The organism is Salipaludibacillus sp. CUR1 (genome assembly GCF_021028955.1).
Lineage (GTDB): Bacteria > Bacillota > Bacilli > Bacillales > Salisediminibacteriaceae > Salipaludibacillus.
This window is the reverse complement of the sequence record NZ_JAIWPE010000053.1, coordinates 1-57,671: the sequence shown is the minus strand read 5'-3', so window position 1 is coordinate 57,671 and position 57,671 is coordinate 1. Positions and strand designations below refer to the sequence as shown.

Sequence of the window (57,671 nt, the reverse complement as noted above, 5' to 3'; positions counted from 1 at the left end):
TATCTCCTTTCCGCACGATCGAATACCGTCCGCTGATCGTCCCCATGGCAGGTTCAGCGTGAAGGATGAATGTATCATCATAACTGCTGCCGTCGGAAAGCTTCCGTATGTCAGGGATTCCTTCTTTAAACTCTGCGGTAAAGGGATGTCTTCCTCTGTTCAGCGCCATTTTTTTTAACTTTTTATCCGTTGAAAAATGGCAGGTAATTTGTCCGAGAGTAAGACTGCCGTTTCCATTTAAAGTGTACTCCTCTAGAACTTCGGTCGAAGCTTTCGCAAACTCGATAATCTGGCAGTCATCGCTGAACCTGGTGTAATAACGCCATTGAAAATCCTTAGGTAGCGGCCAGGGAAACTTATCAACTTTCATTTCCTTTCCGTCGATCGATACGTGGATATTCGTCTTATGTTTGCGGACAAAATCAAACTCGTACAAAAAGAAAACCGGCAAATACGAAGGGTTCTCAGTTGCCGAACCGATCGGGGCAAGCAGATTAATACCGTTAGTTTTCTTACACGAGTTCTCCGATATGTTTGCGGTGATTTTCCTTCCGTATTTATCAGTAAACTGAAATGAAATATGGATACGTCCGTCAGTTTTTTCAAATGTTGCATTAGTTATGTCTGTTTTCACACGTTCACAAAGTCCTTTTCCCGTCACATCGAAGCTATCATCATTCTCGTCATTGAGCTGCGGCTCATCGTAAACATCCACATAGCCGTCGTGCCGGTAGGCAATCACTCGGTAGCCTGCCGCTTCATCATCAATATACTGCGGTTCAAAGCCTAGGTAATGCTCGTCTGGATGCTTTTCACAATTAATCAGTGCCAGTTTGGTCAACGGATAATAGTCAAACTTAAATGGAATAATTACCGTCTCACCCGTATCGTTCTTATCTTGACACATCACTGTCCCCCCTTGTTTTTCCAGCATCGGTAAGTTAATTATAAGTTATTTATTGTCTATCTTCCGTGTCTTCATTAGTAATTATGTGAACATTTTTATCCTGTTATAACTCCTATTAATAAACCCTGCCTTCCCTTGCCAGCTTTCGGTTACAGCAAAAAAGCCATCTGCTGATGAGCTACTATAAATGATGCGTTCTTATTCATAAATATTTGTTCCTGTAATGACTTAATGATAAAAGGGGCCAAATGTAACGGTAACTGTGATAATGAATATAGAATGCTCCGGGGAGGCCTGCCCCAGTTGGATAGTCAGTCGTCCAGTCTGTTTTATGAACGGTGTGTATCAGCTGTTCTACTCCTTTATTAATTGTATGTGAAGGTTTATCTTCCACAGCTATTAAGGCTTCTAAGGCCCATGCTGTCTGTGACGGTGTACTGGCATGAAGAGGGACGTATTTTTTTTGAATATCACTGAGACAGGACTCCCCCCATCCTCCATCTTCATTTTGAATAAAGCGTAACCATTCGGCTCCTCTTACAACAGCACGGTGATTCTTTCTTATACCGACGGCCCTCAACCCTGAAATTGCTGCCCAGGTGCCATAAATATAGGAGATCCCCCACCGGCCATACCAAGAGCCGTTTTTCTCCTGGTTTTTTATCAGCCAGTAAACTGCCCGCTTCACTTCCGGATAATTGCTGTCAAGATTCGCGTGTTTACCTAAAAACTCTAACGTTCTTCCTGTTAAGTCTGTTGTAGAAGGATCAATAAATACTCTTGCTGCTTCCGGGACAGGCAGTAAAGTCAAAAAATAATTATCTCTGTTTTTTTCGAAAGCGGCCCAGCCCCCATCATCATTCTGCATTGACAAAACCCATGCCAAGCCTCTGGACCAGCTGTCCCCGCTGGCCAGACCCTTTATTGCGCGTAAAGCAGCAGTGGTATCATCCACATCGGGTTGCAGCGTATTTATATCTGAAAATCCCCATCCTCCAGGAATGGCAGAAGGATTATTCAATACCCAGTCTCCGTAAGTAAACTGCTGCCGTGATTTAATATAATCGGCTGCTTTAAGGATGCCTGGATCTCTTGAATTAACCCCTGCCAGCTGCAGAGAATGACTGATTAGAGCAGTATCCCATAATGTTGAAGTAGGATTTTGTATATGAGCGCCTTGCCTGGTTTTGCAAATAAGGTTTTTCATGCTTTTTATTGCACTAATGATGACAGGGTCATTTTTCGAAAAACCTAACGCAAGTAATGCAAATACCATAAAAAAAGTGGAACTGAAGTAGCTGTATAATGTGCCATCAGGTTCCAGGCGGGCGAACATAAACTCTTTCCCTTTTTCAAATGCTCGTTTTCTCAGATTTTTTGGTAATTCAATAATTTTATTTATTTCACTTTTAATAGATTTCAGCAGACTTCTTGATAATTCAGCTGAATCATCCTCTCTCTCATAACGAATGAGTAAATCCGACAAATCAGGCGTATCATCATGTCTTATAAAATAGTTGTCATTTGAAGCTATTAGAATTGGCACGATGTGAACACGTGCATACCCGACAAAATCAAATAAACTAATAGGGGACGAACGGGGAAGTAAAAGGAATTCAATAGGCAGTTGCATTTTAACCGGCCACTTTATTTGTCCGGTTAATGACAGCATTACCTTTGTTAATTCTTGAGCGTTCATTAGTCCGCCGCTGTTAATAATAAATGATCTGGCTTTAATCATTTGCTCTGCTTCTTCATCGACATAACCGGAGTACACTAATGCAAAATAAGCTTCTATGGTAGCCGATAAATTGCCTTTACTTTCATCGTGAAACAACTTCCATGTGCCATCTTGACTTTGAACAGATAAAAGGCGCTTAACAAGTAAGTTTATCAGTTTTTCATCAGGATCTTTAATAGACCTCATTAAAATTATCATGTAAGCGTCAGACATAGGACCAGATTCGAAACAGAAACGCCAGGAGCCGTCGGATTTTTGTAAGCTTTGTAACTCATTAATTAAATCGTCAATCGTATTATTAATGATGTTCTTCATTTATTCCCCTCCCCTGTATATAAAATTTATTAGGAACAGCCTGGTTATTATGTTAATGACTTCTTTTAAGTTGCCTCCTCATGGACACCTCGGCTCAACCTGGCCTCACCCGTACTCCTCTCTTACCATCCCTTTATTAAACATCCAACAATTCTGTGAATCTTCTGACTCCACAACTGCTTCCTCCCCCTCCCGCTTCTTATATTCCTATAACTTTTAAACTATAATAAAAGTAGGCACTAAGTTTCACACCATTTATATAAGGGGGCTGGCAGCGGTGATTATATTGACAAATGTGACTAAAACATATTCCAATGGCGACGTGACCACGCATGCTTTAAAAAATATTAATCTGACGATTGAAGACGGGGAGTTTATCGTTATATTAGGTCCTTCCGGGAGCGGCAAAAGCACCCTGCTAAATGTCATAAGCGGCCTGGATACCGTGACATCGGGTGAAATCATGTTTAACAGCACCGGGCTCACCTCCCTGTCCGAGTCTGAAATGACCGCTTTCAGAAGGGAGCATCTCGGCTTTATTTTTCAGCAGTATAATCTTCTGCAAAACCTGAATGTGTTTGATAACATCCAGATCGGAGCGGATATCGGCAAAGACCCGCTTGATGGGCCGGAGCTGCTTAAAGCGGTCGGGCTTGAAGGGGCGGGAAACAAGTATCCCCATCAGCTTTCCGGGGGCGAGCAGCAGCGCGTATCCATCGCCAGAAGCCTGGCCAAAAACCCGGATATCATTTTTTGTGATGAACCGACCGGCTCCCTTGATGAACATAATTCCAAAAACGTGCTGGCCATGCTTCAAGAGCTGAATTATAACTACCATAAAACGATCGTACTGATTACGCACAACGCGGGCATCGCAGAAATGGCCGACAAAGTTATCAAAATGAATTCAGGAGAGATTACTGAGCTTATTATGAACAAGGCGAAAAAATCTGCCCGGGAGATCAGCTGGGGCTAGGGGGTGGAGACTATGCTTTTCAAAAATGTCCTAAAAACACTTGGTAAAAAGTGGCTCCAGCTTATGGCGATCGGGATTATTATTATTCTCAGCTCGATGATCTTTACGATGATGTTTTACGGGGTGAGCGGCATCGAAGGTCCGACTGAAGATTATCTTGATGACTACAGACAGGAAGATTTTTCCGTCGATATGCTTCAGGTAATCAGCCCGGACGAAGACCTTCCCTCCGGCATCTCTGAACTTGCGGCTGAAGGAATCTATACACTTCGCGGCATTAAAGAGGAAAGCCCGGAACTCTTTGACGAACTTATAGACACTCGGGCCGCCGCCATACAGGACGCCTTTCCAGGGGCAGAGCTTGAGCTCCGGCCAACGAAAACAGCGGAAGAAACAATCGACGGCGAGCACCGTAAAACCTTGATCCTGAAAGATGCGGACGCCATTAATCAGACGTATGTGGAAGAAGGCCGGATGCCCGAGTCAGATGATGAGATTGGCATTGCCAGGATCTATGCCGAAAAAAACGGCCTTCAACTGGGCGACAGCCTGACTGTCCGCGGGAAAGTCTATACGATCACCGGGTTTGTCCTTTTTCCGGATTATACGCTGTTAATGTTTGAAAACATGTTAAATATAGATCCGGGCCTCCAGACGACTGTGCTTATGACTGACCCGGCCTACGAATCTTTCAGCGCCCAGGAAACGTTCCGGTTCGCTGGGGCCGCGGAAGATAGTGATTCAATTGACACTGCATTTGACCGCGAGAACCTTCCTTATGTGACGCAAGTTCTGGATACTGCCAACAACATGAGGAGCGGCGGGATCTACCTGGAGTTGTCTTCAAGTAAAACGACCGCCTTAGGATTAAGCATTTTTATCGCTGCCATTGCCGTTATTATCGTGTCGATTATGATTTATAACATTTTGCAGGCAGAACGGGGCCAAATCGGCATTCTGAAAGCACTCGGCTACAGCCGACGCCAAATTGCTTCACCTTACCTTCTTTCTATTATGGTCATGGCCTTTATTATGCTAGCCGCCGGGTATGTCTTCGGCCTGTTTCTGGCAGAACCTCTTAGAGACTTGTACCTTGAATTTTATCTGCTTCCGTCGGTGGAAATCAGCCAGCAGTTGATCGTGTTCGCCATTGCGATTGTCGTTCCGTTTGCCTTTTTCACGGCAGTTGCCGGACTGATCATTTCCAAAATACTCAGCGACGGGCCGCTTGTATTGCTGCATCCTCCGCAGAATCCGTCAGTCAACAGACTCACAAGACTAGTTGGAAAACTATTAAAGAATGCCAATGCCCAGACTAAGTTTAAATACCTGCAGGCTGTCAAAAGCACCGGCAGCTTCCTGATTTTTTTTACAGGCATCATGTTCTCCACGATCCTGATTATTTTCGCTCTTATGATGAGCGGGATGGTGGACAGATTAACGGTGGATGTATACGAACAATCCGACTTCCAGTACCAGGCGTTCATCAACCCGGAGGAAGAACCGCCAGAGCTGCGAGATGAGGACGACATCTTCCTGCAGTATCCTTACGCCCAGCTTGAAGGTGAAGCGGTCACGTTACACGGTATTGAAACAGATAACCGTCTGTATCATCTTTTCGACGCTTCAGGCAGGGACCTCACCAGCTATCTCGACGATGGCGCAGTCATTACCAAGTCTCTTAGCATTAAGCAGAATATCAGCACCGGCGACCGGATTTTCGTCCAGCTCAGCCAGGATGAGATTGAACTCGCAGTCAAAGCTGTCGCAGATGAATATGTCAGCGATACGATCTATGTTGATATTGAGAAATTAAGTCTGCTGCTGACTGATGGTGAAAGGGCGGATTTGTACACAGGGATTTATGCCGCGAATGAGCCGGATGACGAGGCTTATGCTGCTGTGATCAGTAAACAGAGCATGATAGATACGGCCCAGTCCATTGATGGTTTTATTTCGCTCATGACCACTATAATGATTGCAGGAGCCGCTGTCATATCAGGAAGCATCCTCTTCGTTTTGACGTCTTTTACAGTCGAGAAAAACTACTATACCATTTCGCTTCTTAAAGTCATGGGCTACAGCCGCCGAGAGGTTAATTCAATGGTTCTGAACAGCTATTTTGTCTACGCCGTCCTCTCTTATCTTGTCAGCCTTCCGGTCGCTATCCTGTCTATGGACTTTATGATGACTCTCTTTGCGGAAGAATACGGGGTCATTATCCCTCTTGATTTTCAGCCGTCCTATGTGATCTGGAGTTTCCTGGTGATCGTTATCATCTTCTTTGTGAGCACCTGGATTTCCCGGCGAAAAATTACAAAAGTGCCGCTGCAGGAAGTGTTAAAAACGTATCAGGAGTAGTTGTTTCCTGACTTTATATGGCTCTCACCTTGAGGTGAGGGCTATTTTTTGCTGCCTTGACTGGACATTTCAAGGCCAACCCAATAAACAGTCAAAAACGCAGTCAGTTAAGCTAAATAGATGCTCATACTGAAGCCTCCCTCATCACTGCGGGAGGCTTTTTAAGACTACTTATTCAGAAGTTCCTGGACATCTTCCTCCATCTTTTTTGGAGAAGTCTGCGGCGAGTAGCGCTTGACAACGTTTCCTTCCTTGTCGACGAGAAACTTTGTGAAATTCCACTTAATTTCGGAGCTGAGGACCCCCTTCTGGGAGGCTTTAAGATGTTTGTAAAGCGGATGGGCATCGTCGCCGTTCACCTTTATTTTTGCAAACAGGGGAAAAGTCACCCCGAAATTCCGCTCGCATGCAGCCATCATTTCATCATTAGACAGCGGCTCCTGGTTCATAAACTGGTTGCATGGAAAACCAAGAACAGCAAGCCCTTCATCTTTATAAGTCTGATGCAGCCGCTCAAGATCTTTGAACTGTCCTGAAAGCCCGCACTTCGTGGCGGTATTTACAATGACCATCGGCTGGCCCTTATAATTTTCGAGAGAGACTTCCGTCCCGTCCGGTTTTTTAACTGAAAAATCATGTACCGTTTCTCTCACCCAGATCTCCTCCTCAAGTTTGTAATTTCTTCTATCATACTCCCGGCACGCCACGGTTAAAAGAGATTTGCTCACGCCCTATCGAAAGTCCCCTTTTAGCAAAGGTTTAAAATAGCCGTTGACAAAACAAACTGAAAGTCCGTATGCTTATTACATAATGATATTGATAATCATTATCAATTACTTTTTTGAAAAAGGATGGTGACACAACATGTCCCGACTTCAGGCAACGGGTCTCTCGGCAGGCTACACAGAAACGCCGATTATCAATCATCTGGATCTAAGCATTCCCGATAAAAAAGTCACCGCCATTATCGGTTCAAACGGCTGCGGAAAATCGACGCTTCTGAAAACGCTCACCCGCATCCTCCCCCATTCAGCCGGATCCATCCTGCTGGACGGAGAACACATTGCCAAGAGAAATACGAAAGCACTGGCCAAGGATATGGCTATCCTCCCCCAGTCCCCGGAAACGACCGGTGGCCTTACGGCAGGTGAACTTGTTTCCTACGGACGTTTCCCCCACCAGCGGGGCTTTGGAAGACTTACTGCAAAAGACAGAATGATCATTGGTCGTGCCATGGAACAGACAGGCACACTTGATTATAACTGCCGGCCATTGGACGCTCTCTCTGGCGGCCAGCGTCAGCGTGTTTGGATTGCCATGGCGCTCGCCCAAGAAACAGATATGATTTTTCTCGATGAGCCTACTACTTATCTCGACCTTGCTCATCAGCTGGAAGTGCTTGAACTACTGCAGCATTTAAATGAAACAGAGGAACGCACCATCGTCATGGTTCTTCATGATCTGAACCACGCTTCCCGCTTCGCCGATCATATTGTTGCCATGAAAAACGGGTGCATCGTGAAAACCGGTACGCCCGATGAGGTAATAGAGCACGTCGTTCTAAAAGAAGTTTTTCACATTGATGCGATGATCGGCCGTGACCCGCGTACTCAAAAACCAATGTGCATGACCTACCATTTACTTAAAGGAGAGAACACCAATGAAAAACACACTACTCATAACCGCCCTGTCACTGGTCACGCTTAGTGCCTGCGGCGCCGAAAACTCCGGAGGCGAAGCTGCCAACGAGTCAGACAACGGAGAGACATTTACATACGAATCCGAAAACGGCCCTGTAGAGGTCCCCGATAATCCCGAACGTATTGTGGTGCTTGCCGGCTCTTATACCGGTAACGTCATGGCGCTTGATGGGAACCTCGTCGGTATCGATCCCTGGTCCGTCGATAACCCGAATTTTCAGGAACAACTGGAAAGCGTGGAAGTTGTGAGCGACGAAAGCCTTGAAAAACTGATTGAGCTCGATCCGGATCTTATTATCGGCTCCACGGATATGAACAATATTGACCGTCTGGAAGAAATCGCTCCGCTCGTGACTTATACTTACGACAATGTGGACTACCTTACTCAGCATATTGAAATCGGAAAACTTCTGAACAAGGAAGACGAAGCTCGCACCTGGGTTGAAGACTTTAAAGTACGGGCCAACGATCTGGGTGAGCGTGTCAAAAAAGAAATCGGTGAAGATGCCACTGTCTCCGTCTTCGAAAAATTCGACAAGCAGCTTTACATTTTCGGAGATAATTGGGGCCGAGGAACCGAAATTCTCTATCAGGAGATGGAGCTGGGAATGCCCGAAAAAGTAGAGGAAATGGCTCTTGAGGACGGCTACTATGCCCTATCAGCCGAGGTTCTGCCTGAGTTTGCCGGTGATTACATGATTTTCAGTAAAGTAGCCGACACCGACAACTCCTTTACAGAAACTGAGACGTATCAGAACATCCCTGCAGTAAAAAACGGAAATGTCTTTGAAGCAGAAGCGATGAAGTTCTACTTTAACGACCCGCTCACGCTTGATTACCAGCTTGATTTCTTCGAGGAACACTTCCTTGGAACTGAATCCTAATCTACTCTGATACGAAATGAAGCGATAACGATGCATACCGAGTCAAAAAAACAGGCCTTTTCGATCGTATTTCCGGCCGCCCTTATTCTTCTGGCGGCCACCTTCACTCTTGCCCTCTCGGCAGGAGCTGCGCAAATTCCGTTCCGGGATGTTATGCGTGCTATCTTTACACAAGAAACCGGAGAATCCCTTTTAATTATCCGGGAAATCCGGCTCCCCCGAGAAATTGGAGCAGCTGTTGTCGGTGCAGCACTGGCTACAGCTGGTGCCCTCATGCAGGGTATGACGAGAAACCCGCTTGCAGATCCTGGGCTTCTCGGCCTGACTGCAGGTGCGAACGCGGCGCTCGCCGTTACGATTGCCTTTATTCCAGGGACTAACTACTTTACAATCATGATCGCCTGCTTTATCGGCGCAGCAGCTGGCGGTTCCCTGGTGTTCGGGATCAGCCGCGTTCGCCGGGGTCCCATGTCTTCGTTCCGTATTGTTCTAGCAGGAGCTGCAGTATCGGCCTTTCTCCAGGCAGCGGCAGAAGGAATCGGCCTCATGTTCCGTATCTCCCAGGAAGTTTCCCTGTGGACGGCCGGCGGGCTTTTGGGTACTAACATGAATCAGCTTCAGCTCGTCGTCCCAGTTATCGGCATCGGTCTCCTGATTGCCCTCCTTCTGTCCAGACAGGTAACGATTCTCAGCCTGAACGAAGAAGTGGCCGCAGGTCTCGGCCAGCATACTGAGCAGGTGAAAGCGGTCCTGTTTGTGACCGTCATTCTTCTGACAGGTGCATCGGTAGCTCTTGCCGGCAACCTGGCGTTTATCGGACTCATGGTTCCCCATATTGTCCGGGCCGTGGCCGGTACCGATTACCGCTTTGTGATTCCCTTGTCCGCCATTGCCGGTGCCATATTCATGCTTCTCGCCGATACGCTGGGCCGGACGATTCACGCGCCTTACGAAACCCCGGTTGCGGCCATTATTGCGATAATCGGTCTGCCCTTCTTTCTCTGGGTCGTACGAAAAGGAGGTCGGGGCTATTGATTACACTTCCAGCACAGGCAAAAAAAAACCGTACCATAGTCAACACTCTAATCGCCCTAACCGTTCTTACAATGGCAATAAGCTTAAGCGCCGGCTACTCTGCCCTGTCTTTTTCCCGTGTCTTCCCTGTCCTGTTTGGCCAGGGGACGTTTCAGGAATCGTTCGTCCTGTTTTCCATCCGTCTCCCGAGAATGATCGTCGTGATGCTTGCGGGGATGGCACTTGCTCTTTCCGGTGCTATCCTTCAAGGAATTACCCGGAATGACCTGGCGGATCCAGGCATTATCGGCATAAACTCCGGAGCCGGAGCCGCGGTAGCAGTCTTTTTTCTGTTTTTTCCGGTTCAGCCAGGTACTTTCGTCTATGCTCTGCCGGCTGCAGCCTTTGCAGGAGCGCTCCTTACTGCCGCAGCCATCTGGTTTTTTGCCAGGGAAAACAGGACAGGCGTCCTGAATCCGAACCGTTTTATTCTCACCGGTGTTGGCTTTTCCCTTGCTCTGTCGGGGTTAATGATTGTGCTTATTTCATCTGCCGACCGGCAGAAAGTTGATTTCATCGCGTCCTGGCTCGCCGGGAGCGTGTGGGGGACCGACTGGCCCTTCGTTTGGGCACTCCTCCCCTGGCTCCTTGTGCTAATTCCGCTCGTGCTTGCTAAAGCCTCCCGCCTGAATCTGCTCGCTCTCGGAGAGCAGGTTTCCACAGGTGTCGGAGTGGCAGTGCGAAAAGAGCAGATCATTCTCATTCTGGCAGCCGTGGCCCTTGCCGCATCAGCTGTGTCGGTTACCGGCGGCATCGCCTTCGTCGGACTCATGGCGCCACACATCGCCCGGGCACTCACGGGATCGGCACACCAGCGGATGATTCCTGTCGCCCTCCTGATCGGCGGCATGCTCCTTCTTGCAGCAGATACCCTCGGGCGCAACCTGGCAGACCCGGACGGGATTCCTGCGGGAATTGTCGTCGCCCTGATCGGTGCACCGTACTTTGTTTATCTGCTCGTGAAAAAATAAGCAGGTGGCAGGTTGCTATCTCATTCATATAAAACGCATTGGTTTTCCCGCAGAAAATCACATGCGTTTTTTTGTGAGCTCCTGAGAACATCATCAGGAGACTTTCTGAATAATATGGTAAAGTGGATAACAGCGTTGTACATATTCTATTGAGGTAACACAACCATCGGAAATTACTGAATTGCGGGGAGGACAGAAGATGGAAAACCAATTTTTTGTGGGCTGGGGCACCCTTGCACTGATTAATGCCGGCCTTGCACAAGGAAAGAATCGAACAGGACTAAACTGGTTTATACTGTCGCTTTTACTGGGCCCATTGGCCACACTTATTTTGTTATTTGTTGAAAAAAGAAAATTCCAGGGATGAGATAATAAGCAAGAGTTCAATAACCTGCTGGTTCAGGTTTATGTCCATTTTAGTGGCAGGGTGGCGATTATATCAGTTATAGCAGTCATAACAGGTAAAAACCATTAAAAGCCCGAGGATTTGTTCCCCGGGCTCTTTCTGTACCCCAAAACTAACCTGTCAGTTGAGGCTGGTACGCTTTTTATGACGACGGCATGCCGTGGACAGATTTGATTTCGAGGTATTCCTCGATCCCGAAGTCACCCCATTCCCGGCCGATGCCGGATTGCTTGAAACCGCCAAACGGTCCGTTGAAATCAGTCTTTTCGCCATTGACTTTAATGCGGCCGGCCCGGATATTCGATGCCACATACTTGATTGTTTCCGGATCTTTTCCGACTATATATCCTGCCAGTCCATAAACGGTAGCGTTTGCCATTTCAATGGCTTCATCCACCTCATCGTACGTGATAACGGTCGTAACCGGACCGAAGATTTCCTCCTGGGCAATCACCGAATCGTTAGACACATCAGTAAAAATAGTCGGCTTCGCGTAATACCCTGTATCCAGTCCTTCCGGCTTCCCTGTTCCTCCGGTGAGAAGTGTGGCTTCTTTTTCACCTTTTTTAATATAAGACTGAACGGTCTCCCACTGGTCCTCTGAGACAAGCGGCCCCATAGCAATGCCTTCTTTACGGGGATCGCCAACAGGAAAGTTTGAAAGCTGGTCAAGAAGACTTTCCTCAAATGACTGCTTCATTGACTGAGGAATAAACACCCTCGTTCCTGCAGAGCACACCTGTCCCGTGTTATTCATAATATTGGATAGCGCTGTTTTGGCTGCCTCTTCAACGTCTGCATCATCCAGGACAATGATAGGCGATTTCCCGCCCAGTTCCAGTGCCACTTTCTTAATCGTTTCCGCGGCGTTTTTCATTATTTTTTCACCGACAGTTCCTGAACCAGTAAAGGAAACGAAATCAATACCAGGATGGGAACTTATGCCGTTACCGATAACGGATCCGGAGCCGTTCACAAGGTTGAACGCCCCTTTTGGCACCCCTGCTTCATCAATGATCTCAGCCAAAATTATCGCCGCAAAAGGTGTCTTCGAGGCCGGTTTCAGGATAACCGGACTTCCCGCCGCTATCGCACTGGCTATTTTCGTTGAAGCCTGGTTGGTCGGGAAATTCCACGGTGTAATCAAGCCGCTCACGCCGATCGATTCTTTTAAAAGCGTATGGCCGCCTCTGTCTTCTGAAAACGAAAAGTCAGCGAGCGAATCAGCCGCCTGCTGAAAGTGCCCCAGCCCCATCGGATAATGAACTTCCTCCGACACGGTAAGCGGCGCACCGAGTTCATCTGTCATAACGCTTATTAACTCTTCCTTCCTTTTCTCATAACCTTCCGCGATATTTTTGAGCCATTGGATCCGTTCCTCTTTCGTCGAACGGGAGAAAGAAGGGAACGCGGCACGTGCAGCCTTAACCGCTTTATCCAAATCTTCCTCTGTCCCTGAACTGATCTTCCCCATCACTTCTTCGGTTGCCGGATTAATAACGTCAATCGTCTCAGAGCCGGTCGACTCCACCCATTCACCATTAATGTAATGCTTCGTCTCGTTTCGCACAGGAAATCTCTCCTTTTCATTTATGCTGTCATTCTCTTATTTTTCCAAAAAATGTGTGTACAGCACTCCTTTTCCCAGCGAACCTCAGGGTGAAACCATTTGGTATATAGCGGATGTCTGTCGTATATCATTTTATTGACTGTTTGACTAAACTTATTTTACTACCTTATCCTGACCCTTCGTTTTTCTTGAGTAAAAGGCGCCACTTACTAAAAATACACCACTTAAATAAAATACTGAATAAATTCCCCCGATGGTTTCTACTAATCCAAATAATACGGGGGCAAACACCTGAGAAGCCCGATTAACAGAAAGACGCAATCCTAGAACCTCTGCTTTTCTTGCTTCCGGAGCGGCATTATAAGCAATACTCATAGACAAGGGCTGACCACAGCCTAAGCCAGCTCCAATCATCACTGCTAGTAAAATAAACAAATAGAAGTGACCAAGCATCGGGTATAACGCGAAAGATGCTCCTCCCATAAATAATGAGAAAAAAATTATCCTGTCCCGTCCTAATTTATCTAACAAAAATGGCAGCGAAAACCTGACTAATACCAGGGCTAATCCTTTTATTGATATAATCCATCCTATCTCCGAAGTGGAATACCCTTGGCCTGAGGCAAGTATAGGAAAATAAGCTATAAAAATATCTCTTGAATATAACACCAGAGCACTTGTGATCAAGGCTCGCCTAACTTTCTTCTCAGTTAATAAATTTAACGTGCCTTCTTTTTTATTATCAGTTTTTGGTTTCCGTTTATTTTGGCTGAATCCTTTAGGCAAAAACATCCCAATAATCAAGGCCAGGACACCAAAGAATAATGTATAAGTGTATATAACCTGAAATTGATAGAATTCACCTAAATAGCCTCCAGTCACAGGACCTATAAACCAGCCTAATGAGATTCCTGTACTTAAATAACTAAAATGTTTATCTCGTGTAGCTGGCGTAGAATGAGACCCCACGATATGCTGTAAGCCGACGTTTATAAATATTTGGGAAACCCCTACGAGTGTTTGGGAGATAAATAAAGCCCATATGGTAGGAATAAAAGCCGGAACAGCTATTCCAATAGTCAAACCTATTATCCCAAACACAACTGGAAGGTTACTTCTAACTTTGTCTACCATCTTTCCAATATAAATTGCCAGTATCATAGGAAAAAAAGCAAAAGCGGATATCAGTAATCCAACGGTTAATTCTGAAGCCCCTAACTCAGTAGCATACAGCGGAAGCATTGGTCGTGTAATGGTGAGAACCAGCTGATAAGTCAGCGCTGTCAATAAAACGATAACTATAGTCAATTTTTACATCCCTTTACTTAATTACTTAGCACATTCACTTGGGTCCTCGCCATCGTAATAATTAATATGTATATCCAAGCTTATCATTACAGTTTTACCATACTTTTATTTTCAAGGGATTAAAAAAGGATTTTTGTAATTTAATCTTTAGGTAAAGGAAAAATTCCTTAGATTATAATTATTCAAATTCGCTGATTGAATGGGTGAAATCGCTGATAGAAATGAATTTTCGCCGATAGAACCTCGTTTTTCGCTGATTGAATTTGATTTCCGCTGATAGAATCCGTTTTCCGCTGATAGAGTAAAAATATCCGCTAATTGAAGTGACTTTATAATAAAAATAACTAATTATAACGTAGGATCCAAACCAATTTACTCCTTTAAAGCTTCCGTTAGTGAACAGTCAAAATATATGCCCCATATTACAGCCACCCAATAAAAGAAGCTCATGAATAAGAAAACAAATGCAAATATTGTGAGTGCTTTAGGTAATTTCCCATAAAAATAAATTAGGGATAGTCCAATTAGTATATGAATAGCCGCAACCACTATTAGGTCCATTAATTTCACCTCAAATGTTTCAATAGGTTTGAATGGAAATTACTTTTTCACTAATGCTGTCCATAAATTTAATAAAGTCTATTAGAATAACTTTCTTCGAGCTTTTTCTGAATAGAGTCGACACTGGTACCAGGAAGTTTAGCATGCTCAAATAACATCTTGGAAGCAGAAGGCAGTAATGGTTTCTCAGTCCAAGAGTCAGGTTCCCAAAGTCCTGACCGTATAAAAGCTTTTGCACAATGAATAAAGCACTCTTCAACCTCTACCCCAATACCTAAAAATGGCTTTTTCCCTTTAACCGCCATCTTAATAAGTAAATCATCATCAGTGACTAATGCTGCTTTCCCGTTTACTCTTAATGTCTCACCCAATCCTGGTATAAAAAAGAGAAGACCTATTTTTGGATTTGATAATATATTTCGCATTGAATCTATCCTTCTATTTCCTGGTCTTTCAGGGATTATTAAATGTTTTTCATTTATCACTTGGACAAATCCTGCGTGATCACCTCTTGGAGAGACATCACAAAATCCAAATTTATCAGCAGTTGACACAACCAAAAAAGGAGAGTTAGAAATAAATTCTATACAATTGTGGTCAAGGTATGAAATGACTTTTTTATTTACTAACTCACTTGGAACCCCAATAAGCTGGCGTAATTGTTCCTCTGTTTCAATTTTGTTTTTAAATTCTCTCATAATGCCCCCTCTAAAAGTTATTTATTACCTCATATAATATCACTTCTGCTCCCATTGACCTCCCCATTACGAAAAAGAGGAGCAGCAACAGCTTCCCACGGCAATGCAGTTTAATTATAAATGAGTTAATTTAAATCTTTTATAATATTTTTCACTCTTTGTAATTGACCATCTTCTTGTTTTATAATATCCTCTTTCTTAATTTCAACTAAGATATCAGGGTAAAGTGAGGTGTAATTATCCATAGATGAATGAGGTCTTAAAAATTCTTTATGTGAAATTAATAAATCAAACCCCGTGTAAGGAAGGGGAAAATGCAAAATGTCCCCGAAACTGCCAGGGGCATTTCCTGTTGGTTCTCCGATAATCGTCCCTAAATCAGAGTCATGAAATAACACAGCAAACATATTAGCTGAACTGTACGTTCCATGTCCTGTTAAAATATAGACATCTCCATTAAAAGTTGGCTTTAGAACGCGGTTTTGAACAACGGATGGAGGGTGCTCCTCATAACCGTCAACTTGTTCATATCCTCTCTGCACGCTTGCAGGCTCAGAAAATCGCGTTACCGTTCCAAAGTTTTTATATGTATTTTCTGGAAGATGGCGAATAAATACATCACTAACACCAGAGTCCCCGCCGCCATTCTTTCTTAAATCAATGATAATATTCTCCAACTGCTGCTCTTCGACTTCTTTAAAAAATTCTCTCACATTCTGTTCGTATTCAGCCGTAACGTTACTTTCATTTAAAAAGTAATAACCTATGTTGTTCTCCTGATCAAGCTCATAGCCATACCATGTTTCTTCGTCTGCACTGCTTTGATTAGCTTCTTCGGGGGTCACCCAGTGAACATTTATATTCTTCGAGGTTTTCTCTGTATCTGAAACAGTTACCGCTAATGAATTGCCCTCCACAGTTAAAATTTCTTTTAGAAACTTTTCCTGTGTTATGAATTGTCTGGAAAGGTGTTTAATCCAATAGTCATTTTCCGACGAAATAATAGTTGTCAGTGAGTCCATGATTTCATTTATTTCTTTACCTTCGATATGAGTTAATTCATCGCCATGACTGATGTTCTCCACGGAACTATCTGTTACAACCAGTTCATCGCCTACCCACTGTAATTCTAGTGGTAACACTCTACTTTTGATTGTAGATGGGTATACGAAAGTATGTGAATCTCTTATTTCACTCACAAAACTTTGTATAACGTAAAAATACTCAGTTATTTGTAATGGCTTTGCTAATTGCCTTTCGGTGGCCACAATTAACTCATCCCAACCATTTTGATTTAAATACCTTTTGGGGTCTGGGTGTACGTCCAGTATTTTTTCTACCACATAATTAAACTCTGTTGTCATTAAATCAGTGGACAGAGTATCTGAGGTCTGAAAATCCTCTTTATCCATACTATTATTTAAGTCATATAAGATTTCAGACTTCGAACTGCTAAAAACATTAAATATGGATATTATTAAAAGAAAGGATAACAATCCAATTATGATAAATTTTATTTTCATGTTTTTTCACCCTGCCTCAATAGATGTTTACTTTAGGAAAATCCTACTTTACCTTAACATAATTTTTCCAATTAACAGACAATAAAAAAAGCTGCAAATGCAGCTTTCTGGATCTTCAACTATCCGTCACTATGTAAGTTGTTTAGAGTGGTTAAAAGGTTAGAGAAGAGTGAAATGGAATGACCGCCGCTAACATAATAAGCTTTCCTATAATTCGACGATTTTCCTGGAGTTTAATTAATCCTATAAAGAGTAACATGCTCCCCAGAAAAAAGGACATATACGGCAACATATTCACTTCTGAATTAAAAGACAGAAGATATAAGATGACCACAATTGAAGCTGAAATTTTTTCCCCAATCTTAAAGATTTTAATACTATTCTCCCTCCTGCTTATATTACAGATAACTAATGATTAATCCTCTTTCGCAGTCGAATTAACGCATCCGGTAAAAAGATGCCAAACTTCCCATTACTCTTTACTTTCAGTCCGCTGTTTCCCTTTTTCAGTGACGGCAATTTTTCTTGTCATTTTCTTAATTTTATCCACTGGTCTAAAACGTAAGGCTGACCAATCGTCATCGATAGCCACTTGGCGAACTGGCTCATAGCCCTCCTCAGATAATAAGGCAGCCACTGTCTCACGGCTGCAATCTGATCCTTTATACTTCTTCGAGGATTTTTTAGGATAACATAGCCATAATAATCCATCATCTTCAAAACATGCTAAGCCTTGCTTTGCGCAGGTTTGGATTTCTTTATTAGATGCTCCGAAGACTTGTACAAATGGATACGAGTCTAATCTTGTTTCTTTATGTACTTCGGCTTCAACAGCTTCTATCACTTCTCTGTATTCATCAGGCGCATTTAGTATCAATATTGACTGACTCTCATCTTTTAACTGCAGCTTCTTAATTATAGGATGTTGCACTGGCATTAGTTATCCCTCCCTTATCTCACTCCCGCATTATATTTATTTTAACAGAACTCTGGAAATTTTTTTTATTAATTGTCCTCTTAGCAGAAGAATCTGATGTATACTGCTCATAAATAGTCCCTAATTCAAGGAAACTTAATATATTACTTACACGACGGAACTGAACTACTCATTCTCCTCTCAGTCCAGCCATACTGCAGTGATCAAGCTACTTGACGGTCCCCCACACTTAGAAAGACCTTTAATTGGTAAAAAATGATTTTTATTAATTAATTCTATTTCATGATATGATTAAAAAAATCATATAAGCGAGGGTTTACTATGACTAAACATCGGATCTATACAATGAGTTTCGAAAGTGTCTATCCCCATTATATTAACAAAGCTGAGAGAAAAGGACGTACGAAAACAGAAGTCGATGAAATCATCCGCTGGCTGACAGGATATAGTCAGGAAGAGTTAGAAGTGCAACTGGAAAAGCAGACAGACTTTGAGACCTTCTTTGCTGAAGCACCCCGTCTGAATCCTTCGAGGGCTTTGATAAAAGGTGTGATCTGCGGTGTCAGAGTGGAAGACATTGAAGAACAAACGATGCAGGAAATCCGTTATTTAGATAAGCTGATCGATGAGTTAGCAAAGGGAAAAGCGATGGAGAAGATTTTGCGGAAATAGTATTTCAATCGACTAAACAATGATTCTGTCCATAAGGCGATGGGGCCCAGCGCGATCCACCTCCCCTAGCATTCTATGGACGGGAATAAGCCAAGCCACTCACCTCAAAGCGACTAATTTAAATTAATGAACCGTCCTTATTGCACCCTTTTCGCTTTAAATATATTAAACCACCTCACACCATAAATTATGATTATTTAATTTTTCCAACCTTAATCAATCGGGCTTTTATTGAGCCGTTCGTTCTTTTGTGCAGCTCTGCCAATTCATTAATGGTTTTACCGTTATCAAAAGCATTTACCAGCAACGCTTCCTCTTGTTCATCCCATCCTTTACCTGCATTTTCAGGCAGCCTTTTCTGCCGTTTGTCACTTTCATCTAGTTTCTCTAAGGCTTTCAATGCTAAAAATAGGGCTCTGACCGTATGTGGATCTTGAAATGTGGTGTCTTCAGTTAATATTTCTCCTGTCTGCGGGTCTATCCCCTCTGATAAAAGAGTGATGATGTCAATTGCTTTTTTAATTTCCATTCATACGTACTTCCCTTCTATTCTAAAAATCAGATCCGAGAGGTTTCGTTTCTTATCCTTTGTGTTAAAAGGCTAGTGTATCCATTTTACCGAGACGGGTGGCGTTATATATATAAACAAGCCAGTATTTAATAAACGTTAATAGATTCCTCTAAGTAGATTCTGCAAATAAAGTTCTCATTAAAATAGTGGGAGATAAGGTGACCAAGTTCATATAGGTCATATATATGAAGAAGCATGGAGCCATTGTGTTAAAGAAGTAAATTAAAGAGGGTGATGTGGAGGCAGTTTCACCAAGAGCATTGATACATTAAATAGTGGGTTTCAAAATCGAAGTTTTTCAGAAGGTTCTCTAATAATGATTTCGTTTCTTCAATCTCTATAAAATAGAAGTCATCATACTCATAGGAGCCAAAGAAACTTCCAAATCTTGTTGGTAATAGATCTTGTGGATTTTTCTTGTTTGATAAAACGATTAAACACAAATTCAAAAGGTCTTCCAGGTTTTGCTTTGTAACAAGCTCAGTAAAACAAGGGTCATCTTTTCCGTTACGAATGTTTTCAACAAACCAATGGTGAATCTGATTTGCCTTTCGCCAATAGCCTACAACTTCCATCAGGCTTATCGATGACATGCCGAATTTTTCGGAGTGTATAATGTGTGGTTTTACTTTTCGGAAGAGCTCATTTTGCTTTTCTTCTAATTCTCTTAAATGAACGTTCGCTGAATGGACGTCCTCATAATCCATCCCTTCAATTTTTGGCATTGAAATTAAATACATATCTAATCCCATTCGCACCTCTCCTCTGTCTCTTTTTTGGAAATAACAAGCAAAATGATTCTACCATAGTTACTTCCCCTGCTATCATATGAATTGTTACAAATATAAGAATGTTTCAACCAGGGACGGTTTTTTCGGCCGCTATCAAAATTCATTTAATTACTCTTGACATCCTTATTTGCTTTTGTATCCACTCGGTGCTTTATGAATTTTTGCATTCATGGTGTCTAACTTCATGACACCAGCCGCATTTATCTTTTACCCACATTGAACACTTTTTCAAGGTGAGGAATGTATAGGGGGCCTCAGCCAGGACCAAACTAAGAAGAAAAGGAGTATTCAGAAGTGAAGCATGTAAATGTCTTATTTATTAAGTTTGCTGCCAGCCTTGTTATCTTTGGAATCAGTTTAGGTTTGCTGTTTAATGCCCCCTTTGTGGAAGTCGTTTCCTTCAGCTTATTAGTAACCATCATTTCTTATTTTCTTGGTGATCAGATCATTCTTCCGCGTCTCGGGAAAAGGAACACCGTTGTCGTAGATTTTTTCCTGGTTTATTTAATTGTCTGGATTTTTGGTGCCATTTTCTTTCACAGCTATTTAATGATTGGTTGGGGAAGCATTATATCGGCTCTACTTTTTGCAGGGTCAGAAGTGTTTGTTCATTCTTATATTGTAAAGAATATAAAGCAATCCGTTCAGGAAAAACAACGCAGCTTCAACCAAAGTTTTGCTTTTGAATTCTCTGAAGATCCAGATCCGGCCAAAAATAAAGATGAGTAAAAAACGTATAAGAATAGACGAAGGCACAACAAGCAAAGTTCATCTTCTTGTTGTGCCTTTATCAATTCTTAGGAAGAAGGGAAGTTCTTTTTCAATTGCAGCTTAAGAAGAAAATCAGCGGACCACCCACTGACAGAAAACTTACTCTTACTCCACTGAAACGAAACTGTTTAGTTATAAACTGGGTTCTCCTATCAAATAAACACGCCCAGCCATACTGCAGTGATCATCGCGAGAATGAGCATTATTTTTTCATAAGAGGTGACTTGTTCGTGGTCTGTGACATTCATTTTTAAGACGAGAAAAACAGCGATCGAGACGAAGACCACAACACCGCCGGCAGCCCATAACCGGTCAAAGCCGAGCCAGAAAGCACATAGCCCGGTCATTATCAGATACAGGAGAGCGGGGAACCGCGCGTAATAGAGGCCAAATGTATAGGTGAACCATACGACACTGGTCCGTTTTGCCGGCACAGCCCTGTGATCCGCTTCCAGGTCCGGGATGTGGTGCACCATCACCCATGCCAAACAAAAGAGCGCATTAATGAGCGCATTTTGCATCGCCCATACTGGGATATGATCCAGCGCGATCCACGCTCCGGCAAATCCGACAAAGAGTATGGACGGGAATAAGCTGAGCCATTCCCCTAAAAACGGCCGGTAGCTAAAACGCAAAGGAGGCAGCGAATAGGAAACCGCTGCCCAGACGCCGATGAGAAGCAGAACGGCCATTTCAAACAGGCCAAAAACAGCTAAAATCCCTGCCAGCCCGACCAAAATAATAGAAAGCCATTTCCCTATGAGCAAAAGCGTCAGATGAGAGATCATTTCCTCTTGAATCACACGACTTCCGCCAGACAACATAGCCGGACTGTACTGATCTGTACCGGAACGGTAATCGGTATAATCATTAAAAGCATGAGTGAGCACCCCGTGCATAGTAAACGCCGCGAGATTAAGAATTATGAACAGACTCACTGCATAACCGGTTGAAACTGGATAATAGAGAAATAACGGAAGCATAGCAGACACGATCGTCGCGGCACTTGAGGAAATCACAGCCATCGCCCGCAGCAGCTTCCATCCTTTGTGAAAAATTGACATAACCTTATTAGACAACGACAGCAAACCCTTTCTTCAAAACACGTAAGTAAGACTATTGACGAGTTTTTGAAAAGACACTCGTCGCGCCCCTTCACTTACATGCACAGTTAATGTGGCTCACTTGTTCATTGCCCTGAATAGTTTACTTAGAAACGCTGGATTAATGAAGGGCATTTAAATAGTATTAAAGTTAAAAATAAAACAATTAGTGAAGTTATTATTTTTCTTTTTTTAATAGATCTTGCAGATTATAATAATTCAAATTCGCTGATTGAATGGGCGAAATCGCTGATAGAAACGAATTTTCGCTGATTGAACCTCGTTTTTCGCTGATTGACCTCGTTTTTCGCTGATAGAGTTTAAAAATCGCTGATAGAAGTGGATTTTATAATAATTATGTCTGTTTCTACGTATGCCGCAAAACCAATTACTCCTTTACAGAGCTGTGCTACATGAAAAATTTCAATATATTTCCCCTCCTACAGTTATCCCCATTAAAAGAAGCACATAGTAAAGAAAAATATATGGAAATGTGGTAAGTGCTTGATAGCACTTACCACAAAAATAAATTAGGAATAACGCTTCCTGATTAATACAATAAGAAAATTAATATAGACGTGAGCACGCCGACCCAGACAGACAGCAATATGCAATATCCCATAATGTGACGGATGCTTAACCCGACGATACTGAGAATTGGCAACGCCCAGAATGGCTGGATTAAATTTGTCCAGGCATCTCCCCACCCGACGGCCATGGCTGTTTTAGCAGGATCGACTCCGAGCTCAATCGCAGCCGGAATTTGAAGAGGCCCTTGAAGCGCCCACTGTCCCCCTCCTGAAGGAGCGAGAATATTTACAAATCCTGCAGCCCAGTAGGAGAACACATTAAATGTGCCTGCTGACGCTGCGGAAGCCATCCCGTCAATAATTAACTGGCCAAGGCCTGAGCTTCCTAGAAGAGCGATGATGCCTGCGTAAAAAGGAAACTGCAAAATAATCGGTGAGATGGATGTGGCTGCTTCTTTAAAAGCACCGGCAAACTGGCCAAGTGACTGATGGAAGAAAAGGCCCGCAGATAGAAACAGCAAATTAATAATATTTAAATCTAAATCTCCCCCGTTGAAAAAATGGGAAAAGATAAATACGAGACCAATTGCGCCGCTCACGATTCCCAATACAGGGGTCGTTTCAAGTTTCTTAGCCGGTGTTGAAACGCCGCTTTCTTTTTTAGCTTTTTTGCCCGAAAAAACAGACTTTCCTTCCCTGTAAGGAATGATGGCTGATTTGTCTTTCGGTGCCATTAACACGATGAACACAGGCATCGTAATTACAAGCGCGATTAAAATGAGAACCGTCGACGGATGGAAAATTGTCTGTGACGTCGGGATGACGCCCATCAGATCTTCAAGAAAATGGCCCTCCGTTGCGACTGTCAGGCCAATCGAACTGGACAGCCCCGCCGTGTAAAGGACAGTGGGAGCGTATGCAGATGCTACGAGTAACGGAAAATGCGCCTCCTTGTTCCGCTTTCCCACTTCCCGGGCTAATATGGCTCCGACTACAACAGCCAACCCCCAGTTAATAAAGTAGGCAAAAGAAGTAATGAGAAAAACAAGGATATACGGCATTTTCTTACCATGGGAAAAACCCGCCAGTTTCTCCAGCCCTCTGCTGATAAACGGAACGGTGGCAAGAACCATCCCCGTCATTAACAGCATGACCATCTGCATCGTAAAGGCTAAATACGTCCAGAACCCTTCTCCCCACGACTGGATAAGCGCCATAGGCGTGGAAATATTCATCAGCCATCCTGCAAAAAAGACGATCAGTGTCATTATGACAGCGATGACAAAGGCATCAGGCAGATACCTCTCAACCATCCGCGAAAAACGGCTGGCGATTGATGCTAACATTTTAATCCCCCCTTTTCTTGTCTTACCAAACTATATACAAGCAGAAGGGGGATTATGAGTTGGCGGAATTTTAATCGTTTGTCTACGGAGTTTATGAAGGGCGCGTTAAAATAAAGAAGGCGATTTTTCTTATATAGTCAATTGAAAGATATATTTAAAAAAAGTGTCTGGACCAATGTTTTGAAACACTGGGCCAGGCTTAAATGTTTTAGAGTTTATAACTTACAATCCACACCCTACAAAAAGAAAAGAGCTTTGTCCTTTTAAAAAAGACGGTTGCCCGGGACTCTGTTTGGAATCCCGGAGAACCGTCCACAGCTCCACTTATATTTTTAACAAACCTACCACGGAAGGGAACTGTCCTTCAATTGACTTTCCCACATGTTCTGTAGTTGCTGCACTGTCTCCTTATCCATCGCCCCCTCGCTCGCGGAAAAATTCTCTTCTAATTGCTGAACGCTCTTAGCTCCCGGGATCACAGTGGCTACTTCCTCATAAGCTAGAATAAATTGCAGCGCACTTTTTACGAGACTTTGATTAGGATTAATATATTGCTTCGTTTCTTCCAGCATGTTCGTCCGTCTTTGTATGATCTCAGGCGTCCAGCGGCTTCTGATATCATCAAAGGTGCTTTGGGCATTATATTTTCCTGATAACCAGCCGGAATCGAGAGGGACTTTAATGATTAGCCCAATCCCTTTCTCATGCGCTGCCTGAAAAGCCCTTGCTGGATCCTGATGAAAAATATTGAACATGACTTCAATCACTTGACTGTCCGTTTTGTTTATTACCTCAAACATTTCATCACTCGAATCAACAGACGCACCGTAGGCGCCAATTTTCCCTTGGCGCTTTAATTTCTCCAGTTCCTCGAAATGGTCACTCTCCCCATTCAAGTATTCAAATGGCGGATTATGCAACAGGAGGCAATCAAGATAATCAGTTTGGAGACGCTTAAGGCTTTCGTCAACAGATTGTTCGAGTTTGTTGGAATCAAAGCCAATCTCTCCATTGGCATGATGGCCAAATTTACTGCTTATAATTACCTGATCTCTCTTATCTTTTAGCGCTTTTCCAAGAATACGTTCACTCTTTCCTAACGCATAATTCGGAGCAGTATCAAAGAAATTGCATCCTAATTCGATCGCTTTATTGACGATCTCGATCCCTTCACTTTCAGTCATCTCACCCCCATTATTTTTATTGCCGAGCTGCCATGCCCCTAATCCAATTTCTGATACGAACTTCCCTGTGTTTCCAAACTGCCGTTTTTCCATGTTTCTTCCTCCTCAGTTGATTTAATATATTTTTACGAAAGCGGTTTCGTAAAAGGCAATAGTTAAAGGACTGGTTTCTATGGGAACGCTTTAATCTTTATTTTATCATAAAACTATCATTTTATTAATTTAAATAAGCACAGGTTCATCCTCTGTTCCTGTGCCCTCTCACGCATATACCGCATGATAATCTTATATTATATATACCTGCTTCCCTTCCTTGCCGATTCTATCTCCAGCCTCATTTTCCGTTTCATCACTCTCGTATACAGGCTTGGCGACAGGCGGCTGAGCCACAGCGACAGCTTGGCGACCGGACTGATGTAAAGCCGTTTTTTCCTTGCTGCGACTCCTTTATAAATGCATTCCGCTACATACTCTGGACTTAATACGTTGCCCACAAATTGCTTTTCGTGCTGCACCGGCTTTCCGTCCCCCTGCATAGCTGTCTTCTCTAACCCTGTCTTAATAAAAGACGGGCAGACCATCAGCACATTGACTCCCTCATCTTCCAGTTCAGCTCGAAGCGTATCGAAAAAGCCATGCAGGGCGTGCTTGCTCGCTGCGTAAATAGTTCTGCCTAATAGCGGTGAAAACCCTGCCACACTGGAGATGGCGACATACGTCCCTTTACTACGGACAACCATCGGCAGCGTATGATGCGTCATGTAAATGGCCCCATTCACATTCACGTTCATGATTCTTTCGGCCACCTTCGGACTCATCCCTTGGAACTCACAGCGATGGGAGATTCCCGCATTATGAATCACAACGTCCAGCACAGGGTGATTCGACTCCATCTCCCGAACAACGGCTTCCACTTCCTCGTTGTTACCAATATCACATGGATAGATGGAAACTAAGATGGCAACTGCTTCTAACTCTTTTTTTAAAGAAAAGAGGGAAGACTCCTGAATGTCCACCGCATGGATGTGAGCTCCCCTCTTGCCAAAGAACAGACACAGGGCCCTGCCTAGTCCCCCTGCCGCACCTGTAATGAGCACAGATTTACCTTCCCATCTTGACATGACTCTTCACCTGCTTCTCTTGTGTACGTATTTTATTTGGCCCATCTCCTCTTCCATGTAAATACAGCTGAAAAACGTCTTCCGATGTATAGGTTGGGATGAAGCTAAATTCTTCTTTCAGCTTCCGGTTATCCAAAACAGGTCTGTAGCGTAAAAAGTTTATTTGCTCCGGGCCGTATTGTGTCAGGCGCAGCTTTTTTAAAATTACGAGTGCATACTTTAAAAATGTTGGGGGAAGGTAGACGACCCGCTTGTTCAACAGCCTTCCCAGCTGCTGAATTGTCAGCTTTCCGGTGCCCGCCAGGTTATAAATCCCTTCTTTCTCCAAAGCAACGGCCTGACACAGCGCTTCGGCCACGTCTTCATCCCAGATAAACACGAAAGGACTGTCAGAGCCTTTGATCCCTATTAACACCTTTTTCTCAAATAAATCTGTAATCTGATTTTTGACTGAAGCTCCTAAGATCGTTCCGATTCGGAAGATAACCTGCTTCAGCCCAGGATGTGTCTTACGGTATTCCCCCAGCATCTCCTCAACCAGCCGCTTATGATAGGAATAAGCAAACTCTTCGTTTCCACGGATCGCTTCCTCTTCGGTTAGCCATTCGGGGTGATCCGGGTGATAGCCGTAGGCCGCGCCGCTCGAAGTTACTACAATTTGAGACACCCCGTGCGCCGCGCAGGCGTCGAGAACGTTTTTCGTCCCCTGTACATCAACGGAATATTCCAGTTCCCTGTTGCTGTTTTTTCCTGGAGTGACGATTGAGGCTAAATGGACGACCGTATCCACCTCGTATTTCCTGACCATCTCTCCCACCGCTTCAGAGCGCACGTCTCCGGTTTCATAAATAATCCCCGCTGCCCTGCGGCTGGGCGGGACTGTTTTTATATCCAACGCCACGATAACCGCTTCCCCGGATTCCTTCTCAAGGCGCTTCAGCAGAAGGCTGCCTACATAGCCTGTGGCACCGGTTACCAATATTTTTTTCCCGGAAATGGTCATATCTTCAGTCCTCCGTTCACCGCAAAATCGTGGGTTTCCGGAGGCCGCCTAGACCAGAAAAAGGCGATCGTCAAGCCGGAAATAATGTGCCAGACCCCCCACCAGGCTGCTACCACTGCCATACCTCCGAGACCCTCGAAAAAGTTAAAGATTAATACGAGGCCTAAAGCGGAATTTTGAATACCCACTTCAATCGCAATCGCCCGCCGCGATGGCTCCCTCAGCTTAAAGAGTCTCGCAAAGAAATATCCGCTTAAAAGAGCGACCAGATTGTGCAAAAATACCGCCAGGATCACAAGCCCGACGAATTCCAGGAAATATGGCCAGTTGCTGATCAGGGCTACGACTACAAATCCAATGAAAACAGTGATGGAAAAGTATTTCATCGGCTGCGAAGCCTTCGCCGCAAACTCCGGCTTCCGGTACTTTACGTACATCCCGCATACGAGCGGCAAGCCGAGGATCAGGATGATTAATAGTAGCATATCCAAGGGATTAATCGTAAAACTTCTTAAGATCGCACTCGTTTCCGGAAGCAGTGACCCCCAAAACATTACATTCAACGGAGTCATGACAATCGCAGCAACGGTAGCGATGGCAGACATATTAATGGAAAGAGCGGTGTTTCCTTTCGCTAAATGAGTCATGAAGTTGGAGAGGTTGCCCCCTGGACAAGCCGCAATGAGCAGCAGTCCCAGGGCAATGCTCGCTCGCGGCTGAATCATCAGCACCAGCAAAAACGTGAACGCCGGCAGCAGGAAAAACTGGGCAAACAAGCCGATTAGCATAGGTTTCGGTGTAGTAAAGGCATTTTTAAAATCCTCTATCTTCAAATCCAAGGCGACGCCAAACATAACAAACCCGATAAAAATATTTAACACCATTAAGGAAGCGGGATTGAAATTAAGTAAGACGTAATCAATATCCATCATTTCCCCTTCGGCTCCGCATGCATATCTTTAAAATACTTCAAGCCCGGCGCCCACATATGTTTGACGGGGTTCACATCAACATGAATAACCGCGCACTTCCCGCTATCCATGGACCGCTGAATCGCTTCTTCCAGCTCCATAGGGTCGCTTACCCGCTCCCCATGGGCGCCCATACTTTCTGCTAATTTATCAAACTCAATTTCTTCTAAGTCTGCATTGATCGTTTCTTCGCGGGATAATGATTTTTTCACCAGCGTCTTAAGCGGCTTTAAGGCGAATTGCTGATTCATTTTCACCATTCCCCACTGCTTATCACAGACAACTAAATAAACGATTTTTAAGTTGTTACGTACCGCCGTCTCTATTTCCTGCGGCTGAAAACCCATGGCGCCATCACCGATAATGCAGCAGACCGGGTAATCAGGGTTAGCCACTGCTGCTCCGAGCGCCTGAGCCACACCCGCACCCAGCATGCCGAACTTATACGTGGAAAGCACTTTCCCCGGCTTTACAAACTTATAGTAGAAGTTCGCCCAGATAGCGGCATTCCCGCCATCGACTACCACAACCGACTCCTCCGGAAACAGCTTCTGGCACGTATTAGCCACATGAGAAGAGTTCATCGGCGCAGAAAGGTCCTCGAGCTCCTGATCCAGCTTTTGCCGGTGCGCCCGCTTTTCCTCCGTGTAGCCTTTCAGCTTTTCCTGTCTGAACTCTACAGGAATAGCGTTTCTGCGCTCAAACAGCTTTTTATAAAGCTGTGTTAAAAATACCTTAATGTCAGCCTGTACCGTGATGTCTGCCGGCTTATTCGCCCCCATAATTGCCGGATCGATATCCACCTGAATCATTTTTTGCTTTGATGGGTGCCGCCAGTACGGCGCCTTCCCCCACCAGTCTGTTTCTCCCAGCCGGGAACCGAGCACGAGCACCACATCGGCTTCGTTCCTCACTTTATTGTTCAGTTCAATATGAACCATCGGCACCGTTAGGTCACTATTTTCATTCATGACGCCCCTTGCCGCCCAGCTTGTAGTCACTGGCGTGGAAAGAAGGTCAGCGACCAGTTCCAGTTCCTCATAAGCTTGGGCGTGGATGACACCGCTCCCGGCATGAATCATTGGCGTCTCTGCCTCAAGGAGCATATTAACCACGTTGTTCAGCTGCTCATCCGAAGGACTCACCGGATCTACCAGCCGGTACTGATGGGGATCCCAGAAGGCAGCCTCCGTCTTCATTTTAGAATTGATTAAATTCTCTGGAATATCGAGGTGCACAACTCCCGGCCTGCCTTCATAGCACTTCCTTAACGCCTTGCGCATCATCTCAGGGATCCGCTCAAAGGAAGGAACGGCGGCACTCCATTTCGCCAGTTTGGAAATGACTCCCGTCTGGTCAAAGCATTGATACGTCCCGCCCCGGTCTGGGTACATAATTCCCGTCCGCCGCGCACTGGTAATAACTAATACCCGGTTTCCTTCCGCCTCTTCCACGACCAGCCCCGGAAGAATATTGGCGACTCCCGGCCCGTTACTGGCCATGCACACCCCTACCTTTCCGGTCACTCTCGCATAGGCTCCTGCCATGTGGGCAGCACTCGTTTCGTGCCGCGGTGTGATAAGGTCTATTCCGTTTTTTTCAAGACTGGAATAAAAGCCAAAATAGGTTCCATCTATGATTCCAAATACTTTCTCTACCTTTTCCTTGCCGAGCATGCGTGCAATGATTTCTCCACCACTCATTTCGGGCATTGGACCCTCTCCTCTACCAGTTTTTATGGTCTAAATGGGCGTACTTTTCTAACAGTCTCGTCGGCAGCTTTAAGGCATCTTTCCGGAACGGCGGGGCCAGCTGGGAACCGTCTACCATAATGTCGAGAACGGTTGGCTTATCAGAATGAAGCGCTTTCATAAACTCGGTTTGTAACTGTTCGGGATTATCTATACGGGCTCCCTTTGCCCCCATGGACACAGCGACGTCCGCAAAGCTCGGCCCTTCAATGTCTGTGCCTACAAACCGGTTATTATAGAAATCGACCTGATTTTTCTTCTCTGCACACCAAGCCCCGTTATTGAAGACACAAGCGACGACAGGCAGCTTCTGTTCCACGGCTGTGCTAACTTCATGCAGGCTCATGCCCCACGCCCCGTCTCCTACGATGGCAACGACTGGGTGGTCAGGGTTTGCAAGCTTGGCCCCCAGCGCTGCCGGATAGGCAAATCCGCAGTTGCCAAACGTTAAGGCTGCTAAGTGTTTTCGCGGCTTTGTAAATGTTAAGTAAGCATTGGAGGTTGACGACACATTTCCAATATCCGAGGTCACCACCGTATCCGGCGTCAACAGTTTAACAATTTCATAGAGTGCTCGCCTTGGGTTTATCGGCTCACCAGGCGCCATGGCGAGCTCTGACAATTCCCAGGCCCAGCTGGCTTTAAGTTTCGAAATATGTTTGAGACGGGCCGAATTGGATTTGGCGGCGTTTCCTGTCTGCTTTTTAAGTCTGGCGATAATTTCTGCTGCGGTGGCTTTCGCATCGCCTATGATGCCAGCTTCCACAGGATGGGTTCTGCCAATATGCCTCGGGTTAATATCCACTTGAATGATTTTTGCGGCCTTGGGAAAATAATCAATTTCGTAACTCGGTAAGGTTCCAAACACCGATAACCGTGTTCCAATAGCTAAGACGACATCTGCTTCCTTCAGGGCGTGCATGGCCGATTTCGCCCCCATGTAGCCGATCGGACCAACGGCTAACTGGTGATCTGCCGGGAAGGCATCATTGTGCATATACGAAACAGCAACCGGCGCAGTTAAAAATTCAGCCAATTCCTTTACAGCCGGGATTGCTTCGGCATCAACCACCCCTCTTCCAGAGATGATGACGGGATTTTCAGCGGCCTTCAATAACTCGACTGCCTTGTCAATCTGTTCTGAAGAGCCATAGCCACGCTGGTCCACACGATACTGGTGCGGTTTGAGTATGTAATCTTCCAGCTCTCCGTAAAAATAGTCCCGGGGAATATCATATAAAACAGGGCCCCGCTCGGCATATGAAATCCGGAAGGCTGTCCGCAGGCAGTCGGCTGTTCGTTCCGGATGGGGCACCTTGACTGTCTCCTTCGTAATACTTTCGAATACGGAAACCTGGTCACATTCCTGGAATCCGTCCCAGCCAATCGTTTTCGTCCCTGCCGAAGGGGAAATGACGATCATTGGTGTATGGGCCATATTCGCCGCTGCGACTGAGGTTACCATATTGGTGATCCCCGGTCCGTTCTGGCCAATGACAACGCCTGCTTTTCCTGTGATGCGGGTATAGGCATCCTCCATATGGGCCGCACTTTGTTCATGACGTACAGGAATAAATCGGATTCCCGCTGCGGGAAACAAATCCAGCATATCCATGAAAGCGGAACCCAGAATGCCCGTCACATGGTCAATACCTTCCGCTAATAAGGTTTCCACAATGGCTTCACTGGGCGTCATTTTCAGCTTTTTTCCGGCGGCTGAGGTCCTCTGTTCTGTTGGCGTTTCCGGTTTCATCGTGACATCACAGTCCTTTCAATCGTCAAATTTGGAAGTCATGGATTTTGCGGCTAAAACCTGTGTCTGCGAATTCTGAAGGTGAACAAATCAGGCCGGTACACGCTGGTCAAAAATTCGATTCTGTTCCCGAGCTGATCGTAGAGTACTCTTTCCATCACCAGTAAGCTGGTGCCCTCAGCGACCTCGAGCAGCAAGGCTTCCTTCGGGGAAGCAGACATACATGTGATGAGTTCATCTGTTTCGTAAAATTGAATCCCTAACTCGTTTTCCAGCAGGTCATAAATAACAGCCTCATTTAAATCAAACACCTGCAGTTGCTGTCCTATTATTGGCGGATAATAATGCTGTTCAATAGCAATGGGCTGGTTTGAGGCATACCGGAGTCTTTCAATAAAATAAAGGCGTTTCTCCTGAAAAACAGTCAATGGCTTTTCTTTTGCGTTGATGACTTCATTTGTTAATAGTTTCGCCCCGGGAATGCGACCCGTTTCCCGGATTGTTTCCGTAAAGCTGTTTATCCGATTAATCCAATCTTGTACAGGAGGAGCTTGTTTGATGAAGGTCCCTTTTCCGTGGACCTTTTCAAGGATGCCGTCATTCACCAGATTGGAGACAGCTTCCCGAACGGTTGCCCTGCTTACTTCGAATTGATCCATCAGCTCCCTTTCACTCGGAATTTTCTCTTGATAATCACCAATTTTAATTCGTTTCTCTATGAAATTTCTCAGCTGGACATGGAGGGGCAGTGGATTTGATGGATGTAATTTCATACAACACCTCTCATCTTATCAGGACATCCGTACCAGTTAAGACATATTATTCCATATGAACTTCAAGCATGTCAATATAATTTTTGTAATTTTCGGAAAATTATAAACAGAAATTAAGGAACGGCTCGTAAACCGTCCTGGTTGCTGTCATGTAATTAATGGTCAAATCGATAAGACTATATTTTAGCTATCGGTTCACTTTTGGCGGGGGCTTACCCGAGGGCTTTACTTGTAAAACTATGATACCCCTCACACATTTAATTTTTATAGTTTGACAGGTAAGCTTGGGGCGTCTCCCTAATTTAAAGGTATACCCTTTATAATAGTTAAAATCCTGCTCATCTAATAAACTCCTAATCTTTCTTCTAGTAAATTAAACAAAATTTTCAAATTTTTCGGTGAATTTAATTGAATTAAAGAGTATTTTATGTAATACTAAACTCTATAATTGGTAAATATTTCATAAAAAGGAGAGATGAGGGCATGATTAAGAAATGGATAATAGGAATCACTAGTGTAGCATTTGTTAGTTTAGGAGGCATGGCCGCTGTATCGGCTGACCATGAGGAAGGAACGATCAACTGCAGCAATTTTGATACGGGTGAAGAAGTTTATGAGTTTTGGACTTCTCACGGCTACCACTCTGAAAATGACCCTGAACGATTGGACGGAGACAGTGACGGTGTCCCTTGTGAGAGCTTAACCTCAGGCATGGAAAGTGAATTCTTAGCCTATGAAGCTGAGCAAGCGTCATCAGAAGAGGAAGCTACAGAGGAAGAAGCTACCGAAGAGGAAGCCACTGAAGAAGAGGCTGATGATGAAAGCGCCGATGAATCAGCGGCTGGTTCAGAAGAAAGCTCAGATGAAGGAGATGCTCTTCCTGCGACGGCTACTTCATATCCTACGATGATTTTACTTAGTCTATTAACTGCAGGCGCTAGTGCTTTCATACTTATCCGCCGCAAAGTTGCTCAAGCTTAATTGTCATTATAGTAAGAATGAGCTCTTAAAATCTTTAACACTTTTAAAAGACGTATTGAATAGAAACTATTCAATACGTCTTTTCATTTCCTCATACTATTTTATAATGAATAGTTAGACTTTTTCCCAGGGCAGTCACTATGAGCATTCCTACAGACGGATTAGGCATTCAAACATCCTTTTATCCATTCTTATTTCCAATGATGGAATTAACAATGTGGATCGAATCCCATTCTCCGAAAGAAAAAAGCGTAATCGGATATTTTTTAGGAAACAGTTCAGACTTAATTTGATCTGCCTTCATCCCTTTTTCATGAAGGTTTAATATATTCCCTTGAAGATTCAGTAAATAATCCAGCTTTTCTTTTAAAGCAGTGCGGCCATTACCAAGCCAGCCCGCATGGCTGCAAAACACTTCTTCAAAATCATACGTCAAAATCTTTTCCAGCGAGTCTATCATCACCGGCATGCTCTCTTCCTTAAGAACGACTTTTGTCTTCGTCTGACAATAAAGGTCTCCTGTAAAAAGCTGACCTGTTTCCTGGTTTAGATAGGCAAGATGATCGGCTGCATGACCAGGCGTTTTAACAGCACGCCATACAGCATTGTCTGAATGAAACGTCTCATTAGCCGGCTCCGCACGGAAGGGCTTCCGTTTTCCCCAGAACAGTTTCCTGTAGAGCGGATAATCCGCCTTTGTTTCGCAGTAAGGGATCATCATCCTGTCCATATAGACAGGCAGCTGATAGTCATTCTGTAAATACGCTGCGCACCCTGTATGATCTTCATGATAGTGCGTGATAAGAACTTTCTTTATATCAAGTTTATTAAAAAAAGGCCTGAACAAATGCTGCAATGAGTTAGCGCCTGTATCAATTAAAATACCATCGGTGTAGAAGCTGTAGACATTAAGCTTTACATTTTGAAAAGCTACAGTGCCGCCACCTATCTGAACCCCATTTATCGTATCCTCAGCAAAACTCTTTTTCAATAACATAGCCTCTCCCCCGTGGAAGTTACTTTTTACAATAATACCACAGAATGAATGATCGTTCATTCAATTATATTTTGAGATTTTTGATATTTGGCGCAAATATGGTGTGGATGGAGTTATGATTGGACGAGGTATTTTCAGTAATCCATTTGCCTTTGAAAAAGAAAAGAAAGATCACAGCAGTAAGGAATTGCTTGATCTTTTAAGGCTGCACCTGGATCTCCACGATAAATATTCACATTTTATGTCCAAAATAGCTGTCACGCCTGCCGCCACCAATAGCACATATATTAGTACATCGTGGAAGTGTTTTAAAAACTTTTTCCACGTTGGTTCTTTCTCGGCTTCAGACAATTCATTTACGAAAGCCGGACTTGAGCTAAAATACTCAAGGACGGCTTTTCAACATAACGTATAAGGTGGCATCATTTGAAAAGTGCACGCTCTATAAGAAATCTCTTTTAATCTGAGTCATACTCTTATTAGTAATTTCCTTAATATATAAATGCAGTTTATTAATATCTCCTTCATTTTTATGTTTGTTTAAGGTTTCAATAATTAAATTAATTCCTTCGAAATAGTCACTTTTGTAGTTTGGATCGTTATAACTTATAAGCAATTCTTCATAATCAAGATTATCCATTGTACTTACTATTCCCTGATGAATAGCATTCCATTTTGATAATTCCTTCTTTAAAAGAAGTGCAGGATTGGCCTTGAATTTATTATGTATCTCAGTGTTTATAGCTTGAATAATATCCTCTACTTCAAGTAAGTGAAAAAATAGTTCTTTCTTTTTCATTTCAGGGAGATTCTTTTGAATTTCAGACTTAAATCTAATCAATCTTTCCTTTCTAAATGTTATACGAACTAGATCTATAATTCTCCCGTTGACTTCTGTTATCTGTATTATTTCGACAAAAAAGAGAAAAAACTGTAAATATAAAAGGGAATTCAATTTCTTTAAAACTAGAGTTTTAGTGCCTGTACCCCGATGTATTAAAGCATTGGGGGACAGGCACTCGGAAATTCTTTTCATTTGTTTATTTATCAAACTTTCGCTTCGGCTTAAATCCTTCTTCAAGTAAATATTGCTTCGCTTCATTATACGATGGAAACGTTCCGTCTAGTTGTTCACCTGCATAGACGTTCCACATTTCAGCTTCAACAATAATAGTAAGCTTATGCCCTTCTTTGTCCATCCATATTTCATCAATATTTTGAAGAGTTTCCTCTACTTCACTAACTGCATTTGATTGCAGAGAGTCAATTGAGCGTTCAATGATCGAACGTAATTCTTCTTCTGAAAAATCACGGATATTAACCATCCCTTTAGGATCTTTTTTCGGCACTTTAAGTGCTGCAGCATAAACAAACCCATTTCCGTTTGGATGCAAATGGTATACGACATTTTTTTTATCACTTTCGCCTCCCACATAATGAAAATTAACACGATTTAGCGATACATCGCGGCGTTCTAATTCTGGGAAAGACTCGATAATTGCAAGTTTTTGATCAAAGGTAAGCATAGTTCCTCCAAATAATTCTGATTTAATAATTCATTATATCATTAGTGAAGATTAACAAAAAATACACTTACTTGCACATTCAACTAATTTTCAGATGCGCCTAGTAGGGAGCTCCCCGCGAAAGAAACGAAGTTATGAAACGATGGCTTCTTAAATGCTGTAAAATGATTTAGTGCCTGCCCCTCATTGCTTTAAAGCGTCGGGGGACAGGCACCTTTTGCATTGTAATTCACCGGACCGGGGGTCTGGCACTAGATTTTCATAAATTAAATAATAAAGTAGTCAGTGCGAAATTTGCCCTATTTAATGGATAAAGATAAATTATACTTTTGTTATATGAAACTTTTGAACGTTAAACTGCATCCTTTTTAGGCTTTTAACATTATGCACAAAATTCAATTTTGAAAAAAAGGTATCCTTTTATGGAGTTCTTTTTCTCCTTCATAAATAATAGCGTAAACAATCGTATATTCGCTTGGAATAATTGTATTTCTTTCAAATATCGACTCAAATTCATTAGAGCCATTTTCATGTTCTCGAATTTTCCGTCGAATTTTTGGTAGTACTTCTTCTGGAAAGTTAACTAAAGTTTCGGCACTTATTCTTCCTATTATTTTTTTATTTATTTTAAACAAACGATTATCAATCTTACTTTGCTCATCAATATGGTAGTGCTACATACACTTTTCTCAGTTAATTACTATAAAGATGAATATCCCTAGACCCTTGAGCTACTCTATTTATATTTTTTATTACAAGTCATCAAGTAATAGCATTATTAATACCTCTCCGATTCTTCAGCAACCTCCATCACAGGCCTAAAAAACTCATTCTCTTCATATTCATAAGTTACTTTCTCTAACCGCTCCCTGAAATACTTCTCCAGCTCTTTATCCGTGCAGTATATAAAGCAGCCTTTCTGCCCTCTTGTCAGCAATGTCCTGTATGTGTTCCTAATAATTTCATCTGCTAACTTTGCTGCCTTTTTAGGAACTTCTTTCTGCATCTTTTTAAGACCTCGAAGTGAGTTATCAGTTTTCGCCCGCTTTGTTGAATCTGTAATAACTTCACCATCCCGATAGACTAAATCCTCTCCTATAATCACGCCTACATAATCAAACTCTAGTCCTTGCGAGGTATGAATACAGCCTATTTCGTTGACAGACTCGGGATCGATCGCCCAAGTATCTGTGTTTCCCAGGTTCCAACTCATAGCAAATCCTGACTCTTCCAGCACAATATCGTAGTAATTTGGGTCGGCCTTGCCTTCTTTGTCCCAATTCCAGCAGTAGCCTGCCACCATCCTGGCCTTATTCTTTCTTTCATTGAGTTTTATAATTTCATTCTTTAATTCGTTTGGATCCGAATAAACTCTGAAATCATAGGAGGCACCTATGTGATGAGTGTTTGCCGTTTCCCTGATCTGCAAGACGTCATCCACCCATGCTAAGTAACCGTCAGACCCATTGCATCTGAACTGGGATTCCAGTTTCATGGTCGTGATGTTAGCACCTTCCGCTTCTGCAAACCGCTTAATTGCATCGATGCTGCCTGAGTCTTTTAACGTCACACGTTGACGTTCGTCAATAAAATATATCGACAGTTTAGAAGCAGCCATGATCTCCTTTGTCTGGTTTTCGCCTAGATTTGAAAAAAGGCCTGATTTTTCGTTTAAACGGTGGGCTTCATCCACAATCAGGCAATCAAACTCATCCCTTGGCGCATTGATATAGGAACCGGACCCTTTAAACAGATTATCAATATGACCTTTTCTAAAATCCTGTTTGAGTTTTGCTGAATATATATTTCGCGGTGCCGCATTTTTCGTTACATACTGGCTTACAAGTCCACGGTTAGTCATTTCAACCAGAAGATTAATGGCTAAAACAGATTTTCCTGTTCCAGGCCCGCCTTCAATGACTAAGACTTCCTTAGTTTTCGTTCGTAAAGCCTGATTAGCCAGTTGGAGAGCTGACTCATAAACGACTTTCTGGTCGTCGATCATCACAAACTCCCGGTTGCCTTTAAGCATATTATTAAGAGCATCCTGAAGGGATTTGGAAGGACGAATTCTTCCCTTCTCTATTGAATAAAGGTTTTTCTTCTGGTCGCCTTTATGTATGTAGCGTTTAATAAAATTACGAAGCTTAGGAGCATCTCCTTTTAAAAAGACAGGAGCCTGATCAATATAAAACTCGTATATAGGATCTGTTAAAGGATCAGCTTCTTTTTGGTGAATATAGTTATGCAAATAAGCACAAGGATAAAGCTGCAAATCTTCTTTTTGAGCATTTTCATTATAGTCTTCTATCAGAGCAGCATAGGACCAAGCCTGATATGACGGATGAGTTGTTTCTGTTAACCCGTGCCGGAATGCTGTTTTCACAATGGCTTCTTTACCTTCAATTTTCTCAACTTTTTCCCATTGCTTCAGTTCTACAACAACAACCGATCCCCGTTCTTCTTCATAACCTGATATCAGCATGTCCACCCGTTTGGATGTGTAAGGGATTTTAAATTCTATGGCTACGCCAGCATCTTCTGGAATTTCCTTGTCTGATAAAACCCTGAACATATATTGCATAGAGTTATCCCATGAACGGACTTCACTCTGGTTAATCCTTCCGACTTTAGATTCGTAATTATCACAGATGTGCTGAACAAGTTCATCTTTAAATACATCATCTAAAAACTCTGACTTTGTCGCTTCGTAAACAATCATTTTCTCACCGCATTCCGCTTTAAATTAGTTAAAATGCACCACTATGATTAACATATTATAGTAATAATTGTAGCATATTCCCCCCCCTCCTCTTGGGGTATTTTATCGCCAAGCTGTCTTGTTAAACTAAATCAGCTCCCATCAGTCTAAATTCCTCAATAAAGGTTATTATTATCCACCCTAAGTGTCTGTTTAAATGATTGTACATAAGATGTAAAGAGTATCAATTTTATAGAAAGGATGGGACAAATGGGTTTAAGACCACTTAAATGTGAATGCTCAGGGTTGGCAAACTTTTTATCAGAAACAGATTCGCTAACAGCTAATATATGTCCGGACTGTAAACTTAATGGAAGTGCCTTCAACTTTTCATGGCAGACCTCCGGGCATTCATTTAATGCTACAAAGATTAATCGACCTGAATGTTTTGAAATAGGTTCACGAAAATATTTACAAGTTTGCGGCAGAGGTGACGGAACCATACCAATAGATGTTAACGTTATAACATTTGAGAACTGGATGTTTACTCTTCAACTTATAGAAAATGAAAATGGGGAGCCCTTCCTTATAACATGGGTTAATGGCAGTCTTGAGAGCGAGGAAGGTATTTCTTCTGCTTTTTTCGGGTGGGAACTAAGGCCTAATGACCTTTCAATCACCCCTTGTAATCCATTGCCCACTTTTACTTCTGCCACTGTACCGGCCGCACAAAAAAGTATAACTAAAAACACTAAAATTACATTTATCAATGGAAAGTTAGATAAAAAGGAATCCTAATAACGCTGGTTGGCTGAGTTAACTTGCTCCCTCTTTAAGCTCACAAGAGGGAGTATCTTCTCGATGTCCTTATTAATATCCTGTCTTTTATATGGGAGATTAAGAACAAATGAACTTCATAATGATGAGAAAAACGCCAAGTGACTAGTACTTGGCGTTTTTACGGGGCTAAAGCAATCTCTGAAACTTTTGTTTTCCATATAATACACGCATAATAATAACTTCTTGTTCCAGGTCGTCGATTAAATAGAAAGCTATATAATTATCAATAATAAGTTTCCGGTAACCTTTTTTTCTTAAAAACTCATCTTCTGGTAATGGACACGAAAAAGGCAAATGTTTTAATCTTATAATATTCTTTTCAATTTTGTTCATCAACTTTATTGCAGCAGATTGGTTATAAAGTTCATGAGTGAGGTAATTATAAATATGCTCCAGATCCTCTTCAGCAATAGCTGTCATTTTCACTTTAAAATTATTTTTTTCCATATTTATTGTTTAATCTCTCAAAGACCGTCTCTGCATCCAATAATTCTTCATGGTTCTTCACTTGTTTTTCAGCTTCAGCTAATTTTTCATATAACTCAATTTTTGCCTTCATTTTCTCAAATGCTTCGATACTCATGACTACCAGGTCGCCGTATCCATTTTTCGTAATGTAGATTGGCTCTCCGCTTTTATGACAAAGGTCCGAAATTTCCGTCGTATTTCGCAAATCTTTCATAGGTCTGATATGGGACATGTTAATCCCTCCAATTCATAATTATAACTTAATTAGATCATAATCATCACATAATTACAACATAATCACTATTTTAAGCCCCTGGAAAGAGTTTGTGAAAAAATTCAGTGATTACAGAATGGAAGGAATCAGGAAAAATTTAGCGAATAGGAATTAAGCAGGAACTTTGCATCAGAAAAAATATGGCGTGTAAGGTTTGGTGAAAAGGTGTGGTTATATGATTAGAGATAAGAAAAAGTTTTATATGGCCCTTGTTCTCTTTGCAGTAGCAATGGCTATGAACTTCCCTTTCCCGCATGATTATCCGTTCGGGCAAAGCGAAATGGTTGTCTTTATGATTACTGTGATTAATATAGACGGATGGTCTATATACGGGGTTGTAAACTTAATGGTTTTAACTGCTAGCTTCTATTTCCTTATAAAGGGATTTGAAAAGTATCACATTCGGCTGATCATCGCCGGAATTCTTATATTCACCTTTCTTCCTTCAGGGCTCGTTAATGCCTATCAGCAAACCTTTGCTTCTGACATTTATGCTGTCGCTTATGACAGCAGGGCGAGCAACTGTAAAGTAACAAACTACTCAGAAACCAAATCCCTTGCGCGGTGCAATCTACATTTTCAAAACCATAGCAGTGAAGCTGTCCTGTTCAGTATCAAATTTCATGAGGAGTACTGGTTTGATTTTCAAAATGAATCACTAGTACTTCTCAATCAACATGCCCCTTATGAGGTGGTGCTTCAAGGAAACGAAAAACGGGTCATTACTATTGAAGAGGAAATTGATGTATCTGCAGTGAAAGAACCTTTTAATGTAACTGAAATGATAGAGGTGAATATCATCATTTCTTCAGATGCCGGCAGAAGAGAACTTTAAAAGATGAACGCCCCTGTCCCCTTTGTTTTGACCACCAGGAGCAGGGGCCGCGCTCTGCTGCCGCGCCAGGCTTACCGAGCTTACTTTAAGCTGGTGTTACATGGTTATGATGCTGCAAAATAGATTCCCAGACTAGCTTATTCTCCAAGTGTCCCCGCCTTCGTTCAACATCACGAAATGAATCAACTTTGACGAATGACCTAGTTTACAGAAGTCAATCATGCGTGTAAGGGGGAAAAATAATGGATATGTCTAAAATCAACCGGTCAAAGTGGAGAGGCGTGTACGGCGCAATGACCGCTGGCGGTCTTATAATATTATTTCAAATGGCTGAAGGTACATTTTCTATTTTTGTTGTGTTAGGTGTATTAACTGGTGTTCTTATTTCTTATATAATTACATTAGTCTATATTCAATATAAGAAACCTAAGAATGACGAGGAGGAACGACCTATGATCCAAGGTTTATATGAAGCGCATTTACCGGTCAGCAATTTAGAGCGTTCAATTGAGTTTTACAAAAACCTGGGGCTTGAACTCTCCCATATCCATGAGGGAAAGCTGGCTTTCTTTTGGACAGAAAAAGATAAAAGCTGGCTGGGGTTATGGGAAACGGATAAGGTGGAGCTTGACTACCACCCTTCCATAAGGCACATCGCTTTTCAAGTTTCTTTGGAAGGGCTGAAAAATTCAGTGTCCTGGCTGAATGAGAGAGGTTATGAACCGAGGGAAGCGTTCGGATTTGAACCAACAGAGCCATTTGTGATGGCTCACAGCGGGGTGGCCCATGCCAAAATCCATTTTAACGATCCTGACGGCAACAGCCTTGAATTTATATGCAAACTCCCTAACCCAAAAAACTTTACGGAGCGTATGTACTTAAGCGAGTGGGAAAAGTTGAACGAAGACAGGTAGGGTTTAGAAACTGCCTGGACAAAAGGGAGTTTGGTTGTTTCTTACTTCCTTTTTTCAGGATAGCACCAGATGAAGCAAAATTTATTCTGAAGAACCTGATAAAAAGAGGCCATATTCTTCGTTATTTAAGTAATTTTTGTCTAATTTCAGCAATAAACTGTTCTACATTATCGCTCATGATCTGTTGTCGTTATCATTTAATTGCTCTTGTAGAGTTTGTAAATTTGCTTTCATTTAAAAATCCCCCTTTAAATTCTCTCAGTACTTTACGATTGTTTTAAGGAAAAGTTGCAAGTTTTCTAGGCACCCTTAGTGATATTATAAAATTATAATTGGGGGAGGGGATAAATAGTGAGTGTAAAGCTATTTTTTTAATATCTTAGGTTTTATCATGATAATAACGGGACCTTTTATAGTTACTGTTTTAGGTGGGTCTTCTTACTACTTCATAATAACTGCTCTTGGATTTATAATGTTTTATATATTTAAAATTGACTGATTATTTAAAAAGAGCGCCACTTAGTGCGCACTTTTTTATGAATAGAATTAACGGATCAACTCCGCTGCACTTTTTTAATAAGCTGATTTGTTTACCCCTATCTGAAATTTCAACCAAAATTTTCTCACAAGCCGGAGGATCCAATAGAAAAAGAAGAAGTTAAAAATAAGCCCTAATACGGCAAAATTTACTCTTGAGAAGGGCTCATGAATCGCTAGCCACTGTGCGGGAAATCCGTATTCCACGAATCCCTCTCCTGAATAAACACCTATGACCGGAACAAAAACGCTCAGGCCAGTGAGGAGATAACTTATAATATACAATCGGTAAAAAGGTTTCTTGCTCATATCCCAGAGATAAAATACTGCGGCTCCAAGCCCAAGGAATAAGGCAATCATTCCGGCAAGCAAGGTTACATGGCTAATATTCTCAAATGTCATCATAGAAATCGAGTTAAGTACAATTAAAGTTAATACGATAAAGAAAATTTTCCAAAACCGGTTGGACATATTATCCCACTCTTTTCTCAAAAAGTTTTCAACATCTTCAAAGCCAGGAGTCTAATTTCTTTCTATAATATATACGGCCCTTCTATATCTGACAGAATGCAGTTTTTAAATTAAAGCCTCATCGTTTATTCCTCTAAAACCTTTTCAAAAAACTCCTTCCCCTCTCTCCTAAAGCTTATAAGTGAAAATCTCTTCGTCAAATTCCGGATCTATTAAGCCTGTATCGCTAAACCCATGCTTTTCATAAAACTTTTTCGCACCGCTGTTATCCCGGGTGATGCTTAGCACAATTTCGTCTACATCAAAATAACCTGAAATATATTTAATCGTTGCTTTTAAAAATGAACCGCCTAGCCCCTCCCCCTGGCAACTCCGGTCAATCATGAACCTGTCGAGCCAGATATAACGGTCTGTTTTATTTTCGGCTCCGATCATCATAAATCCGACTGCCGTGTCTTTTCTAAACAAGCCATAGCATTGCCAGTTATGTTCCGTATCAAAAACAGACTCGAGAAGGGACATGTCATTGCTCTCAATAAAAGCTTCCTGGCTTTTATCCGGCCTTAAAGCAACCACCTTGCGCCAGTTAGACGAATCTACGGGAATGATGCTCAGGTTTTCCATACTAAAACTCCTAATCTTTTTCTTTCCGTTGATTACCTTCTGATCTTATACTCTTTCTGTTACGCCCTGACCTTGTCTCAGGTTTCATTTCGTTAAAACATATACACCCATTTTACGTAAAAACGCCAAGTGTCCAGCACTTGGCGTTTGAATTATTGGCGTATATATTTCGCAGATCCCTATAAACGTTAACAGGCAAAAGTTAGACTTGAACGAGTTCTTTTTTGCTTAAGCCGAGCGTCTCAGCTGTGGACATTTGAACTTCCTTCAGAAGTTCAGGGTGCTCCATTAAAGCCTTGCCGTATGAAGGCACCATTTCTTTAAGTTTTGGTTCCCATTCTTCAAGATGCTCCGGAAAGCATCTCTCTATCAAATCAAGCATGACGTGAACGGCCGTGGACGCACCTGGAGAGGCTCCTAATAAGGCTGCGATCGAACCGTCCTCGGCTGTGACGACTTCGGTTCCAAACTGCAGCGTCCCTTTGCCGCCAGCTTCTGTATCTTTTATGACCTGAACACGCTGGCCGGCGACGACTAAATCCCAGTCTTCGCTTTTAGCGTCTGGAATAAACTCGCGAAGCTCGTCCATCCGTTTTTCTTTAGATAAGAGAACCTGCTGAATGAGGTATTTTGTGAGCGCCATCTCTTTGGCACCGGCGGACAGCATCGTCAGTACATTATCCGGTTTAACCGACGACAGTAAGTCAAACATCGACCCCGTCTTTAAAAACTTCGGTGAAAAACCTGCAAATGGTCCAAACAGCAGCGATTTTTTATTATCAATATAACGGGTATCCAAGTGAGGCACCGACATTGGCGGCGCGCCGACTTTCGCTTTCCCGTAAACTTTCGCATGATGCTTTTCAGCTATAAACGGGTTATTACAGACTAAAAACATGCCGCTTACCGGGAAGCCGCCGATATGTTTCCCTTCAGGAATGCGGGTTTTCTGCAGTAAGTGCAGGCTCCCTCCCCCGGCTCCAATGAAGACAAAGTTTGCCGTGTGGTGTCTGACTGAACCGCTTTCAAGGTTCAGAATTTTGAGTTCCCACAAGCCATCGCTATTTCGTTTAATATCTTCAACTTCATGCTTGTATTTGACGGTAATATTCTGGTTTCCCATGTGGGAAAACAACTTGCGCGTTAATGCGCCAAAATTAAGATCTGTCCCTGATTCTATCTTAGTTGCCGCTACAGGTTCATCCAATGATCGGTCTTTCATCATAACCGGAATCCATTCTTTCAATTTTTCTGGATCATCACTGAATTCCATTCCATCAAACAGAGGATTTTTAGACAACGCTTTAAATCGTCTCTCTAAATAAGAGACATTGTCTTTTCCTTTAACAAAACTCATGTGCGGAATCGGTCTGATAAATTCCTCAGGATTTTGCAGCAGATTGCTGTCAACAAGGTAAGACCAGAACTGTACGGATGTCTGAAAATGCTGGTTAATATTACACGCTTTACTGATATCGACAGATCCATCCGGCTTTTCAGCTGTGTAATTAAGTTCACAAAGTGCGGCATGCCCAGTCCCTGCGTTATTCCATTCGTTAGAACTCTCCTCACCGGGACTTGAGAGTTTCTCAAAAACTTTGATCTCCCAGTCAGGCCTTAACTCGTGCAGCATCGTTCCTAAAGTAGCACTCATAATTCCGGCACCAATTAAAATGACATCTGTGTGAGTTTCAGTGTTGTTCATCTCATACCAACCTTTTCTCGTAGAATTACCAGATAAGGTGAAGGCATCACCTGCAGAGCGGCCTGCTTCACACTTTGTCTGTCACAACAAATATTTTTAAGAGAGTAGATTAAATTTTTTCATAGTTTAAAATATTTATTATCATATAACAAATTCAGGATATTTACAAGGTGGCAATAGGGTAAATTAGCCAAAAGAAAGCCCTGAATACACGAATAAATGAGGCTCATGTGAGTTTAACAGTTAATTTCCGTCCTGCTGGCAAAATTGCAATTCTGCCAATCTGCATTTCTCTTTTCTTCCGTCCACTCTCTTAAAGTCTGGCTTGTGAAAAACGAAAGACATGCGGCTAATTAATTTTAAAATAAAAGTTACGTGGCTATTCCCCTTAAGTAAGCGATTACAAACTCTATTTTACACTATTTACACTGTGAATTCATAGTTTTGATTCCTAAGACGTCATTCACTGGCTTTTTTCGAGAATGGGGAGACGTCTTCATGAGGGATTTGTTGCTGATCAAGCTGATGCAGCAGAGGCGCTGCATCGTTTTTATGGACCGCTATCCTCTTCTTCCGTTTCATGTGTAATGTGAGGGCATAGTAATCCGTCGAATCGGGGAACATGCCGTAGAAATCATCCCCAATCGAAATCTCTTCAACTTTATAAGAACGAAGCTTCTCCCATTGAATCCTCTTCTCATCTAGATAAAGTCCGTCTTTTGTAAGAAGAAAGCTTGGTATGGTCATTTGCCAGACGGCCATTAAAGGAATCCATAAGATGAGCATCGCATTAGGAAATGACAGATCGCTGCTGAATATAATAAAAATAATTCCTATCGCCAGGCCCCCAAATGCAAACCACTTCTTAACGCGCCAGTCACGGGACCGAACACTTAATGGACGGACTTGCCCATAACCAGTGACGAGACGGACATCGTTCCCGTTAAAAAAAGCGTCTTCAGATTTCCGAATCATTTTTCGCGTACGAACCAGATTAACAAGAACAACTAATCCAATTAACACTGCAACACTAATAACCCACCATTGCATCGTTTCACTCCTGTCTCTGCTTAGTTTTTAATGAACCCTGTCTACCGACGCTATATCAGTTGGCATATAATCTGCATCCAATTATTAGAAGTACGGAAACGCTACCGGTAAAGTTTCGCCAATTCACTTATGCCTCTCTAATAAATTCAACGAGATACTGTCTTTCCTGCTCATTCAAATCCTCTAATGCCGCCGTAAAGTGGTTAACGATCGCCAGCATTTCCGGGCTCATGCCGTCGCCCGCAGAATCAATCATCATCCCGATGACGGCCCCGGTGAACGTCGCTATCTGAATAGAAGGAGCCGCTGAGACGTTTACGAGATTGACCGTTAAGTCTTTTACCGTCCTTCCCTGGCTGTTCAAATGAACAAGCAGCACGCCAATAAAAGAGGCGCACAACTCCACTTTCGACTGCCCGGTACTGAATTTCTCTAGCAGCTGCTCAATTCCATTGTCTGAGTCCTCGCTGTGGTTGTTTATAAAACTTAGAACTTCCCTCTTGATTTGCTTCCATTCCTGTTGATCTGTAAGAGGACCGTTATTTTGCTCAAACAGGTTCTGCGACTTTTCCGTAGGGACATATACGACAAGGGACCGGCCAGTTTCGTTCGGGTTAATGGTGTAGGTGCGCTGCAGGAAACCGTGCTTTTCAAGTTCCTTTAATACATCGTAAGCTGTCCATTTGCTTACGCCTATGGACTCGGCAATATCTGAATAGTGCACCGGCTGATCCGATGATGAATGCATCTGAACAATTTTTTCTAAAAATTGTTTGCGGCGGTTTGTCAGTTTCATGCTCACTCCTCCAATCATTTGCTGTTCCGCTGGAAGGTTCCTTCTATTATAACTTGACACGGTTTGAGACTTTAAGTTATAAGAATGGTAGAAGGTTTTTTGGTCTTTTGGGTATTATGTTCTTAGCTTATCGCATTTGCAGTTTTCTATCCATAGATTATAAGCGAGTATAATGAAGCGAAAATCAGAAACATAATTTTTTCAATAATAAGGGGGACTTGGGATGCGTAGACTTTACACTCTTTACTGCAGACTGTTTCAATTCGTTTTAAAACAGACGGCTTATTTTCTTCCGTGGCGGCAGCCTGAACTGTTAGAAGGGGAACACAGCTTAAAGCGGCTGCCCGATTTGGTAAAACAGAGAGGCCTGGATCGTGTGCTGATTGTCACAGACAAAGGCATTACTAAGCTCGGTCTGATGGATGACCTGCTAAGAGGATTACATGAAACAGGAGTAAGTTATGAGGTTTATGATAAAACCGTCCCTAATCCGACCATTGATAATATTGAAGAGGCCCTGGGGCGTTATAAGCGCCAGCAGTGCGAAGGAATCATCGCTTTTGGAGGCGGGTCGCCAATAGATTGTGCAAAAGGTGTTGCCGCCCGGGCTGCCAGGCCTGATAAATCCCTCTCCGAGATGAAGGGGCTCTTAAAAGTGAGAAAAGACATCCCTCCCCTTTTTGCAGTTCCGACAACTGCCGGAACAGGGAGTGAAGCAACCGTAGCCGCTGTAATCTCCAACAGCGCCACACATGAAAAATACGCAGTAAGTGATCCTAAGCTGATTCCTCACGCGGCTGTTCTCGATCCTCTCCTGACAAAGGGGCTGCCTCCGCATATTACCTCCACAACAGGCATGGATGCGTTAACGCATGCCGTTGAGGCGTATATTGGAAGAGGCAACACCGCACAGACAAAAAAGTACAGCCGGGAAGCCGTGTCGTTAATATTTGAGAATCTTTATCCGGCATACGTTGACGGCTCGGACATGACCGCAAGGAAGAAGATGCAAAAAGCGTCATTACTGGCCGGCATGGCGTTCACCCGCGCCTATGTAGGCTACGTCCACGCCATCGCCCATACACTGGGCGGATTTTACTCGGTGCCGCACGGTCTGGCTAATGCTGTCATCCTCCCTCATGTACTCGAGTATTACGGAAAGCCGGCGTATAAACCCCTGGCTGAATTAGCTGATGTTGCCGGTCTGACGCAAGGTGCCGAATCAGATGTCATTAAAGCCAGAATCTTTATTGATGCGGTAAAAAAGCTGAACGAGGATATGAACATTCCGGAAAAAGTGAGCGGGATTCAGGAAAAAGATATTCCACTCATGGTAAAGCGGGCCTTGGAAGAAGCAAATCCGATGTATCCCGTGCCAAGGATCCTTCATAAAGAGGATTTAATGAAGCTTTATTATAAAATTAAAGCATAATGTAAGACTTCTGGAGGCTAGGCAGGTGAGGTGTTGTCCACTCATTCGTTCATCCGGGCGATGAGTGGATTTTATATTTGTTTTATCGTCCGCTCATTCGATTATCCGCTCGTCAAGTTTCTCATAAATGATTTTCAAGATTAATTACTCTCCTTTTAGCTCTCCAACTTCAAAAAAACACTTCTGCAGCCTTCAATAAACAGAGTGAAATTTTAGCGAAACGACGGTCCTGCCTTATGTTTATGTTACAATAGAAATACTAGTTGATATTATGACCTGTTACTAATTGAAATGCGGAAGGAATGAATCTATTTTGGCAAATACCCATACGTTTTCTAAAGGGGAAGAAATAGCTAATGCCACGGTGCATGGGATTGGTGTCCTGTTAAGTATTGCTGCTTTAGTTATTCTGATTGTATTCTCATCCCTGCAAGGCACTGCGTGGCATATCGTCAGTTTTACACTGTTCGGAACCTTTATGACTCTTTTATACACCTCCTCTACCCTTGTCCACAGTTTCCCTCCTGGTAAAGCAAAGGATTTTTTTGAGATTATGGATCATTCATCCATTTATTTTTTCATTGCCGGCACGTATACGCCTTTTTTATTTATTGCTGTAGAGGGAACGTTGGGATGGATTCTCTTCGGCATTGTCTGGGGGCTTGCGATCGCCGGAACTGTCTTTAAGTCTTTTTTTGCGAAACGGTTCCTCCATACGTCCACCCTGCTTTATGTCTTAATGGGATGGATGATTGTGTTTGCCTGGGGCCCTTTAGTGGAAAACGTGCCAGCTCACGGCATCGTGTTTTTAGTTATTGGCGGCATTTTATACACCGTCGGCGCTGTCTTCTATGTATGGAGAGGGTTTAACTACCATCATGCGATCTGGCACGTCTTTGTACTCGGAGGCTCCGTCATGCACTTCTTTTCAGTGCTTAGTTTGCTGAATTAATTATTAGTCTTTAGAAAAGTTTTGCCATCTTAAGAGGCAGCAATTTAAATTATGCCCATAAACCCCATGCAGATAACTGCATGGGGTTTGTTTGGCACCTATAAAACTTATCTTTGTAATCTAACCTGTATTAGATTTTATCTAAACAGTTCATTTACCTGTTCCGTATATTTTTCAATTTAATAAAATGGGGGTTATTGAACAATGGAACCCGCGTCTTTTTTCTTCTTAATATTAGTAACTGCAAGTCTGACTATTAAGTAAATAATAAAAGCATTTAACAGTAATGCAGCAGGGTTTATGTGCAAACCAGCATTTCCATTAAAAAAGTTACCGAAAAACCATGCACTCGTTGGTTCTTGTTGATATATCGTTATATATTTTAAAGGAAAACCATAAGTGTAACTTCCTATACCTTCAAAAAAAAATTTACTTGGTATAAAAAAAGGTACTATAAGACAGATGATTAAACTCCAACTCATATGTTTCCTGTTCAGCCTTCTCAAAGAACCCCTCCCTTATCGAATTCTTATAATTAGCGACATTTCAGCTGCAACAGCTTGTCCTGTATCCCTTCCGTAGCGTTATCATAATAAATACGTGAAGAAAGCTCTCTGGACCTTCACTATCGTCCTGGTTACTCATCTGCTTATTTATTTAAAGAAAGGGTTGCTTTCTTCAGACTTTTTCTTCATAAATAAACCGAAGCCTGCAAAAATTATCCCCATAAGTCCGCCCATGAAAAACATCATATTTAACTCTTCTTCTCTCATCATGCTGAGCATAAAAGGGCCTCCTGAAAAGCAGATCATTCCCCAGCCCAATGCTATTAGCCAATACTTCATAAATTATGAACCTCCGATATGAGTAATTATAGGGCCAGCCACTCCTTTGTATGGACTGCCAATTTATTATCCTCAAGTGTATATTAAGTAAAAACAGTTTTACGGCAATAAATGAATCACCATTGTGTACAAACTTGAGAATACACTCTCCTTAAATCAAGACCAATAGAAAGTACTAAGCTATTGTTATATAACTTAATACATGTCCTTATTCGTCAACCACTCCCATTACCAGAGTATCCACTACACCTTCAGTCTTTTTTTAAGCCGAGTTAAAACTAATCCCCAAAATCATACGTTTCTTTTACCCATTCAAGCACCTCATCTGGGTTTAAGGTAACGAGCTTATCATCTTGCCCTATTGAAATCAGATAACCTCTAGTTTCTGTAATGTCAAAATCTAATTCGTCCGGCTGTTGATGAGAAAAGAAACGATTAACCTCATTTAAAAAATCGTAATTTAATCTCCCATCAGTGTTAATTTCTTCAAAGTTATCTAGCAGTTTAATTTCCCCCATTAGGTCTGAACTTGGCCCACCGTCTGTTCCGATCGTATGAAGGTTCACATATTCCTCATTAATAGGTTTGAATACGTCATTTATATAATCTATTGTCATCGGTTTAAAGTGAACCTCTTTAGCCAAATGTTGGGAATTTAAAGAAAAGACCTCGGAAATGTCTGTGTACTCCTGTCCCTCTCTTTCAAAAGCATTCTCAAACGTCACTTCAACTTCTTGTGGAAATTGCTCCCTCCCCCCTCTTTCATTAAAAAATTCATCAGCTGTGATAGGATTCTTTTCGTTAGGTAAATAGATTTTAGTCTTTTCATCTGTAAGGACTTGGTAGGTTTCCGCAGAATAGGTTTCCAATTCATTAATCGCGTCATAAAGTTCAAAGCTAAATCCACCCGATAGAGAATCATCCACAAATAAAGTGAAAGCATTAAGGGTTGAATTTGGATCGCCTCTTAAATAGTCACCTTCTAATTTTAGTGTTTCTTCGGTATCGTCAGATGAACATCCTACCGTCACTAATCCGCATAATCCCAGTACCATCCACAAGTATTTCAGTTTCAGCTCCTCCTTTGGAATAATATGTAATAATTATAACAAATTGTGTTTCTGTTCTTTATGAATAGCCTCATAATAAGATGATTTAAATTTAGTGACAAAAAACCCTTCTACAAGGATTTTTTCACTGTCACTTTGGGCTCGTATTCGCTTATTACTTCAAAAGTATCCTGAGTCGTCACAAATAAATGATGTTCCACAGAAAATGCTTCACTACTGGGACCAGATAGCTGGTCGTGCCAATTAATAAAATCAGAGTCAGTCATTTTGTAAAAGCACCATTCTTTATTATCCGCCCCAAAGGCTGTTTTTCTAGCTTCAGATGCTATTTCTACGAGATCCCCTCGTTTAAATTCTTCTGTAAATCGAACAGCCCAGACAAACATCCCATCCCTGAAGTCTCCATAAGTAAAATGAAATTCATTTTGTAAGTTATCATTAAATATAAATTTCAACCCTTCTTCTCCATACATCATTTCTTTAAAATGCAGTGAGCCATTAAAGTTTTCAATTGGCTCCCATACTTCTAATTTTCTCTCACTCATGAATAATCACCTATCTTTAAATTTAATATCTCATTTTGTTTGTTAAATAATTTGCTTTCTAACATTATTAGTTTCCCCAGACGCTTTCTGATTGAATTCCCCCCGCTCACATGCAAACTTTAAAACTCTGCTTTATAAATGTAAGCCACTGGTTCAATCCAAAAACGACCGACTATTGTTTAACAATCTTGTAGAATAACGAGTCATGTAGATACACCACATCCTGTCATGACGTGGTGTCTTTTCTTTCGTTATTAAAACGATTCCATGCTATTTCAATACCTATACCGCCTATAACGATATACGCTACCATGAGCCCTGTCGCAAACCCTTGGTCTAAATTATGGGGTACGGTAAATAAAAATACTGCCAACGCAACACCTGCTAAAAAGAATAAGATTCTGTAAAAATACTTTGGTCTATTCATTTCATTTCTCCCCCTCTCCTTACTTTTATTCCCTGTGTACCAACTATTCTAAAAGTTAATCTACCCATCATTTTCTACTCCCCATAAATACACCACTCCGCTATGCCAGACCTGTATGAGTGGTTGTTTCTTGTCCTTTGCATTTTTTACCAGTCAAACCATTCGTCTCTTACTTGCCAATTATATTCAAAAAAATGAATCATCTTTAGTCCCCCAATATTGTTGTTTATGCCTCATCTTTCTCTCACAATAAAATGGATAAATAGTTCCATTTACACTTAAATTTCACCCCCTTATGTATGCACCATAGTATGAGCAGAGCCATAGGCTAAAGTCAGGTGTTTAAGTCATTTTTTAAAAAAGCTAGGCTTATCCCCTTATCTTTACGGCACAGCCTATGTTTCATAAATCTTTTCTTATAGTTAAGGTGGTCGCATTTAACCTTCATTTTTATAAAGACTGTCTTTAAGGAGGCCGCTTGCCATGCTGCTATTAAATACCATGTTAACAATCTTCGCTCTTATTGGGGTTGGTTTACTGATTGGCAAGAAAGTAGCCATGACACCTGAAATTAAAAAGCTGCTCATCTTTATGATTTTAAATATTACGCTTCCTGCCATTATTCTGAATGGGTTCCTGGAGATTTCAGCGCAAGAAAACCTGACGGCTAAACTTGCGAGCATCTTTTTCTTCTCACTTTCTTTTAATATATTAGGTTTAGCTTTAGCCTATGGGATGATGAAAGTGTTCTTACAAGAGAGAGAAAAGGTTTCTGACAGTGCTTTTCTAGCGACATTCGGGAATACTGGTTTAATTGGAATTCCTCTGTGCGCTGCGCTTTTCGGGTCTGAAGGAGCCGTCTTTGCTGCTGTTTTTGATGCCGGAATGTGCTTGGTTCTGTGGACACTCGGGGTGTATACGATCCAAAAAGACAGGAAACTGACAATAGGGTATTTGAAAAAAGCGTTCACCGCCCCTGTTTGTGCGGTCTTGATTGGAGTTGTGATTGTTTCATTCAACCTTACTCTACCTATTATCCTGCAAAGTTTTGTAGGCAAGCTGGCCGGAGCTGCGACACCCCTTGCAATGTTCTTTATCGGGATGCTGATTATAACGGTCCTCAAAGAGAAATACACCATTCCCTATAGAGCCGTGGCTATGCCGGTATTAATTAAACTGCTCATTTTACCAATGATCGGCATACTGACTGTTCTTATTCTGCCTTTGCAAAACTTGGAGCCACCGATTTTAATTATTCAAATGGCCATGCCCACCATCGCCACGGCCCCTGTAGTTATGGGGATGTACGGAGCTGATGAAAAGTTTGGTGTCGTGACAATGATGACCTCATTAGTTATTTCACTGTTTAGTGTTTTTGCTATTTTTTCTTTTGGAATTTATTTTTTATAATAAAGCGGTTACGATCAATGTGGGAGTAGGATTTAACGGTCAGTCTATTTATTCCCCCTAAGTAAATTTAAAAATTGCAGGCCATCTGATGGAAGACCTTTATATGCTCCCCACCAACGAGGGTATTTCAATGGAATGGCAGTTACGAGAAAACTGAAAATGTTAAAAACTGTGATGCCAATTAAAATAGAATGTATATTTCCGTTTGAAACATTTATCATTAACAATCCAGATATGCATCCAATCAGCAGTGACATTACAGGTCCCCCTGCTAAAGCTGTCATCCTTTGGCGTTTAGCGAGATTATCATCCCATTTGCAAAAACCAAAATAAGCCCAATGAATGTAAAAATGAAGCCTTCCAATACTTAACGTGTGATTATTTTTATGCAGACTCCCTAAATAAATATGGGCATGGGACTTTGACGATAGAACAACCCCGATCCCATGTCCTATTTCGTGTAATAAGACACATAAAGGAATTATTAAAATATAAAACAGCAAGAATATAACTATTACTTTCTCCTCTTTGGATACAAGCTAACAAAAGCATTATTAGCTTAGTGGATCTTCTTTCACTTATTAGACTGCAAAATGAAACATCCACACAATAAGAAAAATACTCACGATTCCCCATACTGTTGATAACACAATCCACCAAACGATAGGTTTAGCTGCACCTTTTGTACTTTCCATAGATCTATTTAGAAGGGCAAGCTTAATCTCCATATTTTTCTTCATGGAAACGAGAATAATAAATCCGATCATGATGAATCCACCAGACAGCCAAAGTAATAAATTCACTGTTAAGCCTTCTTTTAGAACGCAGGAATTTCAAACAGGAAAACGACTGCTAAAATTGTATTTGCACTTTAATGGATAATTAACTAATTAATGCTCTCCCTTTAGCTTAACATCATTTTCCAGTTAACAAAAAAAGTGTTAAGAGCTTATATTAAATTTCTTTTCAAATTCCTTGAATGTCTTCTCCAAATACTCCTTACTTGGAACTGTTTTTAAAATGGCTTGCTGCTCATATACCTTTCCACCCTTTATAATACTGAAAATCTCTTTTGTATTTTCAATATTGTCCAGTGGATTCTTGTCTAAAATAACTAAATCAGCAATATGATCTTTCTTTATCATCCCGACTTGTTCTAAATTAATCGACTTAGCAGCTTTGTTCGTTGCGGCTTGAAGGGCTTCCATCTCAGATAATCCAATTTCCACAAACAACTCCAGCTCCCGATGCAGACCCATTCCAGGGAATGTCCACACACCTGCTGGGCAGTCTGTTCCTGTTACAACTGTTCCACCTAAATCATGATACGTTTTTGCGATTCGTTTAGTAACATTATTTAAAAAACCTAAATTGTCTTTAAATGTGTCTTCATTTTCAGCTAAGCTTTCCCAATGCTCAGTTAAGCCACACGACTGACTTAATAATCCACACGATTGAGTTATAACATTTTTAGGATCCCACGAATTTGGCAAAAGTTGAATTTGATCGAACACTGTTAAGGTTGGGCAAAGCTTCACATTATAGGCTAATAACTTTTCGCAAACTTCATCAATTTTGCCTTGGTTTACCTTCTCCCAATCTATATCAAACCCTTCTGCCTGCATGTGCCATCCTGGATACATGGCTTGAATAATTCCTGAAGCATGTTCAAACCAGGTAACGCCTAGTTCAGCCGCTTCTAACGCGTTGACTGTCGAGTGAATAAGATCACAACTTACTTCCAGATTATACTTTTGAGCCTCCTCCACCACAGCTTTCATCACTGGTTTTGATAACAAGCCATACACTTTGATAAATTGTGCCCCATTACGAACTTGTCTTCTCACTTCTTTTCTAGCTTCTTCAGGCTGCTCTGTTACAAAATTTGCAATACCTGTCGGTCCCCAAAGTCCAGGTGCTCCGTCAATCATGCGGTCTGCCGAGTACACCCGCGGAGTTGGCGCATTGTTTTCAGCTTGAATTAAATTATCAAGTTCCATGACATTTCCAGCTGTATTTCTGATGGTAGTGACACCAGCTGCTGTAAAGTGTGGGGCAAACCCTTCTTTTATATGACAGTGCATATCAATTAATCCAGGAATCGCAAACTTGCCTTGCATATCATAAGTTTCATCGTATTTCTTGTTCACTTCACTATGGAATATTTGTGTTATCCGCTCACCTTGAACTTCAATTGATCCTTGGAATACTTTCTCTAATTCCACATCTATAATAGATAAGTTTTTTAATAAATAGCCCATTCTACATCCTCCTTTAACTTGTGTTAGTTCCATCATAAGGTACAATAATTTTAACTGGATAAAATTCTCATATAGTGGAATTTTTAAAAAAGGAGAATCGTATGGAACTTTATGGGCCAACTTTAAGAAAAATTAGAAAACAAAAAGGCTTATCAATGAAAGAACTAGGCAAAGGCTCTCTCTCTGTTTCTTTCTTATCAAAATTTGAAAGAGGCGAATCAGATATCTCCCTGTCATTAATGAATAAATTGCTTACACGATTAAATATTTCTTTTGATGAATTTTTGTTTATATATAACAATTATTCCAACCAGACAATTGATTCATTTTTTAATGGTGTTAATCAGGCTTATATGGAACAATACATAGCTAAGTTGGAACAATTAATGGAAGTTGAAGAAAATCGGAATCATTTGATTTTACTTGAACTCTACTCTAATATTCTAAAAAATGAAAACAGTGATGATCTACAGCTTAATCCGCAAACCTTATTTGATTACCTCTTCTCTGTGGAAGTGTGGGGTGACTATGAATTAAAGCTGTATAGATCAACCATGTTGTTAATGAATCCTGAAATGGTATTGAATTTATCTCATACCGCTTTTAAAAAAGGCAGGCGTTATCATTCATTTAAAGATTATAAAAACGTGATGGCAAGTATTTACTTAAATACGATCATTTATTTAATAGGTCCTGTAAATAAGGGTGATGAAATGGTCACCAAATATGAGGAGGATATCCTGAAATTCTTTTCATACATCGAGGATCTTAAGCTAGATGAACATGAAACTCACCTTAGGATAAACGTAAAATATATTAATGGAATTTATATGATTAAGAAGGGGCAAGTTGAAGAAGGCACAGAATTAGTTAACAATATGATATCTATATTAAGAGACCTTAATTGTGAAAATAATGCTTCCGATTTTGAACGCTTTTTGGAATTAATTTTAAAAGGAAGAGAAAGTAAAGATCCAGACTTTTGTACTTGAAGCTGGAGACCAGATAATTGCAGAGGAAGACCGAAAGAATATAGATAAAAATCTTTGGAAGATAAATTAATTCTGATAATACCACCCCTTGTCCTCTTTTTACCTAGTAACGCCAAGCACTCTACCACGCATTGGCAATACACTTACCAATGGAATAAAAAAGCACCGTAAAACAGAAAACCCAAAAACGCATAAAATAATGCATTTTTGGGTTTATTTGTAATATAAGGTTATTTTACTAGCGTTGTTTTTAGTAAATGTAAAGCTAACTTTCCATAACCTTCAAAAAATTAACCCCATTTTTATTAATGGACATTGTTTGGTAACTATATATCACAAATATTTACACAAAAGATAATACTATATAAGCGCTAACTAGTACTGGGAAAACAATGAAAAACCAATTTAGCCCTTGTAACATTCTCACTAAGACACCGGAATTTTGTTTACCTGATTTTCTAATGTATAAGAGTGAAATTAAAGCAATTACAGGAGTTGAAAAACCTAAAATTCCATAGTTTGGATCCGAAGCATCTACTAATTCTTCAATCAAAAATGAAATAAATAGGATGTTAAAAAATAATAATATTAATGGAATCCACATTTTAAATCTTTTTGAGTTGTTAGCTGTTTCTGCTAGCTATAAATGACTGATTGCTGACAGCGTTGTCTGTCCGGGATTTGTCGAGTATACTGTCATTAAAAAGCTGCAGAAAGGAAAAAAGAGACCCAAAGGATGTTGACCG

General features: G+C 41.9%; 56 protein-coding genes and 1 pseudogene (1 of these 57 running past the window's edge). 18 read left to right on the top strand and 39 right to left on the bottom strand.

Going from position 1 to position 57,671, the window contains the following annotated elements; translation table 11 throughout:
- Both K8O68_RS10655 and shc read right to left on the bottom strand, forming a co-directional pair.
- A protein-coding gene (locus K8O68_RS10655) for a hypothetical protein (RefSeq protein WP_230896869.1) crosses the window boundary here: on the bottom strand, positions 1 to 907 show its 5' portion. Its footprint begins 182 nt before the window's first position; only the first 907 of its 1,089 coding nucleotides appear in the window; it begins with the start codon at positions 905 to 907; its stop codon lies beyond the left edge, outside the window.
- A gap of 202 nt (positions 908 to 1,109) precedes the next feature.
- On the bottom strand, positions 1,110 to 2,963 hold the full coding sequence (gene shc, locus K8O68_RS10650; RefSeq protein WP_230896868.1) for a squalene--hopene cyclase: 1,854 nt from the start codon (positions 2,961 to 2,963) through the stop codon (positions 1,110 to 1,112).
- A gap of 277 nt (positions 2,964 to 3,240) precedes the next feature.
- Here shc and K8O68_RS10645 point away from each other — a divergent pair, with 277 nt between their 5' ends.
- Both K8O68_RS10645 and K8O68_RS10640 read left to right on the top strand, forming a co-directional pair.
- The gene (locus K8O68_RS10645) at positions 3,241 to 3,939 is read left to right on the top strand and encodes an ABC transporter ATP-binding protein (protein ID WP_230896867.1); all 699 of its coding nucleotides are present in this window, start codon (positions 3,241 to 3,243) and stop codon (positions 3,937 to 3,939) included.
- 12 nt (positions 3,940 to 3,951) lie between these two features.
- A complete protein-coding gene (locus tag K8O68_RS10640; RefSeq protein ID WP_230896866.1) occupies positions 3,952 to 6,300 on the top strand; it encodes an ABC transporter permease in 2,349 nt (782 codons plus the stop codon).
- Positions 6,301 to 6,467: 167 nt separating this feature from the next.
- Here the strand turns inward: K8O68_RS10640 and K8O68_RS10635 are convergent, their stop codons facing one another.
- Positions 6,468 to 6,953 (bottom strand): glutathione peroxidase, encoded by a 486-nt coding sequence (locus tag K8O68_RS10635; RefSeq protein WP_230896865.1) that lies wholly within the window; start codon positions 6,951 to 6,953, stop codon positions 6,468 to 6,470.
- A gap of 211 nt (positions 6,954 to 7,164) precedes the next feature.
- Between K8O68_RS10635 and K8O68_RS10630 the strand changes: the two genes are divergently transcribed.
- The 5 genes from K8O68_RS10630 to K8O68_RS10610 all read left to right on the top strand — a co-directional run bounded on the left by K8O68_RS10630 (position 7,165) and on the right by K8O68_RS10610 (position 11,296).
- Complete coding sequence (locus K8O68_RS10630) at positions 7,165 to 8,007, top strand: ABC transporter ATP-binding protein (RefSeq protein ID WP_230896864.1); 843 nt, start codon at positions 7,165 to 7,167, stop codon at positions 8,005 to 8,007.
- The gene (locus tag K8O68_RS10625; protein ID WP_230896863.1) at positions 7,961 to 8,884 is read left to right on the top strand and encodes an iron-hydroxamate ABC transporter substrate-binding protein; all 924 of its coding nucleotides are present in this window, start codon (positions 7,961 to 7,963) and stop codon (positions 8,882 to 8,884) included. The genes K8O68_RS10630 and K8O68_RS10625 overlap by 47 nt, the downstream gene beginning before the upstream one ends.
- A gap of 30 nt (positions 8,885 to 8,914) precedes the next feature.
- On the top strand, positions 8,915 to 9,919 hold the full coding sequence (locus tag K8O68_RS10620; RefSeq protein ID WP_230896862.1) for a FecCD family ABC transporter permease: 1,005 nt from the start codon (positions 8,915 to 8,917) through the stop codon (positions 9,917 to 9,919).
- Positions 9,919 to 10,929, top strand: a complete 1,011-nt coding sequence (locus K8O68_RS10615; protein ID WP_230896978.1) for a FecCD family ABC transporter permease — start codon at positions 9,919 to 9,921, stop codon at positions 10,927 to 10,929. Before K8O68_RS10620 ends, K8O68_RS10615 begins: the two co-directional genes overlap by 1 nt.
- A gap of 199 nt (positions 10,930 to 11,128) precedes the next feature.
- A complete protein-coding gene (locus tag K8O68_RS10610) occupies positions 11,129 to 11,296 on the top strand; it encodes a hypothetical protein (protein ID WP_230896861.1) in 168 nt (55 codons plus the stop codon).
- Positions 11,297 to 11,477: 181 nt separating this feature from the next.
- On the opposite strand, the gene K8O68_RS10605 is transcribed toward K8O68_RS10610, so the two are convergent.
- The 5 genes from K8O68_RS10605 to K8O68_RS10585 form a co-directional block, all read right to left on the bottom strand.
- The gene (locus K8O68_RS10605; protein ID WP_230896860.1) at positions 11,478 to 12,905 is read right to left on the bottom strand and encodes an aldehyde dehydrogenase family protein; all 1,428 of its coding nucleotides are present in this window, start codon (positions 12,903 to 12,905) and stop codon (positions 11,478 to 11,480) included.
- A 153-nt stretch (positions 12,906 to 13,058) separates the two neighbouring features.
- Complete coding sequence (locus tag K8O68_RS10600) at positions 13,059 to 14,213, bottom strand: MFS transporter (protein WP_230896859.1); 1,155 nt, start codon at positions 14,211 to 14,213, stop codon at positions 13,059 to 13,061.
- A 629-nt stretch (positions 14,214 to 14,842) separates the two neighbouring features.
- Positions 14,843 to 15,472, bottom strand: a complete 630-nt coding sequence (locus K8O68_RS10595) for a pyridoxamine 5'-phosphate oxidase family protein (protein WP_230896858.1) — start codon at positions 15,470 to 15,472, stop codon at positions 14,843 to 14,845.
- Positions 15,473 to 15,597: 125 nt separating this feature from the next.
- Positions 15,598 to 16,995, bottom strand: a complete 1,398-nt coding sequence (locus K8O68_RS10590; RefSeq protein WP_230896857.1) for a S41 family peptidase — start codon at positions 16,993 to 16,995, stop codon at positions 15,598 to 15,600.
- 472 nt (positions 16,996 to 17,467) lie between these two features.
- The gene (locus K8O68_RS10585; RefSeq protein WP_230896856.1) at positions 17,468 to 17,932 is read right to left on the bottom strand and encodes a DUF3052 domain-containing protein; all 465 of its coding nucleotides are present in this window, start codon (positions 17,930 to 17,932) and stop codon (positions 17,468 to 17,470) included.
- 321 nt (positions 17,933 to 18,253) lie between these two features.
- On the opposite strand from K8O68_RS10585, the gene K8O68_RS10580 reads away from it, so the two are divergent.
- On the top strand, positions 18,254 to 18,604 hold the full coding sequence (locus K8O68_RS10580; protein WP_230896855.1) for a DUF2200 domain-containing protein: 351 nt from the start codon (positions 18,254 to 18,256) through the stop codon (positions 18,602 to 18,604).
- A gap of 193 nt (positions 18,605 to 18,797) precedes the next feature.
- Here K8O68_RS10580 and K8O68_RS10575 read toward each other — a convergent pair whose 3' ends face one another.
- Together K8O68_RS10575 and K8O68_RS10570 are read right to left on the bottom strand one after the other, a co-directional pair.
- A complete protein-coding gene (locus K8O68_RS10575) occupies positions 18,798 to 19,133 on the bottom strand; it encodes a hypothetical protein (RefSeq protein ID WP_230896854.1) in 336 nt (111 codons plus the stop codon).
- A 290-nt stretch (positions 19,134 to 19,423) separates the two neighbouring features.
- Positions 19,424 to 19,927: a hypothetical protein gene (locus K8O68_RS10570; protein WP_230896853.1), complete on the bottom strand. Its 504-nt coding sequence runs from the start codon at positions 19,925 to 19,927 to the stop codon at positions 19,424 to 19,426.
- A 333-nt stretch (positions 19,928 to 20,260) separates the two neighbouring features.
- Between K8O68_RS10570 and K8O68_RS10565 the strand changes: the two genes are divergently transcribed.
- The gene (locus K8O68_RS10565) at positions 20,261 to 20,695 is read left to right on the top strand and encodes a YndM family protein (protein ID WP_230896852.1); all 435 of its coding nucleotides are present in this window, start codon (positions 20,261 to 20,263) and stop codon (positions 20,693 to 20,695) included.
- 194 nt (positions 20,696 to 20,889) lie between these two features.
- Here K8O68_RS10565 and K8O68_RS10560 read toward each other — a convergent pair whose 3' ends face one another.
- The 9 genes from K8O68_RS10560 to K8O68_RS10520 all read right to left on the bottom strand — a co-directional run bounded on the left by K8O68_RS10560 (position 20,890) and on the right by K8O68_RS10520 (position 32,272).
- Positions 20,890 to 21,816: a prenyltransferase gene (locus K8O68_RS10560; protein WP_230896851.1), complete on the bottom strand. Its 927-nt coding sequence runs from the start codon at positions 21,814 to 21,816 to the stop codon at positions 20,890 to 20,892.
- 574 nt (positions 21,817 to 22,390) lie between these two features.
- A complete protein-coding gene (locus K8O68_RS10555) occupies positions 22,391 to 23,716 on the bottom strand; it encodes a short-chain fatty acid transporter (protein WP_230896850.1) in 1,326 nt (441 codons plus the stop codon).
- 341 nt (positions 23,717 to 24,057) lie between these two features.
- Positions 24,058 to 24,993, bottom strand: a complete 936-nt coding sequence (locus K8O68_RS10550; protein ID WP_230896849.1) for an aldo/keto reductase — start codon at positions 24,991 to 24,993, stop codon at positions 24,058 to 24,060.
- Positions 24,994 to 25,190: 197 nt separating this feature from the next.
- Entirely contained in the window at positions 25,191 to 26,021 is an 831-nt protein-coding gene (locus K8O68_RS10545; RefSeq protein ID WP_230896848.1) for an SDR family oxidoreductase, read from the bottom strand.
- Positions 26,002 to 27,024 (bottom strand): SDR family oxidoreductase, encoded by a 1,023-nt coding sequence (locus tag K8O68_RS10540; protein WP_230896847.1) that lies wholly within the window; start codon positions 27,022 to 27,024, stop codon positions 26,002 to 26,004. The genes K8O68_RS10545 and K8O68_RS10540 overlap by 20 nt, the downstream gene beginning before the upstream one ends.
- On the bottom strand, positions 27,021 to 27,956 hold the full coding sequence (locus K8O68_RS10535; RefSeq protein WP_230896846.1) for a bile acid:sodium symporter family protein: 936 nt from the start codon (positions 27,954 to 27,956) through the stop codon (positions 27,021 to 27,023). The genes K8O68_RS10540 and K8O68_RS10535 overlap by 4 nt, the downstream gene beginning before the upstream one ends.
- Entirely contained in the window at positions 27,953 to 29,707 is a 1,755-nt protein-coding gene (locus K8O68_RS10530) for a thiamine pyrophosphate-binding protein (protein ID WP_230896845.1), read from the bottom strand. Before K8O68_RS10530 ends, K8O68_RS10535 begins: the two co-directional genes overlap by 4 nt.
- A gap of 13 nt (positions 29,708 to 29,720) precedes the next feature.
- Complete coding sequence (gene xsc, locus K8O68_RS10525) at positions 29,721 to 31,499, bottom strand: sulfoacetaldehyde acetyltransferase (protein WP_230896844.1); 1,779 nt, start codon at positions 31,497 to 31,499, stop codon at positions 29,721 to 29,723.
- A gap of 53 nt (positions 31,500 to 31,552) precedes the next feature.
- Positions 31,553 to 32,272 (bottom strand): GntR family transcriptional regulator, encoded by a 720-nt coding sequence (locus K8O68_RS10520; protein ID WP_230896843.1) that lies wholly within the window; start codon positions 32,270 to 32,272, stop codon positions 31,553 to 31,555.
- Between the two features lie 483 nt (positions 32,273 to 32,755).
- Here K8O68_RS10520 and K8O68_RS10515 point away from each other — a divergent pair, with 483 nt between their 5' ends.
- Positions 32,756 to 33,253: an excalibur calcium-binding domain-containing protein gene (locus K8O68_RS10515; protein WP_230896842.1), complete on the top strand. Its 498-nt coding sequence runs from the start codon at positions 32,756 to 32,758 to the stop codon at positions 33,251 to 33,253.
- A 181-nt stretch (positions 33,254 to 33,434) separates the two neighbouring features.
- Here K8O68_RS10515 and K8O68_RS10510 read toward each other — a convergent pair whose 3' ends face one another.
- Positions 33,435 to 34,250, bottom strand: a complete 816-nt coding sequence (locus K8O68_RS10510) for an MBL fold metallo-hydrolase (protein WP_230896841.1) — start codon at positions 34,248 to 34,250, stop codon at positions 33,435 to 33,437.
- 94 nt (positions 34,251 to 34,344) lie between these two features.
- Between K8O68_RS10510 and K8O68_RS10505 the strand changes: the two are divergent.
- Positions 34,345 to 34,485 (top strand): annotated as a pseudogene (locus K8O68_RS10505) (tRNA-dihydrouridine synthase); the annotation flags it as partial.
- A gap of 207 nt (positions 34,486 to 34,692) precedes the next feature.
- Here K8O68_RS10505 and K8O68_RS10500 read toward each other — a convergent pair.
- The 4 genes from K8O68_RS10500 to K8O68_RS10485 all read right to left on the bottom strand — a co-directional run bounded on the left by K8O68_RS10500 (position 34,693) and on the right by K8O68_RS10485 (position 38,498).
- A complete protein-coding gene (locus K8O68_RS10500; RefSeq protein WP_230896840.1) occupies positions 34,693 to 35,049 on the bottom strand; it encodes a hypothetical protein in 357 nt (118 codons plus the stop codon).
- 241 nt (positions 35,050 to 35,290) lie between these two features.
- The gene (locus tag K8O68_RS10495; RefSeq protein ID WP_230896839.1) at positions 35,291 to 35,776 is read right to left on the bottom strand and encodes a hypothetical protein; all 486 of its coding nucleotides are present in this window, start codon (positions 35,774 to 35,776) and stop codon (positions 35,291 to 35,293) included.
- Between the two features lie 395 nt (positions 35,777 to 36,171).
- The gene (locus tag K8O68_RS10490) at positions 36,172 to 36,411 is read right to left on the bottom strand and encodes a hypothetical protein (RefSeq protein ID WP_230896838.1); all 240 of its coding nucleotides are present in this window, start codon (positions 36,409 to 36,411) and stop codon (positions 36,172 to 36,174) included.
- Between the two features lie 143 nt (positions 36,412 to 36,554).
- Positions 36,555 to 38,498 carry a DUF2075 domain-containing protein gene (locus tag K8O68_RS10485; RefSeq protein WP_230896837.1) on the bottom strand — a complete coding sequence of 648 codons (1,944 nt, stop codon included), beginning with the start codon at positions 38,496 to 38,498 and terminating at the stop codon, positions 36,555 to 36,557.
- Between the two features lie 249 nt (positions 38,499 to 38,747).
- Between K8O68_RS10485 and K8O68_RS10480 the strand changes: the two genes are divergently transcribed.
- Entirely contained in the window at positions 38,748 to 39,275 is a 528-nt protein-coding gene (locus K8O68_RS10480; RefSeq protein ID WP_230896836.1) for a hypothetical protein, read from the top strand.
- 168 nt (positions 39,276 to 39,443) lie between these two features.
- Here K8O68_RS10480 and K8O68_RS10475 read toward each other — a convergent pair whose 3' ends face one another.
- A complete protein-coding gene (locus K8O68_RS10475; RefSeq protein WP_230896835.1) occupies positions 39,444 to 39,764 on the bottom strand; it encodes a type II toxin-antitoxin system RelE/ParE family toxin in 321 nt (106 codons plus the stop codon).
- Positions 39,751 to 40,017: a type II toxin-antitoxin system prevent-host-death family antitoxin gene (locus tag K8O68_RS10470; protein WP_230896834.1), complete on the bottom strand. Its 267-nt coding sequence runs from the start codon at positions 40,015 to 40,017 to the stop codon at positions 39,751 to 39,753. Before K8O68_RS10470 ends, K8O68_RS10475 begins: the two co-directional genes overlap by 14 nt.
- 217 nt (positions 40,018 to 40,234) lie before the next feature.
- Between K8O68_RS10470 and K8O68_RS10465 the strand changes: the two genes are divergently transcribed.
- Both K8O68_RS10465 and K8O68_RS10460 read left to right on the top strand, forming a co-directional pair.
- Positions 40,235 to 40,894, top strand: a complete 660-nt coding sequence (locus tag K8O68_RS10465; RefSeq protein WP_230896833.1) for a hypothetical protein — start codon at positions 40,235 to 40,237, stop codon at positions 40,892 to 40,894.
- 452 nt (positions 40,895 to 41,346) lie between these two features.
- Positions 41,347 to 41,808: a VOC family protein gene (locus K8O68_RS10460; protein ID WP_230896977.1), complete on the top strand. Its 462-nt coding sequence runs from the start codon at positions 41,347 to 41,349 to the stop codon at positions 41,806 to 41,808.
- 573 nt (positions 41,809 to 42,381) lie between these two features.
- On the opposite strand, the gene K8O68_RS10455 is transcribed toward K8O68_RS10460, so the two are convergent.
- The 5 genes from K8O68_RS10455 to K8O68_RS10435 form a co-directional block, all read right to left on the bottom strand.
- Positions 42,382 to 42,816, bottom strand: coding sequence for a hypothetical protein (locus K8O68_RS10455; protein ID WP_230896832.1), 435 nt, complete (start codon positions 42,814 to 42,816; stop codon positions 42,382 to 42,384).
- A gap of 168 nt (positions 42,817 to 42,984) precedes the next feature.
- Positions 42,985 to 43,440 carry a GNAT family N-acetyltransferase gene (locus tag K8O68_RS10450; RefSeq protein WP_230896831.1) on the bottom strand — a complete coding sequence of 152 codons (456 nt, stop codon included), beginning with the start codon at positions 43,438 to 43,440 and terminating at the stop codon, positions 42,985 to 42,987.
- A gap of 202 nt (positions 43,441 to 43,642) precedes the next feature.
- Entirely contained in the window at positions 43,643 to 45,145 is a 1,503-nt protein-coding gene (gene mqo / locus K8O68_RS10445; RefSeq protein WP_230896830.1) for a malate dehydrogenase (quinone), read from the bottom strand.
- 459 nt (positions 45,146 to 45,604) lie between these two features.
- Positions 45,605 to 46,195, bottom strand: a complete 591-nt coding sequence (locus tag K8O68_RS10440) for a hypothetical protein (protein ID WP_230896829.1) — start codon at positions 46,193 to 46,195, stop codon at positions 45,605 to 45,607.
- 127 nt (positions 46,196 to 46,322) lie between these two features.
- Entirely contained in the window at positions 46,323 to 46,991 is a 669-nt protein-coding gene (locus K8O68_RS10435) for an Lrp/AsnC family transcriptional regulator (protein ID WP_230896828.1), read from the bottom strand.
- 223 nt (positions 46,992 to 47,214) lie between these two features.
- Between K8O68_RS10435 and K8O68_RS10430 the strand changes: the two genes are divergently transcribed.
- Together K8O68_RS10430 and trhA are read left to right on the top strand one after the other, a co-directional pair.
- Entirely contained in the window at positions 47,215 to 48,423 is a 1,209-nt protein-coding gene (locus K8O68_RS10430; RefSeq protein WP_230896827.1) for an iron-containing alcohol dehydrogenase, read from the top strand.
- A gap of 313 nt (positions 48,424 to 48,736) precedes the next feature.
- Positions 48,737 to 49,375 carry a PAQR family membrane homeostasis protein TrhA gene (gene trhA, locus K8O68_RS10425; protein WP_093047371.1) on the top strand — a complete coding sequence of 213 codons (639 nt, stop codon included), beginning with the start codon at positions 48,737 to 48,739 and terminating at the stop codon, positions 49,373 to 49,375.
- Positions 49,376 to 49,569: 194 nt separating this feature from the next.
- Here trhA and K8O68_RS10420 read toward each other — a convergent pair whose 3' ends face one another.
- The 5 genes from K8O68_RS10420 to K8O68_RS10400 all read right to left on the bottom strand — a co-directional run bounded on the left by K8O68_RS10420 (position 49,570) and on the right by K8O68_RS10400 (position 52,262).
- Positions 49,570 to 49,881, bottom strand: a complete 312-nt coding sequence (locus K8O68_RS10420; protein ID WP_230896826.1) for a hypothetical protein — start codon at positions 49,879 to 49,881, stop codon at positions 49,570 to 49,572.
- A gap of 147 nt (positions 49,882 to 50,028) precedes the next feature.
- Entirely contained in the window at positions 50,029 to 50,220 is a 192-nt protein-coding gene (locus tag K8O68_RS10415) for a hypothetical protein (RefSeq protein ID WP_230896825.1), read from the bottom strand.
- A gap of 278 nt (positions 50,221 to 50,498) precedes the next feature.
- Positions 50,499 to 51,281, bottom strand: a complete 783-nt coding sequence (locus K8O68_RS10410; protein WP_230896824.1) for a hypothetical protein — start codon at positions 51,279 to 51,281, stop codon at positions 50,499 to 50,501.
- Between the two features lie 119 nt (positions 51,282 to 51,400).
- The gene (locus tag K8O68_RS10405) at positions 51,401 to 51,835 is read right to left on the bottom strand and encodes a hypothetical protein (RefSeq protein WP_230896823.1); all 435 of its coding nucleotides are present in this window, start codon (positions 51,833 to 51,835) and stop codon (positions 51,401 to 51,403) included.
- A 226-nt stretch (positions 51,836 to 52,061) separates the two neighbouring features.
- Positions 52,062 to 52,262 (bottom strand): hypothetical protein, encoded by a 201-nt coding sequence (locus K8O68_RS10400; RefSeq protein WP_230896822.1) that lies wholly within the window; start codon positions 52,260 to 52,262, stop codon positions 52,062 to 52,064.
- Positions 52,263 to 52,745: 483 nt separating this feature from the next.
- Between K8O68_RS10400 and K8O68_RS10395 the strand changes: the two genes are divergently transcribed.
- Positions 52,746 to 53,672: an AEC family transporter gene (locus K8O68_RS10395; RefSeq protein ID WP_230896821.1), complete on the top strand. Its 927-nt coding sequence runs from the start codon at positions 52,746 to 52,748 to the stop codon at positions 53,670 to 53,672.
- A gap of 44 nt (positions 53,673 to 53,716) precedes the next feature.
- Here K8O68_RS10395 and K8O68_RS10390 read toward each other — a convergent pair whose 3' ends face one another.
- From K8O68_RS10390 to K8O68_RS10380, 3 genes are all read right to left on the bottom strand, one after another.
- The gene (locus K8O68_RS10390; protein WP_230896820.1) at positions 53,717 to 53,929 is read right to left on the bottom strand and encodes a hypothetical protein; all 213 of its coding nucleotides are present in this window, start codon (positions 53,927 to 53,929) and stop codon (positions 53,717 to 53,719) included.
- 324 nt (positions 53,930 to 54,253) lie between these two features.
- Positions 54,254 to 54,475, bottom strand: a complete 222-nt coding sequence (locus K8O68_RS10385) for a hypothetical protein (protein WP_230896819.1) — start codon at positions 54,473 to 54,475, stop codon at positions 54,254 to 54,256.
- Between the two features lie 138 nt (positions 54,476 to 54,613).
- Entirely contained in the window at positions 54,614 to 55,933 is a 1,320-nt protein-coding gene (locus K8O68_RS10380) for an amidohydrolase family protein (RefSeq protein WP_230896818.1), read from the bottom strand.
- 101 nt (positions 55,934 to 56,034) lie between these two features.
- Between K8O68_RS10380 and K8O68_RS10375 the strand changes: the two genes are divergently transcribed.
- Positions 56,035 to 56,925: a helix-turn-helix domain-containing protein gene (locus tag K8O68_RS10375; RefSeq protein ID WP_230896817.1), complete on the top strand. Its 891-nt coding sequence runs from the start codon at positions 56,035 to 56,037 to the stop codon at positions 56,923 to 56,925.
- Positions 56,926 to 57,671: the final 746 nt, after the last annotated feature.

What these genes read in the sequence shown, in the direction of transcription:
- K8O68_RS10535 (WP_230896846.1), bottom strand. Translation starts at nt 27,956, where the DNA reads ATGATGGATATTGATTACGTCTTACTTAATTTCAATCCCGCTTCCTTA.
- xsc (WP_230896844.1), bottom strand. Translation starts at nt 31,499, where the DNA reads ATGAAACCGGAAACGCCAACAGAACAGAGGACCTCAGCCGCCGGAAAA.
- K8O68_RS10460 (WP_230896977.1), top strand. Translation starts at nt 41,347, where the DNA reads ATGATCCAAGGTTTATATGAAGCGCATTTACCGGTCAGCAATTTAGAG.
- K8O68_RS10575 (WP_230896854.1), bottom strand. Translation starts at nt 19,133, where the DNA reads ATGGAAATTAAAAAAGCAATTGACATCATCACTCTTTTATCAGAGGGG.
- K8O68_RS10585 (WP_230896856.1), bottom strand. Translation starts at nt 17,932, where the DNA reads ATGCCAGTGCAACATCCTATAATTAAGAAGCTGCAGTTAAAAGATGAG.
- K8O68_RS10555 (WP_230896850.1), bottom strand. Translation starts at nt 23,716, where the DNA reads ATGTTAGCATCAATCGCCAGCCGTTTTTCGCGGATGGTTGAGAGGTAT.
- K8O68_RS10580 (WP_230896855.1), top strand. Translation starts at nt 18,254, where the DNA reads ATGACTAAACATCGGATCTATACAATGAGTTTCGAAAGTGTCTATCCC.
- K8O68_RS10470 (WP_230896834.1), bottom strand. Translation starts at nt 40,017, where the DNA reads ATGTCCCATATCAGACCTATGAAAGATTTGCGAAATACGACGGAAATT.
- K8O68_RS10500 (WP_230896840.1), bottom strand. Translation starts at nt 35,049, where the DNA reads ATGAAAAAGAAAGAACTATTTTTTCACTTACTTGAAGTAGAGGATATT.
- K8O68_RS10530 (WP_230896845.1), bottom strand. Translation starts at nt 29,707, where the DNA reads ATGCCCGAAATGAGTGGTGGAGAAATCATTGCACGCATGCTCGGCAAG.
- K8O68_RS10475 (WP_230896835.1), bottom strand. Translation starts at nt 39,764, where the DNA reads ATGGAAAAAAATAATTTTAAAGTGAAAATGACAGCTATTGCTGAAGAG.
- mqo (WP_230896830.1), bottom strand. Translation starts at nt 45,145, where the DNA reads ATGAACAACACTGAAACTCACACAGATGTCATTTTAATTGGTGCCGGA.
- K8O68_RS10610 (WP_230896861.1), top strand. Translation starts at nt 11,129, where the DNA reads ATGGAAAACCAATTTTTTGTGGGCTGGGGCACCCTTGCACTGATTAAT.
- K8O68_RS10450 (WP_230896831.1), bottom strand. Translation starts at nt 43,440, where the DNA reads ATGGAAAACCTGAGCATCATTCCCGTAGATTCGTCTAACTGGCGCAAG.
- shc (WP_230896868.1), bottom strand. Translation starts at nt 2,963, where the DNA reads ATGAAGAACATCATTAATAATACGATTGACGATTTAATTAATGAGTTA.
- K8O68_RS10395 (WP_230896821.1), top strand. Translation starts at nt 52,746, where the DNA reads ATGCTGCTATTAAATACCATGTTAACAATCTTCGCTCTTATTGGGGTT.
- K8O68_RS10430 (WP_230896827.1), top strand. Translation starts at nt 47,215, where the DNA reads ATGCGTAGACTTTACACTCTTTACTGCAGACTGTTTCAATTCGTTTTA.
- K8O68_RS10480 (WP_230896836.1), top strand. Translation starts at nt 38,748, where the DNA reads ATGGGTTTAAGACCACTTAAATGTGAATGCTCAGGGTTGGCAAACTTT.
- K8O68_RS10620 (WP_230896862.1), top strand. Translation starts at nt 8,915, where the DNA reads ATGCATACCGAGTCAAAAAAACAGGCCTTTTCGATCGTATTTCCGGCC.
- K8O68_RS10570 (WP_230896853.1), bottom strand. Translation starts at nt 19,927, where the DNA reads ATGGGATTAGATATGTATTTAATTTCAATGCCAAAAATTGAAGGGATG.
- K8O68_RS10495 (WP_230896839.1), bottom strand. Translation starts at nt 35,776, where the DNA reads ATGCTTACCTTTGATCAAAAACTTGCAATTATCGAGTCTTTCCCAGAA.
- K8O68_RS10405 (WP_230896823.1), bottom strand. Translation starts at nt 51,835, where the DNA reads ATGAGTGAGAGAAAATTAGAAGTATGGGAGCCAATTGAAAACTTTAAT.
- K8O68_RS10625 (WP_230896863.1), top strand. Translation starts at nt 7,961, where the DNA reads ATGAAAAACACACTACTCATAACCGCCCTGTCACTGGTCACGCTTAGT.
- K8O68_RS10545 (WP_230896848.1), bottom strand. Translation starts at nt 26,021, where the DNA reads ATGTCAAGATGGGAAGGTAAATCTGTGCTCATTACAGGTGCGGCAGGG.
- K8O68_RS10400 (WP_230896822.1), bottom strand. Translation starts at nt 52,262, where the DNA reads ATGAATAGACCAAAGTATTTTTACAGAATCTTATTCTTTTTAGCAGGT.
- K8O68_RS10485 (WP_230896837.1), bottom strand. Translation starts at nt 38,498, where the DNA reads ATGATTGTTTACGAAGCGACAAAGTCAGAGTTTTTAGATGATGTATTT.
- K8O68_RS10590 (WP_230896857.1), bottom strand. Translation starts at nt 16,995, where the DNA reads ATGAAAATAAAATTTATCATAATTGGATTGTTATCCTTTCTTTTAATA.
- K8O68_RS10520 (WP_230896843.1), bottom strand. Translation starts at nt 32,272, where the DNA reads ATGAAATTACATCCATCAAATCCACTGCCCCTCCATGTCCAGCTGAGA.
- K8O68_RS10640 (WP_230896866.1), top strand. Translation starts at nt 3,952, where the DNA reads ATGCTTTTCAAAAATGTCCTAAAAACACTTGGTAAAAAGTGGCTCCAG.
- K8O68_RS10440 (WP_230896829.1), bottom strand. Translation starts at nt 46,195, where the DNA reads ATGCAATGGTGGGTTATTAGTGTTGCAGTGTTAATTGGATTAGTTGTT.
- K8O68_RS10595 (WP_230896858.1), bottom strand. Translation starts at nt 15,472, where the DNA reads ATGAGAGAATTTAAAAACAAAATTGAAACAGAGGAACAATTACGCCAG.
- K8O68_RS10630 (WP_230896864.1), top strand. Translation starts at nt 7,165, where the DNA reads ATGTCCCGACTTCAGGCAACGGGTCTCTCGGCAGGCTACACAGAAACG.
- K8O68_RS10510 (WP_230896841.1), bottom strand. Translation starts at nt 34,250, where the DNA reads ATGTTATTGAAAAAGAGTTTTGCTGAGGATACGATAAATGGGGTTCAG.
- K8O68_RS10465 (WP_230896833.1), top strand. Translation starts at nt 40,235, where the DNA reads ATGATTAGAGATAAGAAAAAGTTTTATATGGCCCTTGTTCTCTTTGCA.
- K8O68_RS10550 (WP_230896849.1), bottom strand. Translation starts at nt 24,993, where the DNA reads ATGGAAAAACGGCAGTTTGGAAACACAGGGAAGTTCGTATCAGAAATT.
- K8O68_RS10515 (WP_230896842.1), top strand. Translation starts at nt 32,756, where the DNA reads ATGATTAAGAAATGGATAATAGGAATCACTAGTGTAGCATTTGTTAGT.
- K8O68_RS10455 (WP_230896832.1), bottom strand. Translation starts at nt 42,816, where the DNA reads ATGTCCAACCGGTTTTGGAAAATTTTCTTTATCGTATTAACTTTAATT.
- K8O68_RS10390 (WP_230896820.1), bottom strand. Translation starts at nt 53,929, where the DNA reads ATGTCACTGCTGATTGGATGCATATCTGGATTGTTAATGATAAATGTT.
- K8O68_RS10375 (WP_230896817.1), top strand. Translation starts at nt 56,035, where the DNA reads ATGGAACTTTATGGGCCAACTTTAAGAAAAATTAGAAAACAAAAAGGC.
- K8O68_RS10415 (WP_230896825.1), bottom strand. Translation starts at nt 50,220, where the DNA reads ATGAAGTATTGGCTAATAGCATTGGGCTGGGGAATGATCTGCTTTTCA.
- K8O68_RS10435 (WP_230896828.1), bottom strand. Translation starts at nt 46,991, where the DNA reads ATGAAACTGACAAACCGCCGCAAACAATTTTTAGAAAAAATTGTTCAG.
- K8O68_RS10540 (WP_230896847.1), bottom strand. Translation starts at nt 27,024, where the DNA reads ATGACCATTTCCGGGAAAAAAATATTGGTAACCGGTGCCACAGGCTAT.
- K8O68_RS10380 (WP_230896818.1), bottom strand. Translation starts at nt 55,933, where the DNA reads ATGGGCTATTTATTAAAAAACTTATCTATTATAGATGTGGAATTAGAG.